Genomic DNA, 56,193 nt, shown 5'->3' with positions numbered 1-56,193 from the left:
TGGCCCGAGCTTCGGGACGGCAGGACGTTGACGACGCCGGGCGGGATGCCGGCGTCGGCCAGGAGGGCGGCCATGGCCAGGGCGGTCAGTGGGGTGTCCGAGGCGGGCTTGAGGATCACGGTGCAGCCGGCCGCCAGGGCGGGGGCGATCTTGCGGGTGGCCATGGCGGCGGGGAAGTTCCACGGGGTGACCAGCACGCAGACGCCCACGGGTTGACGAACCACCAGGATGCGGTTGGCGCCCGAGGGGGCGACCGCGACCGAGCCCAGCGCGCGCACGGCCTCCTCGGCGTACCAGCGGAAGAACTCGGCGGCATAGGCAACCTCGCCCTGGGCGTCGGCGAGAGCCTTGCCGTTCTCGAGGCTGATCAGGTGGGCCAGCGAAGAAGCGCGGGAAGTCATCAGGTCGAAAGCACGGCGCAGGTGCTCCGCCCGTACACGTGGCGGGGTTGACGCCCAGGCAGCCGCGGCGTCGGACGCCGCCGTGACCGCCGCAAGGGCGTCGGACGGCGTGCCGTCCGCCACCGACGCGATCACCGTGCCGGTCGCCGGGTCGAGGACGTCGAAACGATCACCGGTCGAGGAGGGGACCCACTTGCCGCCGATGAAGAGATCAGAATACACGAGGACTCCCAACGGGCTAATAGGGGTTGGCGACCATGAGGTCTTCCGACGGGAACAGCGTGAGGATGCGCGGGCCGTCCTCGGTGACCACGACCTCCTCCTCGAGCCGCGCCGCCGAGAAACCGTCGTCGGCGGGGCAGTACGTCTCGAGCGCGAAGACCATTCCGGGTTGCAGCTCCACCGGCGCGGAAAAGCTGTTGAGGCGGGAGATGATGGGCCGCTCGTGAAGGCCGAGCCCGAGTCCGTGCCCGAACTGCAGACCGAAGGCGGCCATTTCGTCCTCGAAGCCGAACGAAGGGGCGGCCGGCCACAACGCCGCGATCTCGTCGGTGCCCACGCCGGGGCGTACGGCGGCGATCGCCGCGTCCATCCACTCGCGCGCCTTCTTGTACGCGTCGCGTTGCGAAGACGTCGCGCGCCCGACCCCGAGCGTGCGGTAGTAGCAGGTGCGGTAGCCGTTGAACGAGTGGATGATGTCGAAGAACGCCTGGTCGCCGGGGCGGATGATGCGGTCGGAGAAGTTGTGCGGGTGCGGGTTGCACCGCTCGCCGGAGACCGCGTTGATCGCCTCGACCTGGTCGGAGCCCATCTCGTACAGCCGCTTGTTGGCCATGGCCACGATCTCGTTCTCGCGGATGCCGGGCTTCAACGCCTCCACGATGTCCTGGTAGACGCCGTCCACCATCGCGGCGGCCTGGTTCAGCAGCATGATCTCGTCGGGCGACTTGATCAGCCGGGCGTCGAGCATCAGCTGCTGGCAGTCGACGACCTGTAGCCCCTGCCGCTGCATCTCGAACAGGAACGCCGGTTCCACGATGTCCAGGCCGACCGGCTGGCCGGCGAGGCCCGCATCGACGAGCAGGCCCTTGATTTCGCGTACGGCGGACTCCATGAGCCCGGCCGACGGGGCGATGGCCCCGCGCATCCCGAGCATGCCCGCCCTGCAATCGGCGGGGTCGAGCCACGGCGCGTACAGCTTGTGATGCCGTGCCGCCGAGCCGAAGTCCCACAGCGTCGGCCCGCCCGAGCGCGTGAGCAGCGCATACCGGGTCATCTTGTCGCCGAGCGCCCCGCCGATCCACGTCTGCGTGGTGTAGCGGATGTTGTAGAAGTCGAAGAGCAGGAACGCCCCGCACTCCGAGGACGCCAGCGCGGATTGAGCGCGCGAGAGGCGGTAGCGCCGCAGCCGGTCGAAGTCGACCCGCTCCTCGTAGTCGACCCCCATGTGCCCCGGAGCGCCGAGCGGCCGGCTCACGACGACAGCCCGTCGTCGACCGGCGTGTCCTCCGGCTTGAGCGCGAGCCCGGAGGCAGCCGCCTGCTGGTCGAGCAGGATCGCGAAGTCTTCGGTCACCCGCCCGCTCGACACCGCCTGCTGCACCAGTTGGGCGGTCAGCGCGGCCAGCGGCAGCGGCACGTCGAGCTCGTGCCCGGCCGCCAGCCCGAGGTCGAAGTCTTTGCGCAGCAGCAGCGGCGTGAACGTCGGTGTGTAGTCGAGGTGGACGAAGGCCGGGCTCTTGTAGCGGGTGAACATCGACCCCATCACGCTGTCGTTGAGGAACGCGAGGAAGGCGGCCCGCGAGACCCCGCCCTTCTCGGCCAGCACGGTGATCTCGGCCAGGCACTGGGTGACCACGCCGAGCATCAGGTTGTGGCAGATCTTGACGAGTCGCGAGACGTCGCCCTCCCCCACATAGGTCACCGATCGCGCGATATGTCCCAGCAGATCGGCCACCCGCTCGTAGGCGGGAAGCGGGCCCGACACCGCGATACTCAAATTTCCGGACTTGACGACCTTGCCGTTCCCGGAGACCGGCGCGGCCAGGAAGTCGACCCCCAGGGCAAGGCACGACGCGCGCACGAGGGCGGACGACTCGGGCGAGATCGTCGAGCAGTCGACCAGCGTCCCCGGCACCGACGCGGGATCGGCCAGCAGCCCCTCCGCCCCGAACAGCACCTCTTCGAGATCTGCGGAGGTGGACAGCATCGTGAAGACGACATCGCAGGATCGCAGCGAGGCGACATCGGATGCGACGGGGCACCCGGTGGCCTCGGCCTTCGACCGCGTCCGGTTCCAGATCAGCGGCGGCACACCGGCGGCGAGGAGGCGGCCGGCCATCGCGGCCCCCATCCGCCCCGCTCCGATCCAACCAACGCTGCCAGCAGCTTCAGCCATGTTGCGTCTCCTTCGCAGGGGTGCCGCCCAGATAGAGCGAGGCCATCTCAGGGTTGTCGCGTACCGAGGCGGCGGTGCCGGTCAGCCGCACCCGCCCGCCCTCCATCACCACGCCGTGGGTGGCCAGTCCGAGCCCGAGCCGCACGTTCTGCTCGACCATCAGCAGGGTCGTCCCGCCCTCGTGCAGCGATCGGATCAGCCCCGCCACCGCCGCGAGGCTGCGCGGGTCGAGCCCGAGCGACGGCTCGTCGAGCAGCAGCAGCTTGGGCGAGAGCATCAGGCAGCGCGCGATCTCGACCATGCGCCGCTGCCCGCCCGAGAGGTTCCCGGCCTGATCGCCCGCACGCGACGCGACCAGCGGGATGCGGTCGCACACGGCGGCATACCGCGCGGCGAGCAGCTTCCGGTCACGGCGGATCAAGTAGCCGCCCAGCAGCACGTTCTCCCGTACCGACATGCCCGGGAAGAGCGCCTGCGACTGCGGCACCTGCGTGATGCCGAGGGCCAGGATCCGGGCCGGGTCGAGCCCGTCCATGCGCTCGCCGGAAAGAGAGACCGATCCGGTCCGGCATCGCAGCAGCCCGCTGATCACCTTGAGCACCGTGGACTTCCCGGCCCCGTTCGGCCCGACGATGCAGGTCACCGTCCCCGCGTCGCACGAAAGCGACACCCCCTGCAGCACGTTCCCGCCGCCGTAGCCCGCCGTGACGTCCTCAAGCGTGAGCATCGGCCCTCCAGTCGTCCCCTAGGTAGGCGTCGAGCACCAGCGGGTCTTCCCTGATCCGCGCCGGCGGCCCGGACGCTATGCACTTCCCGCGCGCGAACACGTGGACCGGATCGCAGAGGTCGAGCACGAGCGGAATGTTGTGCTCGACCACCAGGAAGGTCACGCCGTCGCGGTTGAGCTCGCGAATCACCTCGGTCAGCCGCCCGAGCAGACTCGGGTTGACCCCGCCGGCGGGCTCGTCGAGCAGGATCAGCTCGGGCGCCTGCATCAGCACCTGCGCGAGCTCGACCAGCTTCTGCTGCCCGTAGGAGAGGGCGCCCGCCTTCTGCTGCGCCAGCGCCCCGAGCCCCACCACGTCGAGCAGCTCGCGGGCGCGGGTGGCCTCGGCCCCCGACACCGCGTCGGCGAGCATCGTCCGCACCTTGCCGTCCGGCTGCGGCGCGACCACGTTCTGCAGCACGGTCATGTCCTTGAACAGCCGCGTCACCTGGAACGTCCGGCCCAGGCCGAGATGCCCGCGCGTCCACGGCGGCAGCTTCTCGATCCGCTTGCCGTTGAACGTCACGGTCCCCGCGTCGGCCGGCATGGCTCCTGTGATCAGGTTGAACAGCGTCGTCTTCCCCGACCCGTTGGGCCCGATCAGCGCCGTGATCGACCCTCGCTCGACGGTCAGATCGGCGCCGTCGACCGCGACCAGCCCGCCGAATCGCTTCGTAACGCCGCTCACCTCGAGAATCGGTCCCGGTTCCCGCTGCGGCAGCCGGGCCCGGACCACGGCCGCGTTGTGCGACAGCGCGCCCACCTGATCGGTGAACTCGACCTTCCGGGGATGCCGCTTGCGCCAGGCCGCCTCCACCGTCGGCAGCAGCCCGGCCGGCAGGAACAACACGACCAACACCAAGATCAAGCCCATGATGAGTACGCGTGACTGGCTGCCACCGCCGTACACGGTCGCGCCCTCGTTCACCAGCGAAACGATGAACGCCCCGATCACCGGTCCGTAGAGCGTTCCCCGCCCGCCGAGCAGCGCCGCGAGAACGATCAGCACGCTGCCGAGGATCGCGAACGACCCCACCGGATTGAGGAAGGTCTGGTAATACGCGTAGACGCCTCCGGCCACGCCGATGAAGAAGCTGCTGGCCCCGTACGCGATGATTTTGAAGATGGTGGTGTTGACGCCGATCGCGGCGGCCTTGCCCTCGTCCTCGCGGATCGCGATGAGCCCGGTGCCGAGCTTGGTGCGGGCGATCCACGCGCTGAACAGCACGGTCAGCACGAGGAGCAGCAGGAACGCGTAGTAGAACGGGATGTTCTGGAAGTCGGCGCTCCAGAACGGAAGCTCCAGGGTGATGCCGTCGGAGCCGTTGGTGAGCGAGTCCCAGTTGGTGGCGATGATCTGCGCGGACAGCAGGAGCGCGATCGTGATGATCACGAAGGCGTGGCCGCTGGTCCGCAGCACCACCGCGCCGAACACCACGGCGACGATCACCGCGACGACCCCGCCGAGCGGCGCCACCCAGAACGGGTTGACGCCGGTGTGCAGCGCGATGATCGCGGCGGTGTAGGAGCCGAGGCCGAGGAACATGCTGTGCCCGAGCGAGATGTAGCCCGCGTACCCGGAGATGATGTTCCAGCTGGCGGCCTGGATCGCGAGCAGGAACATCATCAGCATGACGCCCTGGGGGTAGGGCTGCCACGGGTTGATCGCCGGGTAGATGAGCAGGCACAGCAGAACCACGCCGGCGACGAGATGCTGTTTCCTCATGCGACGTCCTCACGCAGGCGGGCGCCGAACAGGCCCTGCGGCCGGACCAGCAGGACCGCCATGATCACGAGATAGAAGACCAGCGTCGACCACTGCAGGGAGCCGTAGGTCGCGGTGAGCGTCTCGGCCAATCCGAGTACGAGCGCGCCGACCAGCGCCCCCGGCAGCGAGCCCATGCCGCCCAGCACCACGATGCCGAGCAGCCGGGAGATCCAGTCGTAGTGCGACGCCGGGAAGAACGGGTAGAGCACCGACAGGATCGACCCGCCGACGCCGGCGCTCGCGCTGCCCAGCGCGAACGCCAGCGCGGCCGTGGCCGTCGCCGTGATGCCGACCAGCGCCGCGGCCGACGGGTTCTGCGAGGTGGCCCGGATGGCCCGGCCCGCCCAGGTGCGGGTGAGCACCACGTACAGCCCGCCCAGCACCACGACCGCCGCAAGGAAGCCGTAGACCTGGGCCTTGGGCAGCAGGATGTCGCCCACCCGGAAGCTCTGCTCGAAGTACGCCGGGGTGGCCGAGCGGAACTTGTTGCCCGCCACCACGTTGAGGAAACCCTCGATGACCAGCGCGATGCCGAAGGTGAGCAGGACCGACATCGAGGCCGCCTGCCCGCTGATGCGCCGCACCACGAACCGGTACAGCAGCCAGCCGAGGCCGAACATCAGCGGGGCGGTGATGAACGCGGCGAGGATCGGGTCGATCCCGATCGTCCGCCACAGCCACCAGGTGAACGTGGCGACCAGGATGAGGAACGCGCCCTGGGCGATGTTGACGATCCGCAGCACCCCGAAGATCAGCGTCAGGCCGGAGGCCATGAGCGCGTAGATGCCGCCGATCAGCACCCCGAGCACGAGCGCCTGGACGAACTGGGTCATGTGCCGATCACTTCCAGTCGGGCTTGGGGTTCACGACCGTCTGGGTGGTGGCCGCCTCGGCCGGCGCGACGACCTGTGCCTTGCCGGACTGCCACTGTCCGAGCAGGAACTTGCCGATCGGCTCGCCGGTGGCTTCCCAGCTCAGCGGGCCGAGAATGGTCGTCACCTGGTTGGCGTGCAGCCAGTCGCGCAGCTTGGCCTGGTCGGTGGAGCCGACCGCGGTGACCGCGGCCTGCAGCACCTCGGCCGCCGCGTACGCGTCCGCCGCGTCCTCGGCCGGATCGGCGTTCTGGTACTTCGCCTTGTAACCCGCGACGAACTCGGCGTTCTTCGGGGTCTTGGCGTCCTGGTGCCAGCTGACCGTGTAGAACACGCCCTCGGTGTTCTCCACGCCGACGCCGGAGCTGTACTGACCCGCGTTGCTGGGCGCCGAGGTCTGGAACATGATCTTCGGCGAGTACTGCAACTGCTTCAGCGAGCGGACCAGGCCGACGCCGTCCTCGAAGACCGCGCCCTGGGCGATCAGGTCGGGCTTCTTGGCGGCGAGCTGGCTGGCGATCGACTGGAAGTTCGTGGTGTCGGCCGGGTACGTCGAGCTGTACACGGTCTTGACCCCGAGCGCCTCCAGCTGCTTCTGCATGCTCTCGATGACCGGAGCCGCGAACGGGTCATCCTGCGTCGGGTACGCGGCGGTCGCCGGCCGCTGATCGGCGGGCAGCGACTTGATCCACTCGACGAAGACGTCGGCCTGGTGCGGCGCGGTGGCCGGCTGGGCGAAGAAGAGGTACTTGAAGCCGCGCTCGAACATCTTCGGCGCGCCGCCGGCCGGCTCGACGAACACCATGCCGTTCTTCTCGGCGACCGCGGAGGCGGGGTAGTTGAGCAGGGAGGAGAACGTGCCGAGGATGAGGTCGACCTTGTCCTGCGTGATCAGCTTGGTGTAGTCGCTGACCACCGTGTCCTGGTTGCTGGCGTCGTCGACGATCTTGAGCTGCACCTGGCGGCCGAGCAGGCCGCCGGCTTTGTTGATCTGCTCGGCCCAGACCTCGTAGCCGCGGCGCGCCTCGGTGCCGGGCTGGGAGAAGTCGCCGGTCAGCGGCAGCGAGATGCCGATCGTCATGGGCTTGCTGGTGTCGGCCGCCGCCTTCTCGGACGGACGGGAGCCACAGGCGCCGACGCCGAGGGCCAGCGCGGCGGTGAGGGAAGCGGCGAGGACTGTTCGCCGGGGGACGGATATCTCGATCATCAGGGTCCTCCTGAGAGAGGCCGCAATCGTTTGCGTAGCAGGATGTGTCCTGTGTTACAGCAATGTCAAGAGTTCCGACTGCAAACGAGTGCGGCTATGCTGCCGTCGTGGCCACCACCGTGCGACTCGGATCGTTCACGCCGTCGGTCCTGCTGCGCGTCGCGCGTCACCTCGACCCGGCCCTCGACGTGACCGAGACGCTCGTGCCCTCGTCGCCGGCCCAGTTCCGGGCGCTCTACGACGGCGCCTACGACGCCGTGTTCACCAGCCCCGACAACGTTCTCGGCCAGCCACGCCGGGTCGAGATGCTGGCCGCGATCGATCGCGGCATGGGCCTGGCCCTCTACGGCCGCGGCGAGCTGCGCGGCGCCCGTGTCGGCGTCGACGTGCCCGCCTCCGGGTTCGCCTTCGCCCTCTACGCGCTGGCTTCGTCGCTGGGCGTGTCCCGCGACGAGTTCGAGGTGATCACGCTCGGCTCGACGCCGTCCCGGCTGCGGGCATTGCTGGCCGGCGAGTGCGACTACACGATGCTCAACGCCGGCAACGAGCTGCATGCCGAGGCGGCGGGCTTCACCGCGGTCGCCCGGGTCAGCGAGGTCTGCCACCCCTATCTGGGCACAGTCCTGGCCGCCGTCGACCCGGCGCCGGTCGCCGCCCTGACCGACAGTCTGGTCGAGACCGCGGCCGCCATCGTCGACGGCAAGCACGACGAGCTGGTCGTCGCCGCGGCCACCGAGGCGCTGGGCCTCCCGCGGCCGCTGGCCGAGCGCTACCTGCGCCGGCTCAAAGACCCCGACGAGGGCCTCGTCCCCGACGGCGTCATCCACGCCTCGGCCCTGGCCACGGTGGCCGGCCTGCGCCGGCGTTTCGCGTGACCCGCCCGCTGCGCCTGCTCCAGGCCACGACGTTCGTCAGCACCATGGACCGATTCGCCATGCCGCCCATGCTGATCATCACCGCGCGATCGCTGGGCGTTCCGCTGGCGGCGGTGGTCCAGACGGCAAGTGTCTACTTCCTCGCGTACGGGTTGATGCAGCCGATCTGGGGTCTGCTGTCCGAGCGGCTGGGCCGCGTCCGGACGCTCCGGATAACCCTGGCCGCGGCCGGCGTCGCGGCCGCCGGTTCCGCCGCCGTCACCACGGTCACCCAGCTCGGGGTGGCCCGCGCCCTCGCCGGCGCCGCGTTCAGCGCGGCCATCCCGGCGAGCCTCATCTACGTCGGCGACACGGTCTCGCGGGAACGCCGGCAGACCGAGGTCACCAACCTCATGGTCGGCGTCGCGCTCGGCACCGCCCTCGCCTCGGCCGGCGCCGGCCTGCTCGCGGTCGCGGTGAGCTGGCGCGCGGCTTTCCTGGTCTCCGCCGTCTGCGCGCTGACCCTCTCGTTCCTGCTGCGCCGGCTGCCCTCCCCCGCCACGGGCCGGCGGGGCGGCGGCGGCTTCCGCCGCCTGTTCCGCTCGCGGGCCGCGCTGCTCGTGCTGCTGCTCGCCTTCGTCGAGGGCGGCGTGCTGCTCGGCGCGCTCACCCTGCTGCCGCCGGCCATCGAGTCCACCGGCGTCAGCGCGGCGCTGGCCGGCGCGGTCACCGCCGTGTACGGCCTGGCCGTGCTGGTCTTCGCCCCGCTGGTCGGCGCGCTGTCCCGGCGCTGGCCGGCCTGGCGGCTGATCGCGTGCGGCGCCACCGCCGCGGTCGCCGCCTGCGCGCTCGCCGCGGTCTCCCAGCGGGCCGCGGTCGCCGCTGCGGTCGCCGTCCTGATCGGCCTGGCCTGGGCCGCCATGCACTCGTCGCTGCAGACCTGGGCCACCGAGGTGCTGCCGGTCGCCCGCTCGGCCGTCGTCTCCGGCTTCGCCGGGTGCCTGTTCGCCGGCAGCGCGCTGTCCTCGGCGCTGCTGGCCGCCCCGGCCTCCGCGGGCCGCTACTCGGCCGGGTTCGCCGCGCTCGCGCTGGCCGCCGTCCCGCTGGGCGTGCTGGCCACGGTGTCGCGAGCCCGGCTCTCCACACCGGCCGTAACCGTCGGAGGCGGCAATGACTGACACCGCGTCGCGAGCATCGGCCATGACCGTCGGGAGGCGACGATGACCGGCCCTAGACTCGTGCGAATGACCACCCCGACGCTCCGCGACGTCGCGCAGCTCGCCGGGGTGCACCCCGCCACCGCGTCCCGCGCGCTCAACCCGCAGACCCGCCCGCTGGTCAACGCCGACACCGCCCGCAAGGTGCTGCGCGCCGCCGAGTCCATCGGCTACCAGCCCAACCCGATCGCGCGAAGCCTCAAGACCGCGCGCAGCAGCACCGTCGGCCTGGTCATCCCCGACCTGACCAACCCGCTGTTCCCGCCGATCGTCCGCGGCATCGAAGACGTGCTGACCACGGCCGGCTACAACGCCTGGATCGTCAACACCGACAACGACCCCGGGCGCGAGGAGGCCCAGGTCGAGTCGCTGCGCTCCCGCCAGGTCGAGGGCCTGATCGTGGCGACCGCGCGCCGCGAGCACCCGCTGCTGATCCGGCTGCACGAGCAGGGCGTACGCATGGTCCTGGTCAACCGTCGCGTCGATGGCCTGGAGCTGCCGTCGGTGAGCGCCGACGACGACGCCGGCATCGCGCTCGCGGTGGCCCACCTGGTCGAGCTGGGCCACACGCGCATAGCCCATCTCTCCGGCCCGCAGCAGACCTCGACGGGCCTGAACCGCGCCCGCGCCTTCCGCCACGCGATGATCGACAACGGCCTGGCCGACGATCCGGCGCTCACGGTCGAGTGCGGCTACTGGTCCGAGACCGAGGGCGCCCAGGCGCTGCGGTCCCTGCTCGACTCGGGCGCCGAGTTCACCGCGATCGTGGCCGGCAACGACCTGATCGCGCTGGGCTGCTACGACGTCTTCGCCGAGCGCGGCATCTCCTGCCCCGAGCAGATCAGCGTGGTGGGCTTCAACGAGATGCCGTTCCTCGACAAGTTGCGTCCTCCGCTCACCACGGTGGCCATCCCCCACTACGAGATCGGCGGCGAGGCCGCCCGCCTCCTCCTCGACACGATCGAGGAGCCCGACCGCCACCCGCGCTCGGTGCTGATGAACCCGTCGCTGGTGATCCGCGCGTCCACGGCCCGACCCCGCTAGCTGCCGGTGTCCCTAGGCAGGAATGCGGCCAGCGCGGCGTACGTGACCGAGCCGTACACCAGGTGCGGCATCAGGTCGCTGAACCAGTCGGCGGCCGACCAGTCGCGCGGGTCGCTGACGCCCAGCGAGGCCATCGAGGCGTCCGTCGAGGCCATCGCGGCCAGTCCCACCAGCGCCGCGCCCACCGGCAGCGGCGGGCGCAGGCCTGCCCGGCGCAGCACCCCGAACACCACCCCGATGCCCACGCCGGTCACCACGCCCGACAGGCTGCCGAGGGCGCTGACGCGGTTCTCCCGGGCCTCGCCCTCGCCCGGGAGAGAGACCGGCAGCCGGTCCTCCACCGCCTCGACGGTCCGCTCGGGCGTGTCGCTGCTGCCCCGCCCGCGCACCACCATGTCGAGGTAGGTGGCGGCGTTCAGCGCGGCCGTGCCGGCCGCGCCCGCGATCGCACCGGCCAGGATTCCCATGCTCATGACCGCCGTGTACCCCGGCCGGGCCGGGGCACACCTCATCCGGCCGGCAGCCGGACTTCGAAGCGGCAACCGCCGCCGGTGTTGCACACACCGACCCGGCCGCCGTGTGCCTCGACCAGGCCGCGGACGATCGCGAGACCGAGCCCCGCGCCGGTGCCCGGGGTGCGGGCGCGCTCGCCGCGAAAAGCGATGTCGAAGACCCGGTCGAGATCATTGTCGGGGATGCCGCCGCAGGTGTCGGAGACGGTGAGCCACACCCCGTCGCGCCCGCGGCCCGCGTCGATGTGCACGGTGCCGTCGGCCGGCGTATAGCGCACCGAGTTGACCAGCAGGTTCGTGACGACACGGGCGAGCTCGCGCTCGCCGGCGCGGACGGTGGGCCAGCCGCTCTCCGCCGCGACGAGGGTGATCTTCTTGCTGGCGGCCAGCGGCGCGACGCCGGCGATCGCGTCGGAGACCACCTCGCGCAGCGGCACGGCAGTGGGCACCAGGCGCAGCGCGCCCGCGTTGATCCGGGAGAGCTCGAACAGGTCGTCGACGAGCCGGGTCATCCGGCCGGTCTCGACGCGCAGGCGCCGGTGGTACTCGGCGACCGTGACGGGGTCGGCGACGACGCCGTCCTCCAGGGCCTCGGCCATCGCCCGCATCCCGGCGAGCGGGGTGCGCAGGTCGTGCGAGACCCAGGCGACAAGCTCCCGGCGGCCGGCCTCGAGCCGGCGCTCGCGCTCGCGGGCCTGCTGCGCCCAGACCGCCGACGCGGCGAGCCGGCGGCCGAAGATCACGCCCACGGCCAGGCTGACCAGCGCGGCGGCGCACACGGTGAGCAGGACGACCCGCATGTCGTGGCCGGAGAGGAACATGGCCCGCGCGACCACCGTCACGCCGGCGACCACCGCGAGCACGGTCACGGCCAGCAGCACGACGACGTGGGTGAGGATCGACCGGCCGCGCAGCAACCTCAGCACCGCGGCGCCCGCCGCACCGACCACCGCGCCCGCGGCCAGCGCGTAGAGGGCGATGAGCAGCGTGTCCTTCATCGGGCGCTCGGCTCGTAGCGGTACCCGATGCCCCAGACGGTGAGAATCCGGCGCGGCTCGGCCGGATCCGGCTCGATCTTCTCCCGCAGGCGGCGGACGTGCACGGTCACGGTCGATTGGTCGCCGAACTGCCAGCCCCACACCTTGTCGAGCAACTCGGCGCGCGACCAGGCCCGGCCGGGGTGGCGCAGCAGGAACATCAGCAGGTCGAACTCCCGGACGGTCAGCGACAGCGGCGTTCCGTCGAGCTCGGCCAGCCGGCGCGCCGTGTCGAGGGTCAGGCCCGCGTCGCGCACAAAAGGTGGCGGGTCCGTGGCCGGGGCGGCGCGGCGCAGCACCGAGCGGATCCGCAGCACGAGCTCGCGTGGCGAGAACGGCTTGGTCACGTAGTCGTCGGCGCCCACCTCGAGGCCGAGCACCCGGTCGGCCTCCTCGCCCAGCGCGGTCAGCATGATCACCGGCAGGCCGGGCAGCTGCCGGCGAAGCCGCCGGCACACCTCGATGCCGTCGATGCCGGGCATCATCAGGTCGAGCACCACCAGGTCGGGCACGTCGGCGGCGACCGCGGCCAGGCCGTCGGCGCCGTCGGCAGCCAGCCGTACCTCGCAGCCGTCCTGCTCCAGGTAGCGCCGGACGACATCACTCACGGTCGGGTCGTCGTCGACCACCAGCACACGATGTCCCACCCCGTCACGCTACCGATGCCCGAGGTCGCCGGGCCTTGCGAACTTCTTACGGATCGTCGCCACGAGCGCGACGACCAGCAGGACGAGCGGCATCCACAGCAGGTCGTGACCGACCAGCACGACAACGAGAAACACGGCCATGCCGATCGGGTCGGCGTCGGCGTCGGTGAGGGCTCCGATCAGCGCGTACGTCATGAGCACGGCGCCCAGCGCGACCAGCCCGGCGCGGAACCTCATCGCGGCGTCCGCACGGTCAGCCGCTCGATCCACTTGGTCTGCAGCACACCGGGCCGGTTCGGCGCGATCAGCCGGGCCGGGTAGCCGTGGTCGGGGTGCAGCACCTCGCGGCCGAGCCGCAGCGCGATCAGGGTCAGCGGATCGCGGACGTGTTCCGGAGGCACGGTGGAGACCCGGTAGCGGCCCCGCCGCTCGAGCGACTCGACCAGCACCGTGGCCCGGTCCGGGTCCCCGCCGGCCATCGTCACGAGATCGCGCAGCCGCACCCCGCCCCAGGTGGCGCCCTGACTCCACCCCTCGACGCAGGCGATCGGCAGGTGCACGGTGTGCTGCGGCATCGCGTTCAGCGCCTCGAGATCGAGGCTGGTCTCGCCGGCCGGTCCCGCGAGAACCAGCCGGTATCCCGGGTCGGCGACGACGCCGGCGGCCGCCGCGGTCTTGTTCACCAGCAGCCCCTGCGGGCCGGTGCCGGGCCGGCGGGGCGCGAGCAGACCAAGACCAGCGAGCGGCCGCACGGTCTGCCCGGCCGTGGTGAGCGTGATCAGTCCGGCCGCGGCCGCGACGCCGGTCAGCAGCGCGCGACGGCGCCGATCGGCGGCGGCGCGGCGGTCCCGGTCGGCGGCGGCGCGGCGGCGCAGCGCAGCCCGGACGACCGGCAACTGCACGCCGACGTGGACGAGCAGGGCGCCGATCGCGAGCCACGCCACCCAGTAGTGGCCGGTGGTGAAGAAGAACGGCATCGGCGCGTACCAGCGCGCGATGTTGAGGACCCCGCTGACCACCTGGAACAGCGCGGCGGCGACCAGCGCGGCCACCGCGGCCCGCTCCGCGGCGTGCGCGATCGACCGGAGCGGCGGCCAGGCGAACAGCCGCGGGTAGACCGACCACAGCTTGACGCCGAGCAGCGGCACGCAGGTCAGCCCGGTCGCGACGTGGAGTCCCTGGGTCACCCGGTAGAGCCACACCGGTCGTGAGGGCCAGAAGAACCAGCCGGGCGGGTGCTGAATCAGGTGGCTGAGCAGCCCGGTCAGGAAGCAGACGCCGAACGCCACGCCGAGCGCCACGCCGAGCTGGCTGGTCAGCCGCTCGGACCGCAGGGCCGAGGGGAACGCGCCCGCTCGCAACGGCCCGCGTCGCAACGCCGCGGGCGGCGCCGGCAGCGGCGCCCGCAGGCGGCGGGTCAGCCAACGGTCAGGGTCGCGAACCATCGGTCTGCCTCCGTCCACGTCTCGAGCACGCGCATCGCCGTCGCGGCGGCGAGCGCGGCGAGGTCGTCGATCGGCACGCACGCCCACGGCAATTCGGCGCCGCCGTGCACGGCCGCCGGCCCGGGGCAGCCCGCGGCGTCCTCGACGACCGCCGGCCCGGACCAGCCCGCGGTGCCCGGCGCGGCCGCCTCGACGTGCGCCCGGCCGCCGGTGGCCAGCAGCCGGCGGCACCGGCGCAGCAACCGGGCCGGGTCGCCGCCGATCCCGATGTTGCCGTCGGCGAGCAGCACGTGGTGCCAGCGGCCCGCGCCGGGCAGCGGGTCGAAGACGTCGCGGCGCAGCGCGGCCGCCCCCCGGCGGCGGGCCAGGCGCACGGCGGTCTCGCTGATGTCGATGCCCAGCGCGGGACAGCCGCGGCGGGCCAGCGCCCCGGCGAGCCGGCCCGGCCCGCAGCCGACGTCCAGGGTCGGCCCGGTGCAGCGGGCGAGCAGGGTCTGGTCGCCGGGCAGGTCGTCGCGGCACCAGGCGGCGGGGTCGAAGCGCTGCTCCCGGCCGGTCATGTGCCGGACGGTGAGCGGGACCGCACGCCGGAACATCGCGTCGAACAGCACGGTCGCGCTCACCGGGGAACCTCGGCGGCGACCACGCCGGGGAACCGCCGGCCCCGCGGGCAGAGAGCGGCCACCGCGTACGCGTCCTGCACGGTGTCCACGTCCCGCAGCCGCGGCAGCTCGGCCACCCGCAGTCCCCGCCGGCGCAGCGCCGCGCGCGTGCGCGAGCCCGTCGTGCCGGTGGAGGTCGGTATGCCGCGCAGCGCGGCGCCGTGCCGGGCGTCCCGCAGCCCCAGCGCCCACCAGCCGCCGTCCTCGGCCGGCCCGAGCACCGCGTCCGGGCCGTCCGGGTCGCCGAGCAGGCGCAGCGCCGCGTCCAGGTGATCGCCCGTGAGCTGCGGGGTGTCCATGCCGATCAGCAGGGCGGTCCCGCCGGTGTCGGCGAAGCCGTTGGCGAGCCGCTCGTCGAGCGGGCCACCACGCTGGAGCCGGGCGGCCCATCCGCCCGGCGCCGGGCACGCGGCATCGGTCAGCAGCACGCGGGCGCCGGCCCCGGAGGCGTCCACCGCGTCGACAGTGTCGGCGAGCGCCGCGGCGGCCACCCGGGCCGCCTGCTCGGGCGTGCACGGCGGGCACAGCCGCGTCTTGACCCGGCCGGGCGCGGGCACCTTGGCGAGCAGGACCACGGACACGCTCATCGGGCCAGCACCCGGCTCATGTCGCGGACGGCGCGGGCGGTGCCCAGGAACGTGCCGGTCACCTTCGAGCGGGTGCCGGCGGCCCGCGGCAGATAGTCCACATCGATCTCGGCGACCCGCCAGCCGGCCCGGCCGGCCGCGATCAGCAGCTCGAGCGGGTAGCCGAACCGGCGGTCGCGCAGCCCGAGCGCGAGCAGGTCGCCGCGGCGCGCGGCCCGCATCGGGCCGATGTCGTGCACGTCCAGCCCGGTGACCCGGCGCACCCGCCGGGCCAGGATCGCGTTGCCGGCCCGGGCGTGCAGCGGCCACACCCCGCGCGCGGCCGGGCGGCGGCGGCCGGTCGCCAGCTCGGCCTCGCCGTCGCGCACCGGGCCGGCCACTGCCGGCAGCTGTGCCGGGTCGAACGACCCGTCCGCGTCCATCACGCAGACCACGCCGTCGCCCGCGGCCAGGATGCCGGCGTGCACCGCGGCGCCGTACCCCGGCTCCGCCACGGTGATCACCTCGGCGCCGCAGGCGCGGGCGACCGCGGCCGAGCCGTCGGCCGAGCCGTTGTCGACGACTATCGGCCGGTAGCCGGCCGGCATGCGGGCCAGCAGGCCGGGCAGGGCCGGAGCTTCGTTCCGGCAGGGCAGCACCACGTCCGTCATGTCGCCGACGCTAGGGACGACCGGCCCGGAAAGGGCTTACGAGCCGATGACGAACCCTTACGAAACGCTGACGCCCAGGGCGCGCCGCCGACGAGTCCTTACGAACCGCTGACCAAACCTTACGAACCGCTGACACGTCCACCACGCGGCCCGGCCGCGCCCTAGCGTCGGCGCCGTGACACGTGTGCTTGTGACCGGCGGCGCCGGCTTCATCGGATCCCATGTCGTCGCGGCGCTGTCCGCGACCGGCCATGACGTGACCGTCCTCGACTCCGGCCACCCGGCCGCCCACCGCGAGCCGCTGCCGGCCACGATCGCCGGGGCCACCGTGCTCCGGGCCGACCTGCGCGACGCGGACGCGGTCGACGCGGCCCTGGCCGGCGTGGAGGTGGTCGTCCACCAGGCCGCCATGGTCGGGCTCGGCGCGAATCTGGACGACCTGCCCGACTACGTCGGCTGCAACGATCTCGCCACCGCCGTCCTGCTCGCCGCGATGGCCCGTGCCGGGGTCAGCCGACTCGTCTTGGCCAGCTCGATGGTGGTCTACGGCGAGGGCGGGTACGCCTGCGCCGCGCATGGCCCGGTCCGGCCCGGTCCCCGCGTCGTGGCCGATCTGGCCGCGGGCCGCTTCGAGCCACCGTGCCCGCGCTGCGGTGACGCGCTGGCGCCCGAGTTGGTCGGCGAGGACGCGCCGCTCGACCCCCGCAGCGTCTACGCCGCGACGAAAGTCGCCCAGGAACACCTGACCGCCGCCTGGGCGCGGGAGACCGGCGGCGCGGTGGCGGCGCTGCGCTACCACAACGTGTACGGCCCGGGGATGCCGCGCGACACTCCCTACAGCGGGGTGGCGGCGATCTTCCGGTCCGCGGTCGAGGCCGGGCTGCCGCCGCGCGTCTTCGAGGACGGCGGCCAGCGGCGGGACTTCGTCCACGTCCGCGACGTGGCCGCCGCGAACGTCGCCGCGCTCGCATCGACCGCGACGTCCGGCGGGTGGCGGGCATACAACATCGCCTCCGGCCGGCCGGCCACCGTGGGCGAGCTGGCCGCCGAGCTGTCCCGCGCAGCCGGCGGCCCAGCCCCGGTGACGACCGGCGAATTCCGCCTCGGCGACGTCCGGCACATCGTGGCCCACCCCGGCCGCGCCGCCGCCGAGCTGGGCTTCCGTGCCCGGATCGCGCTCCCCGAGGGAGTGGCGGAGTTCGCCTGCGCCCCACTACGCGGATGAAGCCGCGCCCGCCCGAACGGAAGAAGCCGCGCAGATGAAGTCACGCCCGGCCACGCAGATGAAGCGACGTCCGGCCGCGTTGATGAAGCCGCGCCCCGCCGGGTGGGTGGCCGACCTCGTCGCCGCGGCCGTCGCCCTGGCGCTGGTCGTGGCGGCGGCCATCACGGCCGGGGTACTCCAGCTGCTCGGCCACCCGGCGCACGCGGCCGCCGCGCCCCTGTTCGCCCACTGGCTGCCCCACGTCGGCCCGGGCACGCCGCTCGCCATCGCAGTGGCGGTGGCGGTGTGCCGCTACGGCCCGGTGCTGGCCGCCCGCCTGCGATGGCGGCCCCTGCTGGCCGCGTCCTATGTGACCGCACTCCTGTGGACCCTGTCGCTGGCGCTCGTCGACGGCTGGCAACGCGGCGTGGCCGGCCGCCTGACCACCCGCCCCGAGTACCTCACCGAGGTCCCAGGCGTCACCGACGTCCCAAAAATGCTGCGCGGCTTCACGGGACGGATCCTCGATTTCCAGCCCGACTCATGGACCACGCACGTCTCCGGCCATCCGCCCGGCGCCCTGCTGGTCTTCGTGGGCCTGGACCGGCTCGGCCTGTCCGGTGGCGCCTGGACCGGCCTGCTGTGCATCGCCGCCGGGGCGCTCACCGCGGTCGCCGTGCCGGAGACCGTCCGGCTGCTCGTCTCCGAGCGGGCGGGCCGGGCCGCGGCCCCGTTCGTGGCGCTGTTCCCCGGCGCGATCTGGGTGGGCGTCTCCGCCGATGGCCTATTCGCCGGTGTCACCGCGTCCGGGGTGGCATTCCTGGCGTACGGCCTAGTCCGCCGTTCCCAGCCAGCCGCCTTAGTGGGCGGGCTGCTCCTAGCCGGGGGCGCCTACCTCTCGTACGGCCTCGTCCTGATGTTCGTGATCGTCGCCGCCGTCGTGCTGTCCGCACACAGAGCAGTGCCCGGCGCATGGCGAACGGCCGCGTGGGCAATTGCCGGCGCGGCCGCGGTCGTGGCGACGTTCACCGCGGCGGGCTTCGACTGGCTCACCGGCTACCACCTCGTCACGCGTCGCTACTACCAGGGAATCGCGGCGCATCGCCCGTACGCGTATTGGGTCTGGGCCAACCTCGCGGCCCTAACCATCGCCGCCGGGCCGGTCGCCGCCGTGATCATCCGCCGGGCCGTCGCGGCCCGGCGTGGGCCCTGGCTCCTCCCGCTCGCCGCCGCGGCCGCCATCCTCGCCGCCGACCTGTCCGGCTACAGCAAGGCCGAGGTCGAGCGGATCTGGCTGCCATTCGCGGTGTGGCTGCTCGCGGGCGCCGCCCTGCTGCCCGCCCGCACGCGGCGCCGGTGGCTGATCGCGCAAGCCGCGGTGGCCCTCATCGTGAACCACGTCCTGCTCACGGTCTGGTAGGCAACCGAACCGCACCCGAATCACCCCGCGAAACACAATCAACAGACCTTTTCCGAGCCCGGTCCGTAGCCGACAGGAGGTACCACCTCCGACCGGTTGCAGAAGGGCTCGACACGTGCGTAAGTTCGCTCGCGGGATCACACTTGCCGCGGTAATGATCGCGGCGCCGCTGGTGACCGTCCCCGCAAGCGCGACGGCCACCGCGCCCGCCGCCACGACGCTGTCCGGCCGGCTCGCCGCGGTCAAGGCGGCCAAGCAGATCAACTACTACCCGTCGCAGGCCGGCTGGACCCGGATGTGGACCGACTTCGATCCGGACACCATCGACGCCGACCTCGCCAAGGCCGAGGCGCTCGGCGCCGACAGCGTCCGGGCCATCGTCTTCCCGTCGGTGTTCGGCTACCCCACGCCGAAGCCCGAGTACACCACGAAGCTCGCCCAGTTCGTCTCCCTCGCGGTGGCGCACGGCTTGACCGTGAAGATCACCCTCTTCGACTGGTGGGACGGCTACACCGACATCACCGGAAGCACCGCCTGGACGAACGCGATCCTCGCGCCCTACCGCTACGACACCCGGATCATCGCGATCGGCCTGCAGAACGAGCTCGACCCCACCAACGCCGCCGCCATCGCCTGGGCCAAGAAGCTGGTCCCGGTGGTCCGCGCGGCCGCGCCCGCCATCCCCGTGACGATCTCGGTGAACGAGACCGCCGACCTGGCGAAGCTGAAGGCCTCCGTCCCGGTCGACTACTACGACTACCACTTCTACGGCAACTCCGAGCAGGCGCTCGCCGAGATCCGGATGGCGCAGGCCGCAGTCGCCCCCGCGCCCCTGGTGATCGGGGAGACCGGCGCCAGCACCCTGTCCTCCACCGAGGGCGAGCAGGCCGCGTACCTGGCCCGGGTCTTCGAGGCCGCGAAGGTCGCCGGGGTCCAGTCGGTCGCGCCGTGGACGCTGAACGACTTCGCCACCGGGGCCATCCCGGCCTCGGGCGTCGCGCAGAGCCCCGCCCAGTACCGGTTCGGCCTCTACCGCACCGACGGCACCGCGAAGCCGGCCGCCCGCGTGGTGCAGGCCGCGTGGGCCGGCACGGCGTACCCGTCCGATGTGCTGGATCTCAGCTTCGAGAACGCCGCCGGCCAGTCGGCGTGGAGCGACTACCTGCCCGAGCTCGGCGTGGCCACCAAGACCACCGCCGCCGCCCGCTCCGGGAAGTGGTCGGTGACGCTCAAGAACACCGGCAAGACGGCGGCCGGTGCCCCGTCATACCGGGTGTCGCCGATCGTCCCGGTCCAGCCCGGCCAGAAGTGGCACGCCGAGGTGTGGGCGCGCGGCAACGCCGCGACCGGCGCCACCCAGATCGCGCTGAGCTGGTTCGACGTGAACGGCCGCTGGCTCGGTGGGGCGTCGTCGGCGAGCCTGCCGGCCGGCACCACGAACTGGACGAAGCTGACCGTCGACCAGACCGCGCCGGCCGGGGCCGCCAGCCTCCAGATCCACCTCAAGTCCGGCGCCAACACCGGCGCCGTCTGGTTCGACGACGTCGCCATGACGATGTCGTAGTAGGCCGTAACCTCCGCGCCGGTCGGTCGTTATGGGCGTCATGGGCGGACCACCCCTCTCCCGCCCGACCGACCGGCAGGTTGCCTGGTCGGTTGCGGTCTGCGTCCTCACCGTGCTCTGCCTGCTTGCCGGGGGCCTGCTTGCCGGGGGCCTGCTTGCCGGGGGCCTGCTTGCCGGGGGCCTGCTTGCCGGGGGCCTGCTTGCCGGGGGCCTGCTTCCGGCCGCGGCCGCCGCGGGCCTGCTGACCGCGTGCTCGGCCGGCGTCGGCGTGGCGATGCTGCGCGCCCGGCCGGCCGGCCCGCGGCCGCGCGCGCTCGCGCTGGCCGGCGGCATCCTCGTGGCCGCGCCGGCCGGCGCCGCCAGTGGCCTCGCCGCGCTGCTGGCCCCGCACACGCTGGCCGGCGGCGTCCCGCTGCCGGCCGAGATCCCCCTCGTCAGCCTCTTCTTCGTGGCCGGCCTGTACCTGTCGGCCGTCCTGCGTCCGCACCAGCGCCGCGACCTGCCGGCCCGCCTGCGCGCCGGCCTCGACACGCTCAGCGTCGCCGCCGGGGTGATCTTCCTGCCGTGGCTGCTGCTGTTCGGCGACGAGCACAACGAGCGGCGCGGCGCCTCGATCACCGCGCTGATCTTCGGCGGTGGCGCGGCCGCGGCCGTCGCGGTCGCCGGCGTGCACGCGATCCGGCACCGGGCCGCGCTGCAGTGGTGCGCGCCCGGCGCCGCGTTGTCGCTGATCGGGCTGACCGCGCTGGTCGTCGCCATGGACTTCCCCGCCGAGCCGAACGCCGCGATCGCCGGGATCGCCGCGGCCGCCGCGATCAACGTGGCCGCCGTCCTCATGTGGCACGGCTCGGTGCGGATCGGCCCGGACGCGCGGCCGCTGCCACCCGCGGGCAGCGAGCCCTCGGCCGGCTTCCCGCTGCTCGCGCTGCCGATGATCGCGGCCGCGCTGGTCACCGTTTACCACCTGATCAACGGCGGCGGCATGGACACCGTGTCGATCGCCCTAGGCCTCACCGCGATCACCGCCGTCGCGGCCCGCGAGTGGTTGTCGGCGATCGCCCTGCGCCGGCACGCCGACCATCTGACCGTGCAGGGCAACCGGCTGCGCAGCCTGGTGTTCGGCTCGGCGGACGTGGCGATGGTCCTGGACGCCGACCTCGCGGTGCGCTGGCAGTCGCCGGCCGCGGCCCGCCAGTTCGGGCTCTCCGACCAGGACGTTCTCGGCCACGCCGCGTCGGCGCTGGCGCACCCGGCACAGGCCGACGCCGTGCACGCCTACCTGGCCCGGCGACTAGCCGGGAGCGACTCGCCGGCCAGCCTGCCGGTCCGCCTGCGGGACGGCTTCGGCCGTTGGCGGGACACCGAGTGGACGACCAGCGGCGCCGACCCGGCCGAGCCCGGCCAGACCCTGGTCGTGCACGTCCGCGACGTGAGCAACGTGCGCGACCTTGAGCGGGCGCTGCGTCAGTCCACCCACCTCGACCAGCAGACCAGCCTCGCGAACCGGGAGGGCCTGTGCCGGGCCGGCGAGCTGATCCCGGACGCCGGCGCGATCATCGTGATCGAGCTGGGCGGGCTGACCGCGATCGCCGACGTCTGCGGGCCCGACCAGGCCGAGGTGGTCGTGATCGAGGCGGCTCGCCGTCTGCGTACGCGGGTGGCCGGCGCCGACGTGCCGGCGCGGCTGGGCGAGACCCGGTTCGCGGTGCTGACCCATTGCGGCGCGGTCCGTGCCCATCTGCTCGCCAGCCAGCTGATCAACGCGCTGACCGTGCCCTACGAGGCGGCCGGAACGGTCTCGCACCTGTCCGCGTGGGCGGGCGTGGCCGACCTGACCCCGGAGGCCGGCGTCGACGAGGTGATCCGCCGGGCGGTCCTGGCGCTGCGATCGGTCCGCTCGGGCCCGCCGGGCGCGGTGGAATGGTACGAGGAGCAGTTGGAGACCCGGCTCCTGCGCCGGTCCACGCTGGAGCAGGATCTGCCGGGCGCGGTCGCCCGGGGCGAGCTGGAGCTGGCGTACCAGCCGATCGTGGACCTGGCGAGCCGCCGTCCGGTGGGCGTCGAGACCCTGCTGTCGTGGCGGCACCCCACGCTGGGCGCGGTGCGGGCCGGCGAGCTGCTGCCGCTGGCCGACGATCTGGGTCTGCTGGGCGCGATCGGTCACTGGGCGCTGCACGCTTCCTGCCGTCTGCTGGTCGGCTGGCGGCGGCAGCATGAGCAGCTGTGGCTGGCGGTCACCGTCCGCCCTCGCACGCTCGCCGATCCGGCCTTCCAGGCGAGCCTGCAGACCGCGCTCGATCTCTATCAGATCCCGCCCTCCGCCCTGGTCGTCGAGATCAAAGAGCAAGACCTCCTCGGCGTACGGGATGAGCACTCCCCCGTCGATGACCTGGCCACCCGCCTCGGCCGCCTGCGCGCCCAGGGCATGCGCACCGCGATCGACAGCTTCGGCGCCGCCTCCACCTCGCTGAGCCGGCTACGCATCCTCCCGATCGACCTGCTGAAGATCGACCGGGAGGTCTTCGGCCCGGGGTCCGGCCCCCACGGCCACGCCGGCGCGGTCCTCGACGTGACCGTGACGCTGGGCCGGCGCCTGGGTATGGACGTGATCGCCCACGGCCTCGAGTCCCCTGAGGACCTCGACACCGTACGCGCCGCGGGTTGCCGCCTCGGCCAGGGCGACCTGCTCGGCGAACCGATGCCCGCCGAGCACCTGGAGGCCCTGCTCGAGTCGCACCGCGAGGCCCGCCACCGCGACGGCTGAGGTCAGGCCGGCGGGCCTCCGGACGGCGTGCCCGACGCGGCCGCGGGCGACGGATTTCCGGCCGTCACCGTTCCGGCCGCCGCCGGGGTGCCGCCGGCCGCGGTGCTCCTCGACGATCGCGGCCTGCGGGTGCTCCCGGCGCGGTCCGCGGCCCGGTCGAGTTTGGCGGTGGCCGCGTCCTTGGCCTTCTGCTTCGTCTGTTCCACCGTGGGGCTGCCGCTCAGCCTGCGCGCCGACGCGGCGATCCGCTCGTACTGCTCCCGCCCGGCCCGGGCGCCGAGCACGTAACCGACGGCGAGCCCGGCAGCCAGCTTCACGATTCTCATCAGCTACCTCTCTGAGTGTCATGTGCGTGTGCGTTGCCATAGGTGCCCGCCGCGCCGCCGCCCAAACCGGTCCGTCAGCCGCGCCGGGCGTCCACCGCCGCGGCCCGAGTGATCCGGATGAACCTCCCCGACATACTCCCGGGCGACCGGGACTGACGCCCGGCCCGATCCGTCCTGACGCTCGGGCACGCCATCGGCGAACCGGCCGGCATCGTCCTGGCGGTCGCCCCGCCGCTCATCCGGGTGATCTCGCCGGCCCGTGACGGGCACGCCGCGGACGGCCCGCCGGGAGGTTAACGGCGGGTGAACGGGGTATGCGCCCCGGCGATCGCCAAGCCCGAGGGGGACATACGCCGTGACGTCGACGGAATTCTGGCAAACCGATCTGCTGCGAACCCTGGCCGGTCAGGCCGAGCGGGTGGAGCTCAAGCTGGTCGTGCCCCGGCACGACGGGAGCTCGCTGGGCATCGACCCGGACCGCCGACCGGACCGCCGCGTCTACTTCCTGGACACCCCCGACCTCGCTTTCTTCCGGCACGGGGTGATCGTCCGCTTCCGCGACCGCTCGCGCCGGCACGACGACGCCGTGGTCAAGCTGCGGCCCGTGGTGCCCGGCCGGGTGCCCGGCTGGCTGCGACAGGCCGACAGCTTCCAGATGGAGGTCGACGCCCTGCCCGGCAATGCCGTGTGCTCGGGCGCGCTCAAGAAGCGGCTGGGCCGCGACGACGTGTCGCGCATCCTGGCGGCGGGCCGTCCGCTGACCAAGCTGCTCTCCGCCCGCCAGCGCAAGCTGCTCGCCAGGTACGCGCCGCCGTGGGTGGGCCTCGCCGACCTCACCGTGTTCGGGCCGGCCGACGTGCGCTGCCAGAGCGTCAAGTTGCGCGGCCTCGACCGCGGCCTGACCGCCGAGCACTGGCGCTACCCGGACGGCTCCGACCTGCTGGAGCTCTCCACCCGCTGCCCGGTCGACAAGGCCGCCACCGCGGCCGAGCGCGTCACCGCGGCGCTGCGCGCCTACGGTATAGGTCCGGCTGCCGAGCAGCCCACCAAGACCGAGATGGCCCTGTCGGCATAGGCACGGTGCTCGCTCAGGAGTGGCCGCGGTCCTCCTGGTAGCGGACGCCGGTGTCGGACTCGTCGGTGGCCAGGTAATCGGCGTACCGGTGGCCATGCCCCGGAACCGTCCGGAGGAAGCGCCGTTCTCATGGTTATGTCCGATCCGCACCAGATCGCCCCACGGGAGGGCTTCGGCTACAGCCCGGCCCTCGACGGCATCCGCGCCCTGGCCGTGTCGGCCGTCGTGCTGTTCCACGCCGGCGTCGGCGGCCTGGGCGGCGGTTTCCTCGGCGTGGACACGTTCTTCGTGCTCTCCGGCTTCCTGATCACCTCCTTGCTGCTGCAGGAGCGGGCGCGGGCCGGGCGGATCAGGCTGGCGCATTTCTGGGTACGCCGGGCCCGCCGTCTCCTGCCGGCGCTGCTGGCCGTCCTCACGGCGACGGTGATCGCCGGGCATTACCTGCTGGACGACGGCTCCCTCGGGCTGCTGCGGACCGACGCGTACGCGGCGCTGGGCTACGTCGCCAACTGGCGGATGATCTTCCGGGGCACCGGGTACGTGGCCGCAACCGCCACCCCGTCGCCGCTGCAGCACACCTGGTCGCTCGGCATCGAGGAGCAGTTCTACCTGCTCTGGCCGCTGCTCATGGCCGGTCTGCTCGCCTGGCCGGCGACCCGCCGGGCGCTCACGACGCTGCTGGCCTTCTGCGTCGCCGGCACCGTCGCCTCGCAGGTGCTGTGCGCCTGGCTGTTCCGGCCGGACTCGATGGGCCGCGCCTACTTCGGCACCGACACCCGCGCCCAGGCCCTGCTCATCGGCGCCGGTCTCGCCGTCCTCCTGACCCAGCCTCAGAAAGCGCGGCCCGCCATCCTGACCCGGCCCCAGAAAGCGCGGCCCGCCACCCTGACCCGGCCCCCGAAAGCGTGGCCCGCCACCCTGACCCGGCTCCGGAAGGCCCGGCTCGGCACCGCGGCCGCCGCGATCACCTTCTGGCTGTGGCACGCCGCCGGCGACCAGGCCGGCTGGATGTACCACGGCGGACTCACTCTCGCCGCGCTCGCCACCGCGGTCGTCATCGCCCACGTGATCCTCGAGCCGGCCGCGCCGACCGCCCGGGCCCTGGCGGTTGCGCCGCTGGTGTGGCTCGGCCGCATCTCCTACGGCGTCTACCTGTGGCACTGGCCGCTGTTCACCTTCCTCACCGCCGACAACACCGGCCTGTCCCGCTGGCCGCTGCTCGCCGTCCGGCTGGCCGGCACGCTCGGCGTCGCGGTGCTCAGCTACCACGTGATCGAGCAGCCGATCCGTCGCGGCGCGCGGATCCGGATGCCCGTCACCGCCACGGCCGGCGCCCTGGCCGCGACGATCGCGGTGATCGCCGTCGGCGCCACTCCCCCGGCGGGCGACGCGGCGAACGAGACCGCCGCCGCACCGGTGGTCATCTCGGTCCCGGGGGCCGAGCCGGGCGCGGCCGCGCCGATCAGCCGGCCGCAGCGCCCGATGTCGGCATCCCGGCGCGAGCCCCGGGTGACGTTCTTCGGCGACTCCGTCTCCTGGGTCATCGGCACCTACCTGCCCGAGCACCCCGGCATGTGGACCAGCGTGCGAGCGATCCAGGGCTGCGGCATCGCGACGCTGCCCGACATCCTGCAGCTCGGCGCCCCGCACACCAACTACCCCGGCTGCACGTCCTGGCAGCGGCGCTGGCAGCGCGGCGTCGACCAGGACAACCCCGATGTCGCGGTCATCGAGCTCAACCGCTGGGAGCTGATGGACCGCCGCTATCAGGGCCGCTACCAGCATGTGGGGGACCCGGCCTACGACGCGTACCTCGAGGGGCAGCTGGAGACGGCGATCCGCATCGCCGGCTCACGGCGCGCCGCCGTCGTGCTGCTGACCGCTGCCTACACCCACCGCGCGGAGCGGCCCGACGGCGGCCTGTACGCCGAGGACCGGCCGGAACGCGTAGACGCGTGGAATGCCCTGCTGCAGGAGGTCGCGGCGCGGCATCCCGCGCAGGTCACGGTCCTGGATCTCAATCCGCTGGTCTGCCCGGACGGGAAATTCACCTGGCGGATCGACGGCATGAAGGTCCGCAGCGACGGCCTGCACTACACCCCGCCGGCGGTCCAAAAGATCATCGCGCCCTGGCTGCTGCCGCAGCTCGCGGCCATCGCGACCGGCGAGCAGGCGCCGCCTGACCAACGCATCCGCCCGGGCGCATGACGGGTCCGGTCCGCTAAGAAGCGGTCCGCGGCATCGGCTGGGGATCGGCGGTCGGCCCGTGCACCACGGGACGGCCGCCGGCCCAGTCGACCCGGTCGAGCCACAGCTGCCGGCCGGGGCTCACGCTGCCGATGCCGTCCGGCGGCCACGCGTGGTAGAGCAGCCAGGTGCTGCCGTCGGCGAGCGTCACCGGGTAGCAGTGGCCCGGGCCGGCCGCGGCGGGCGACGAGCGCAGGATCGGGTTCTCCGGCGCGTCGTGGCACGGTCCGATCGGGCCGTCGCAGGTGGCGTACCCGACCGCGTACCGGTCGGAGTCGAAGGCGCCGCCCGAGTAGAACAGGTAGAGCCGCCCGTCGTGCCGGAGCATCTCCGGCGCCTCGACCACCGCGCCCTGCCACGGTTTGTCGTTGGTGAGCAGCCGGGTGGGAGAACCGGTGAGCGACAGGCCGTCCGGGGCGAGCCGCTGCGCGTACAGATGGGACGGCACGCCGATGTGGTTGCCGTCGTTCTTCCAGTACAGGTAGAGGGTGCCGTCGTCGTCGCGGAACGGGCTCGCGTCGATCGAGCCGCCCTCGTCGTCCTGGCAGACGAGCGGCGAAGGCGACGGGTCGGTGAAGGGGCCGCGCGGGTTGTCGGCGACGGCCGCGCCGATGCATTGCCGGTCGGCCCGGTTCCAACGGGCGGTGTAGTAGAGCACGTATTTCCCGGCGTCAGTGCGCACCGCCTCGGGCGCCCACGTGTTGCCGGTCGTCGCCCAGGAGCCCACCGACGGGAGCACGTCCCCGGCGGGCGTCCAGTGCACCAGGTCGGTGCTGGTCAGCAGCGGCACGTTCGCGGAGGCATTGTTGGTGCCGTAGGCGAAGAACGTGCCGTCCTCGTGCAGCACGCCGGGATCGGGAAAGGTCTGGCTGTGGACCGGGTTGGTGAAGGTCACGGGAGCGGCTCCAGGCGCGGCCGGGGTGTCGCCGCAGGCGGCAAGGGCGGCCACCGCCAGCAGCGACACGACACGGGTACGGGTCACGAGCGATAAATCCGGAAATAGTCGAACTGTGCGGTGACGGCCGGGGTCGCTCCGCCGTGCGCATCCAATCCGATTCTCAACGGAGCGCCGACCGGGAACGTCCACACTCCGCCCAGCGTCCAGGCGCGCCCGTCGACACTCGATTCCGACCGGAGGTGATGCTCCCCGGTGGCCGGATCGACCCGGTGCACCAGTCTCAGCCACGTCGTCGCCACGCCGGGCGTGCCGACGGTGATCCCGCCGTAGGCGAGCGACCCCGCGTACGGCAGTTCCCGACCGTATTCGATCTGCCGGGTGTTCCAGATGGACACGACGTCGAGCCGGGCGAAGTCGTCGTCCCCGGCGTAGGCGATCAGTCCGGCCTGCTGGTAATTGCGCACATCGTTGACCCCGAGGTCGAGGGTGAGCCTGGTCTCGGCCGTCCAGTCCCCCGCCGGCGGATCGCGCAGCAGCACCGAGGCGTTGTTGCCGGCCCCGGTCAGGTCCCCGGCCTCGACCGGCCAGTTCAGGCTCCCGCCCGAGACGGTGACCGCGACGTCCTGCCGCACCCAGCTCCACCCGGCCGCCGGCACGTCCCCGTTGAACTCGTCCGACCAGGCCAGACGCCCCACGGCCGGCGCCGGCACGGGATGGGTGACCGGCCGGTACAGCCGCTGCACACTGAAGTTGTCGACGTCACCCCGCCCGGCAAATCCGACCTGCGCCGGGCCGCCGGGCCGCACCCTGAGCGACACCGAGACGATCGGCCCACTCTGCCGCGCCTCGGTCAGCTCGGCGACCAGGCGATCCCCGCGGACCGACACGGCGAGGTTGTGCCACGTGCCGTAGTCGAGCCCCGGCGGCAACGGCGCCGAAGCACGCGCCGCACCCGAGGTGGCGACCAGCCGCCCGGCGGACCGGTCGACAACGACGCGCGCGCCGCCCACGACGAGCCCGGCCGAGGACCCACCACCCACGACCAACCCGGCGGAAGGTCGCTCCGGCACCCGCAGATCGGCCTCGACCCGCACGTCACCCCCGGGCGACGGCCGCAGCGCGGTCCCGCTGCCGGTGGCATACCCACCGGTCACTCGCCAGCCGGCGGGCAACCACGGCACCGGCCGGTCGAAGGTCTCCGCGCCGGCGCCGACCGGCGCCGCCTGTGGCGTGTCGGACGGTCCGGCCCCGGCCCGCACCACCGGCCACCCGCCGATCCAGTCGAGCCGGTCGAGCAGCATCGGCCGCCGGTTGACCCCGAAGGGCTGATCCAGGTAGGGCGCATTCCGGTCGATGGCGTGGTAGACGAGATAGTCCTGCCCGGACAGGTCGGTGACCAGGCCGTTGTGTCCCGCGCCGATCCAGCGGTTGCCGTTCTGCGTCACCACCGGAGTGCCGCCGGCGCCGGAGTCGAGCAGCGAGACGCCGTGCGCGTCGACGAACGGGCCCAGCGGCGACCGCGACCGGCCCACCGACACCGAGTAGCCGGTGGCCGGTCCCGCGCAGCAGTTCGCCGACGAGGCGAAGAGGTAGTACCAGCCGTCGTGGCGGACCACGTAGGCGCCTTCGTACTTGTTGTCGATCGCCACCGGAGCCGGCGATCCCACCGCGCTGAGCCCGTCCGCGGCGAGCCGCACCACCGAGATCCCGCCGTAGTAGCTGCCGAAGTACAGGTAGCGCGAACCGTCGGCGGCTGTCAGCTCGGCCGGGTCGATCGTGCTCAGGTAGCCGCCTCCGCCGCCGGGCCGGGGCGACACGACCGGCGCGACCTGCTGGGTCCATGGCCCGGCCGGGGCGGGAGCGGTCGCGACCCCGATGGCGAAGTCCGAGTTATCCGGAGAAGCCGTCGTATCGGTGACGGCGTAATACATGACATAGCGGCCATCGAGATATCGCACGTCCGGCGCCCAGTAGGACGATCCCGGCGCAACATAGGGCGCCGCCGGACCGGTGAGCGCGTCCCCGACGTAGGACCACGTCACAAGATCGGCGGAGCGCGCGATCGGAATGCGATGCGGGCTCCCCGAACCCGACCGCAGCGGATCACTGGTCGCGTACGCGTACCAGAAACCGTCTTGGCCTCGAATCACGGTCGGATCGGCGAACGTGTCGGCGAAGGACTGCGACACCGGATTGACGAGCAGGCTCAGCAACAGCAGCAACGCGCGGAACACGAGATCACCCCTTGATTCCGGTGTGCGTGACGCTCTGGATGACGTGCCGCTGGGCGGCGACGAAAAGGATCAGCACGGGCACACTGGCCACCACGGCGCCGGCCATCGCGATCGGGTAGTTGGTGGTGGCGGCGTTCTGCAGGTTGCCCAGGCCCGCGGGCAGGGTCAGCCGGTCGGCGCTGAACAGCACGTAGAGCGGCCAGAGGAAGTCGTTCCAGTTGGTCAGGAACGACAGCACGGTGAGCGTGGCCAGGGCCGGGCGGGCCAGCGGCAGCACGATCCGGGTGAAGATCTGCCATTGGTTGGCGCCCTCGAGCAGCGCCGCCTCCTCGAGGTCGACCGGCAGCGCGGCGAAGAACTGGCGCAGGAAGAACACGCCGAACGCGCCGCCGGCCGACGGGACGATCAGCGCCCAGAGCGAATCCAGCCATCCGAGCCGGCTGACGATCAGGTAGTTGGGGACGAGGAACAGGAACGGCGGCACGAACAGCGTGCCGACCACGGTCGCGAACACCAGCTTGCGGCCACGGAATCGCAACCGGGCCAGCGCGTACGCGGCCATCGCGTCGACCGCGACGATCAGCACCGCGTTGGCGGTGGCCGCGATCAGGCTGTTGACGAACCAGCGCAGCACCGGTGTGGCCGAGTTGGTGGTGAGCACCGTCGAGTAGGCCTCGCCGGTCACCGGGCGCGGCAGCCAGGACAGGGGCAGCGCGGTGGCGTCGTTGTTGGTCTTGAAGGAGGTCGTGAGCATCCACAGCAACGGGGCCACGAAGATGACCGTGAGGATGCCCAGGGTGATCCAGAACGGGATGCGGCGGAGCGTCATGAGACCTCCCGGCGCTGGGTGAGCCGGAGGTTGAGGACGCTGATCGCGAGCAGGATCAGCGCGAGGATGTAGCTCATCGCGGCCGCCATGCCCTGCCGGTTGTTGGCCAGGCCGGTCTCGGCGATGTACATGATCGCCGTCCGGGTCTCGTTGGCCGGCGCGCCCTTGGTGAGCAGGAACGACTGGCCGAACATGTTGGCCGAGGCCAGGATCGTCACGGTGGTCACGAACGCCATGACCGGTCGCAGGCCGGGCAGCGTCACGTTGCGGAACTCGTCCCACTTGGACGCGCCGTCCACCCGGGCCGCCTCGTACAGTTCCGGCGAGATGTCCTGCAGGCCGGCCAGGTAGATGACCGCGTTGAAGCCGAGCGTCCACCAGACCGTCATGCCGACCAGCGAGATCCACGCCCACGGCAGGTCGGTGGTCCACGGGACAGCGTGGCCCAGGTAGTAGTTGACCAGGCCGATGTTGGGATCGAGCACGAACCGGAACAGGATGCCGACCACCGCGACGCCGAGCACGTAGGGCGCGAAGAATACCGCCCGGAAGAACGACCGGCCGGGGAAGGCTCGGTTGAGCAGCAGCGCCACGCCGAGCGGGCAGACGATCAGGAACGGCACGCTGAACACCGTGAAGATCCCGGTGGCCAGCATGCTCTTCCAGTAGTCACCGCTGTCCCGGCTGCCCGGCGTGAACAGGTCGATGTAGTTCTGCAGGCCCACCCAGGGCTTGCCGGGCAGCAGGTAGTTGTAGTCGTGAAGGCTCACCCAGAGACCGAAGATCGCCGGGATCAGCACAAAGCCCAGGAACAACACCAGGAACGGCAGGAGAAACAGGTACGGCGTGAGCGGCCCGTGCCGCCGCACTGTGCCGCCGGTCGCCGCTCTTTGCCCGGGTGGCGCCATGGACCGCGTGTCGACGGCCATGATCAGGCCCCGTACTTCTTCTTGTTGTCGGCGAGAATCTTGTTGGCCTTGTCCGCCGCCGAAGTCAGCGCCGCGGCCGGGTCCTGCTTGAGCAGCACCGCGCTCTGCACGCCGGTGTAGAGCTGAGCGAGCGCGTCGCCGATGCCGGCCACCGACGGCGGGAAATGGGTGTACTGCACGTCGGCGGCGAACGACTGCAGGCTCGTCAGCGCCTTGAAGTCGGCGCTCTGCGCGAGGTCGTTGCGGGCCGGCACCTTGGCACTCTTGGCCCAGGCCGCCGCCTGCTGCGTGAACCAGTTGATGAAGAACCGGCTGGCGTTGGCCTTGTTCGCGTCATTGTCCTTCTTGCGCGGGAGCACGAACTGGTGGCTGTTGCCCCAGACCCCGCCGGTCGAGCCGATCTTGGGGAGAGGAGCAGTGCCTATTTCGTACGTCTTGAGCGCGGTGACGTCGTTGACCTGCCAGATGCCCTGCCAGTTGAAGACGTTCCGGCCGTTCTTGAGGGCGATGTAGTCGGCGTCCTGGCCGACGTTCTTGGGGCTGTAGCCGTTCTTGACCAGGTCGACCATCCAGGTCAGCGCCTGCACGCCGGCGTCGGAGTTCCAGGTGGCGGTGGCGTTGTCGGAGCTGAACACGTCCCCGCCGAACTGCCAGAGCAGCGACTCGAACTGGAAGCCGCCGGTGAACTGGAACGGCGACACCCACGACCCCTGGATGCCCTTGCTCTTGAGGGTGTCCAGCTGGGACATGTACTCGTCCTTGGTGGTCGGCGGCTTGTTCGGATCGAGGCCGGCCTTCTCCATGACGGTCTTGTTGTAGTAGAGCCCGAGGTTGTGCACGTCGATCGGGATGCCGTAGCGCTTGCCCTGGTAGACGCCCCCGTTCCAGACCGCGGGGGCGAAGTCGGACTCCTTGAGGCCGAGCGCGCTCGCGATGTCGTCGAGCGGCACGATCACCTGCTGAGCGGCCTGGGTCGGCATGTCGTCGATGTGCATGGCGGCCACATCCGGGCCGTTGCCGCTCTGCACGGCCGCGGGCAGCTTGGTGAAGAAGTCCGCCCATTGGAAGACGTTCATCTTCACCTGGACGTTCGGGTTGGCCTTGTTGAACTGGTCGACCATGGCCTGGGCGGTCTCGCCGTCGCTGCCGGTCCAGCCGTTCCAGAAGCTGATCGTGACGTTGGGGCCGCTGTAGCTGGCGCCGCCGTTGCCGCCGGCGGGCGCGGCCTGCGGGGCCTTCGAGGTGCCGCCGCAGGCGGCGAGGGCGAGGGCGGTGCCGGCTCCGCCGGAGAGGGCAAGGAAGCGCCGACGGGAAAACTCGGACATTTTCGCTCCTAGGCGTGGTGGTCGGTGGAGAACTCGAGGACGTTCCAGGAAGCAGGGGGAAGCTCGACGGTGAGCTGGCCCGGTTTCGCCGGGCGCTCACCGTCCAGCACTCGGTGGGTACACAGCCGGGCGCCGTTGAACCCACGGAGGTCGAGGGTCAGGGCGAGCGGCCCGGTGCGGTCGCGGTTGACGGCGAACAGGGCGAGGTTGCCGGTCTCGGGGTCGTGGCTCGCCGCCGCCGTGAGGGCGGGCACCGGCCCGTACGCGTCGGTGTCGATCCGCGGCGCGACCGGTTCGACCCGGAGCGCGTCGCCCCGCGCGAGACCGGCCATGTGTGCGAACGGATGGAAGATGGTCTGCTTCCATGCCGGACCGCCGGGTTCCGTGCGGATCGGGGCGATGACATTGGCGAGCTGCGCCTGGCAGGCGATACCGACCCGGTCGGCGTGACCGAGCAGCGAGATCAGGTAGGTGCCGACCACGACGGCGTCGATGTCGCTGTAGTTGTCCTCGATCAGCCGTGGCGCCTGCCGCCACTCGAGGGCGGCCTCGCCGTGCCAGTCGCGCTGGTACCAGACGTTCCACTCGTCGAACGACACCTTCAGGCGCTTGGGGCTGCGCAGCTTGGCCTTGACGTGGTCGGCGGTGGCGACCACCTCGTCGATGAAGGCGTCCATGTCCACCGCGGACGCGAGGAAGCTGTCGGTGTCGCCGTGGTGCTCCTCGTAGTACGCGTGCATCGAGACGTAGTCGACCTGGTCGTAGCATTGCTCGAGGACGGTCGCCTCCCACGAGCCGAACGTCGGCATGTGCCGGCCGGAGCTGCCGCACGCGACCAGCTCTATCCCCGGATCGAGGCGGCGCATGGCCCGCCCGGTCTCGGCGGCGAGCCGGCCGTACTCGTACGCGGTCATGTGCCCCATCTGCCAGGGACCGTCCGCCTCGTTGCCGAGACACCAGAGCTTGATCCCGTACGGCTCGGTGTCGCCGTTCTTGATCCGCTGGTCGGAGAGCCGCGTGCCGCCCGGGAAGTTGGCGTACTCCAGCAGCTCGACCGCCTCGGTGAGCCCGCGGGTGCCGAGGTTGACGGCCATCATCGGCTCGGCGCCGAGCCGGCGGACCCAGGCCATGTACTCGCCGAGGCCGAACTGGTTGGTCTCGATCGAGCGCCAGGCCAGGTCGAGCCGTCTGGGCCGGGAGTCGCGCGGCCCGACGCCGTCCTCCCATCGATAGTTGGAGACGAAGTTGCCGCCCGGATAGCGCACGACGGTCACGCCCAGCTCACGGGCCAGATCGAGCACGTCGGTACGCAGGCCGAGCTCGTCGGCGACGGGGTGGCCGGGCTCGAAGACGCCGGTGTAGACGCATCGGCCCATGTGTTCGACAAGCGAGCCGAAGAGCCGGCGGTCGATGCGCCCGATCCGGAAGGCGGGGTCGATGGTGAGCTGTGCGACATTCACGTTGGTGTTTTACAACGTTGTTTACATCGTTGTAAAGAGGCCGTCTAATATGCTGGTCGCTGGTCGGGCACACGCTGAAGGGGGTCACCGTTGGGCGCGAGCATCAAGGACGTCGCCCGGCACGCCGGAGTCTCGGTCAAGACGGTGTCCAACGTGATCAACGATTTCCCGTTCGTCTCGGCGGCCACCCGCGAGAAGGTCAAGCGGGCCCTCGAGGAGCTGGACTATCGGCCCAACCTTTCGGCCCGGCTGCTGCGCGGCGGCCGCACCGGCGTGGTCGCGCTCGCGGTCCCCGAGATCAGCTCGCCGTACTTCGCCGAGCTCGCCGCGCAGTTCGTCCACCACGCCAAGAGCCACGCCTGGACCGTGCTCATCGACGAGACCCAGGGCGCCCGCGACAGCGAGCGGATCGCGCTCGACGGCATCAAGTCGCACCTGGTCGACGGCCTGATCGTCAGCCCGCTGGCGCTCACCGCGGGCGACATCGACGCCCGCCGCGACCGGACCCCGCTGGTGCTGCTCGGCGAGCGGCTCACGCACGCGCCGGTTGACCACGTCAGCATCGACAACGTGGACGGCGCCCGCGCCGCGACCGCCCACCTGCTGGCGATCGGCCGCCGCCGGATCGCCGCCATCGGCAGCCAGCCGCACGTCTCCGGGGGCACGGCGGCGCTGCGCCTCAAGGGTTACCGTGCCGCGCTGCGCACGACCGGCGTGGCTTTCGACAAAGCGCTGGTCATGCCCGCACCCAGCTACCACCGGGCCGACGGGTACGCGGCGATGAGCGCCCTGCTCGATCTGCCGGCGCCGCCCGACGCGGTGTTCTGCTTCAACGACCTGCTGGCGATCGGCGCGCTGCGGGCGCTGCACGAGCGCGGGTTCTCGGTGCCGGCCGACGTCGCAGTGATCGGCTTCGACGGCATCGAGGAGGGCGCCTTCCACACACCCGCGCTGAGCACGATCCGGCCGGACAAGGGGGAGATCGCCCGGCTCGCGCTCGCATTGCTCGACAACCGCATCGCCGGCGGCGCGGAGGCGTCACCGCAGGAGGCGTACGCGGGGTTCGAGCTCCTCGTGCGGGAGAGTTCCGCCTGCTAGGTTGTTCGTGCTCTCCTGACCGGACGGTGAGGCGGATCGTGGCGGCCCCTCCCGGCCGTTTTCCGCTGCCGGCGGTGACGGCGCCAGGACGATCAGGGCCACGGCCGCCGCGATCACCACTGTGCCGCCGATCACCCGGGCGTCGAGCCGCTCCTCCAGCAGCCACCAGCCGAGGAAGACCGCGACGACCGGGTTGACGAACGCGTAGGTCCCGGCGATCCGCGGCGCGACATGGTCGAGCAGCCACGTGTACGCGGTGTACGCCACCAGGCTCCCGAAGACGATCAGATAACCCAGCGCGAGCAACGACCGCCCGCTCAGCCCCGCCCGCGGGATCTCGCCGGCGAACGCGGCCAGCACCCCGAGGATCACTCCCGCGCTGACCATCTCCACGGCGCTCGCCATCAACGCGTGCGGAGGGCGCGGCGCGTGCACTGCGTAGACCGACCCGAGCCCCCAGCAGGCCGCTCCGCCCAGCGCGACGGCGGCGGCCAGCATGTCGCCACCGCCGCCCGGCCGGACGAGAATCGCCACCCCCGCGACCCCGGCGACCAGGCCGATTCCGACCGGCAGCGTGATCCGCTCGCGGTCCACCACGCGGCGCCCGGCCACGATCCACAGCGGAATCGTGGCGAGGAACAGCGCGGTCGTCCCCGAGGGCAGCGTCTGCTCGGCCCAGCAGGCGCCGCCGGTGCCCGCGGCCGGCAGCAGCAGTCCCTGGATCGCGCCGGCGCGCCATTGCCGCCGGTCCGGCATGGTCCAGCGCCGGTAGCGGCAATACGCGAACAGCAGCGCCCCCGCGACCAGGAATCGGACGGCGTTCAGGGTCAGCGGCGGCAGCGTCTCGAGCCCCACCTTGAGTGCCAGATAGGTCGAGCCCCAGACGACGTACACGATGAGCAGCGGTCCGACGAAGGTCATAACGGTACCGTTCCCCGCCGGCGTTGGCACCTTCGCCATGGATGCGGCACTTCGTGCCAAAATGAGGGAATGCTGACCGACGTCGCCGTCGTCGTGGCCGAGCCGGTGCCCGCCTTCGAGCTGGGCATCGTCAGCGAGATCTTCGGCCTGCCGCGAGCCGACCCGTCGCTGCCGCGCTACGCCTACGCGGTCTGTGCCGAGCGCCGCGGCGCGCTGCGCACATCGACCGGCTTCGCCGTGATCCCGACCGACGGCCTGGACCGGCTCGCCACCGCCGACCTCATCGTGGTCACCGGCGCAGCGCCGCCCGTGCCACCGCCCACCCCGGCGCTGGCCACGGCACTGCGAGCGGCGGCCGACCGCGGCGCCGTCGTCGCCGCCGTCTGCACCGGCGCTTTCGTGGTGGGCGCGGCCGGCCTGCTCGATGGCCGCGCCGCGACCACCCACTGGGCGTACGCGGACGATCTCGCCCGCCGCCATCCGTCCGCCACCGTCGACCCGGACCGCATCTACGTGGTCGACGGCCCGATCGCCACGAGCGCCGGCGCGTCCGCGGCGATCGACCTCTGCCTGCACCTGATCCGCCACGAGCATGGCGCCGACGTGGCCAACCGCGTCGCCCGCGAGCTGGTCGTGCCGCCGCACCGCAGCGGCGGCCAGGCCCAGTTCTCCCGTGTGCCGATCGCATTTCCCGGCTCCGGCGACCTGGCCGGCCTGCTCGACTGGGCCGCCGACCACTTGGGCGAGAACCTGACGGTCGGAGCCCTCGCCCAGCGGGCCACCATGTCCACCCGCACCTTCATCCGCCGCTTCACCGAGGCGACCGGCGCCACCCCCGCGGCCTGGGTGCGCGAGCAGCGCGTCCGCCGGGCGGAGCAGTTACTGGAAAAGGAGAGCGCAACCATCGCGGCGGTGGCCCGCCATTGCGGTTTCGGCAGTCCCGACACGCTGCGCCGGCAATTTCGCAAAGTGCGCGGCGTAACCCCGGAGGCATATCGCGCCGCCTTTCGCCAGTCACCGTGACGGGTCGCCGAGATCGCCGGCCGGCGGGAGTTGCTGACACCCTAGGGCGGGCAGCCGCGGGCGCTCGCCAACCTGTTCGGGGTCGAGCTGTGGGAGCGGTTCTCGTTCTACGGCATGCAGGGCATCCTGCTCATTTACCTGTACTACGAGGCCTCCGCGGCGGCGATGCGGGGCGGGGCGGGGCGGAACGACGCCCACACGCGAAGCGACCCGGAACCTGGCGGGGTCCCGGGCCGCTACGTCTTCAGGTGCGTCGGCGGAAACTCAGTATGAGCTGACCGGAATCAGCTCCGCCTCGTCCCGGCTGGCGTTGTCGTGGCTGACCACCAGCCAGCCCCGGGCCGGCGACTTCGCGAACTCCGCCTTGTTCAGCGAAACCTGCGCGGTGGCGACCTTGTTCGGGGCCACCGTGCTGGCGAAGCCGGTCGTCAGCGACGGCGTGAACGCGTTGTAGGTCGCCTTTCCGGCGATCTCGTCGTCGTTGCCGTCGATCAGGCCGATGCTCTCCGCGTGGTACGTCAGGCGCGGGCTGTCCGCCGACAGGCAGGGCGAGCCCTCCGCGCAGAGCTGGGACACCAACACCGGCAGCACGATCGCGCTGCTGTCGAACGGCGCGTCGGCGAAGAACTCCAGCGTGCCGTCGCCCGTACGCATGTCGAACACGGCCGTGACCAGCTCGCCGGTGAGGTCGCCGGTGGTGAGCAGGCCGTAGTCGACCGCCACGACGTCGTAGTCGTCCGCGCCGTCCCCGTTGACGTCGACGTACACGTCGAACTCGTTGCGGGCGGCGTTGGACAGCCGGTTGTGCGTGCTGATCGCGAAACCGATCGTCTCGGCGTCGAACGTGGTGGCGCCCACGGCCCGCAGGTCGGCGGCGCCGTTCGCGGCGTCCCGGCCGTCGTACAGACCCCACGCGTACCAGTCGGCCGTGCCGCCCAGGACGCCGTGCCGGTTGGTCACCGTGGCGGTGGCCGAGCCCTTGCGGCGCAGCGTGTTCATGTCGACGGCGGCATCGACGTTCGACACCGCCTGCGGCACCAGGTAGTACGGCACGCGCAGCGCGACGCCGCCGGAGTGCGCGACGGGCGTGAACGTCACCAGGCCGGCGACGTCCTGGAACTGCGCCGAGTTGCCCGCGGTCCCGGCCGGCACCTCGAGGGTGACGGCAACCGAGGTCGAGCCCCGCCCGGGCACGGTCACCCTGGTACGCGAAAGCTTGGCCTGGTGCGGGCTGCCGGCGGAATTGGCGACCGCGACCGTGAACGTCTGACTCGTACGCCCGAAGTTCTTGACCTCGATGACCTTGGTCTTGCTGTAGGTGCGGTCGAGCTCGGCGAAGCCGTAGTTCAGCGTCGACGTGCCCTTGTCACCGAGCGCGATGACCTGGGTGTCGACCGCCCCGGGCGCCTGGATCAGGCCCGCGCCGTCGGCCCGGGTGCGGTAGCCGGCGACGCCGCCCGGGTTGGCGGTGTTGACGATCGCCGCCTTCCAGTACGCGACCTTGCGCCAGTCCGGGTGCGCCTGCTTGACCAGCGCGGCCTCGCCCGCGGTGTGCGGGGCGGCCATCGAAGTGCCGGACTCCACGACCGCGCCGTTGCCGGAGCCCGAGCCGGCCGACGAGATGCTCACGCCGGGCGCGGTGACGTCCGGCTTGAGCCAGCTGTCGCCGACCCGCGGGCCGCCGGACGAGAAGCTCGCCGTGGCGGTGTAGCTCGGGTTGGCCAGCTGGTTGTTGGTCAGCGTCGTGGTCTGGCCGTTCGCGGCGATCAGGGCCGCGGCGGCGGTGTTCGGGACGCCGAGCAACGGGATGGTGACGTTGGCCGGTTCGCCGGTGTCCGGGTTGCTGGTGATCGCGCCCTCGAACGGCGGGTAGGAGCCGTCGGTGTTCACCTGGAGCACGGCGGCGGCGCCGGCGGCCTGGCCGTAGATCGCCTTGGCGACGCGGGCACAGGTGCCGCGGGCGATGACCGCGATCGCGCCGGTCACCCCGGCCGCGGTGAAGTCCGCGACGGAGCAGCCGAGCGAGATGCCGCCCGCGCCGTTGCCGACCACCTTGATCGGCAGCGACGTGCCGTCGGCGAAGGTGGCGCCGTTGGCGTTGATGGCGTCGAGGCCGATCGACAGGTGCGCGCCCGGGAACGACGCGGTGGGGTCGTTGGCGGCGACGCTGATCGTGCTGGTCGCGGTGGACGGGCTGCCGACGATGTACGGCGCGGCGCCGGAGTTGCCGGCCGAGGCGACCACGATCACGCCGTCCTTGGCGGCGTTGTCCGCGGCGACCGACTCGGGCGCGTCGGCGGTGCCGAACGGCGAGCCGAGCGACATGTTGATGACGTCCATGTCGTTGGCGACGGCCCACTCGATGGCGTCGACGGTCATGTCGGTCGAGCCCTCACAGCCGAAGACGCGCACCGCGTACAGGCTGGCCTTGGGCGCGACGCCGGGGCCGACCTTCCAGTCGTGCGAGCTCACGGTGTTCTTGTCGTACGAGCCCTGGTAGGTCTTCCCGTCGGCGGTGACGCCGTAGCCGCCGATCGTGCCGGCGACGTGCGAGCCGTGGCCGTTGCAGTCGAGCGGGTTCGGGTCCTGGTGGGGGACGGGCTGGTAGTCGGCGCTGTCCGGGTCGGCGTTGTAGCTGTCGCCGACCAGGTCGATGCCGCCCTTGATCTTGGCCGCCTTCGGGCCGAACAGCGACTTCGCGGCCGGCTCGGTCTCGGTGGCGTGGGCCGCGTCGTAGGCGGCGACGGTGCCGGGGCCGCCGAAGTCCGCGTGCGTGTAGTCGATGCCGGTGTCGATGACCGCGACCTTGATGCCCTCGCCGCGGTACTTGTCGGGAGCGTTCCACACGGCCGGGGCGCCGATCATCGGCACGCCCTTGGTGTTGTCGGGCTTCACCGTCTGCAGCGGGTGGACGCTGACCACGCCGGGCGCGGCCGCGAGCGTGTCGAGCTCATTCGCGTTGACCCGCACCTTGATGCCGTTGTACGCGTGCTGGTAGCTGCCCAGCACGGTGCCGCCGAGCTGGCGGGCCTTCTGCTCGACCGGCGCCTGCGCCTTGCGGATCCGGTCGCGCCGCTGCTTCTTCTGGGTGTCGGTCAGCGGCGTCGCGGCGTCGGCGTCGGCCACCGCCACGGGCGCCTCGCTGAGCTGCACCATGACGGTGACCGGCTTGTTGCGCAGGCCGGCCGGCACCTTGGTGATTTTCGATCCGGCCGGGACCGGCTTGAAGTCCTGCCGCACGCCGGGAGCGGCGGCGGCGCTCGACGAGGCGCTCACCACCCCCATCGCGGCAAGAAGGATGCCGGCGGCGACCGCCGTGTTGAATCTCTTTGCGCCCACTCGGGCTGCCTCCCCTCAACTCAAGACCGGCCGCGGCGAGATCCATCGCCGACGGCCGATCTTGATCGGGGAGTCTGCACAAGATTCGTTGCGAGCGCCATACCCCTTACGTCCGGTCGTGGTCCAGCGACGACCGGGCGGTCTCCCGCGCGACCAGGACGGCGATCACGCTGAGTGCCGAGGCGATGGCCATGTAGATCGCGACCGCGCCGAGGTTGGGGTCGTCGCCGTCGCCGAGCAGGGCGAGCGCGATCAAGGGGGCGGGCGCGCCGGCCACGATCGACGCCAGCTGGTAGCCGACCGACGCGCCGGTGTAGCGGACCGATGTGCCGAACAACTCGGCGAAGAAGGCCGCCTGCGGCGCGTACATGAGGGCATGCAGGAGCAGGCCGACGACGACGGCGAGGGTGATCGGGACGGCGTCGCGGGTGCCGATCAGGCGCAGGAACGGGTAGATCCAGACGGCCACGCCGATCGCGCCGGCCAGGTACAGCGGGCGGCGGCCGATCCGGTCCGAGACGGCGCCGATCGCGGGGATGACCACGAACTGCACGGCCGAGCCGACCACCAGCGCGGTGAGGATCGTGCTCTTGTCGGCGGACGTTCCGGCGTACGTCGTCAGGAAAGTTATCGAGACGACCGTGAACAGGTAGTAGGAGATGTTCTCGGCCAGCCGCATGCCGATGGCCAGCACGACCTCGCGCGGATAGCGGCGGATGACCTGCAGCAACGGGCTCTTCTGCACCGGCGCCCGCTCGAACAGCGGCGACTCCTCGATCGACAGCCGCACCCACAGGCCGGTCACCACCAGCACCGCGCTGAGCAGGAACGGGATCCGCTAGCCCCACGAGTTGAAGGCCTCGTCGGGCTGCACGAGGGCGAGAATCCACAGCACTCCGGTCGCGAGGAGGTTGCCGAGCGCCACGCCGGCCTGCGGCCAGGACGACCAGAAGCCGCGGCGTGCGTCGTCGCCGTGCTCGGCCGCCATCAGCACCGCGCCACCCCACTCGCCGCCCACGGCGAAGCCCTGGACCAGTCGGCAGGCGAGCAACAGCACCGGGGCGGCAATGCCGATGGACGCGTACGTCGGGAGCAGTCCGATGGCAATCGTGGCCAGCCCCATGGTCAGGAGCGAGACGACCAGCATCTTCTTGCGGCCGACGCGATCGCCGAAGTGGCCGAAGACGACGCCGCCGAGCGGACGGGCGACGAAGCCGAGCGCGTAGGTGCCGAAGGCGAGCAGCGTTCCGGTGACCGGATCGGACTTGGGGAAGAACAGCGAGCCGAAGACGAGCGCGGCGGCCGAGCCGTACAGAAAGAAGTCGTACCACTCGATGGCCGTGCCGACGAGCGAGGCGGCGACGACCTTGACGATATTTGTTCGTTTTGTTGCGGTGAGGGTGGCGGTCATGGTCAGCAGCCTCCGTCGGCGAGCACGTAGTAGTTGTCGGCGGTGCGGCGCAGGGTGTGGGTGACGGCGACGTTCCACAGGCCCATGGCCTGGTTCGAGCCGTTCGCGTACGTGTAGCCGCCGGACTGATGGGCGCGGCCGGCCACGGTGTGCGCGTAGTTGCTGGCGGTGAAGCAAGGCTGGGAGGCAGGGGGCGTGGTCGGCGGGGTCGTCGTGGGCGGGGTTGTCGTGGGCGGCGTCGTTGTTCCGGTGAGCCCCCAGAACTGGGCGAGGTAGTACGAGGAGCAGATCGAGTCGAGGTAGTAGGTGCCCGCGGTGCCGCACTGGCTCTCCGCGCCGCCGGGGTCGACCGGCGTGCCGTGCGCGATCCCCTGAACCCGGTACAGCTGCACCACGCCGGCGTAGGACTCCCGGGTCGTACCGCCGGGAAGTGAATCGCTGTTCGACGGCGTCGGCGAGACGCCGAGCACGTTCGTCCACTGGTCGCGCAGCTCGGTCGCGTTGGCCGGCACGACCGTGGTGTCCGAGGCGCCGTACCAGATGGCCACCCGCGGCCAGGGGCCCGCGTAGCCGGGATACGCCGCCCGGACCAGACCGCCCCACTGCGCCGGGGTCTTGCTCTGCGCCTGGTACTGGCAGACGGTCCCGCAGTTGTAGGGCAGGCCCGCCACGACCCCGCCGCCCGCGAAGACGTCCGGATACGTCGCGAGCATGACCGCCGTCATCGCGCCGCCCGCCGACAGCCCGGTCACGAAGACCTTCGACGGATCGGAGCCGTAGTGCGCGACCGCGTAGTCGACCATCTGCTTGATGGACAGCGCCTCGCCGCCGCCGCGCGCGATGTCGCCGGCGTTGAACCAGTTGAAGCAGGACAGGGCGTTGTTGACCGAGGTCTGCTCGGGGAGGACCAGGGCCGCCTGGTAGAGGTCGGCGTACTTGGGCCAGCCCGAGTGCCCGTAGTAGTCGGAGGCGCTCTGCGTGCAGCCGTGCAGGGCCACCACGAGCGGCCGCCCGGCGGGAAGCGCCGAGGGCAGATAGCTGTACATGCGCAGCGCGCCGGGGTTGCTGCCGAAGCCGCTCACCTCGGTGAGCGTGGCCGCGGCGCGGGCCGGCGCCACGACGGCGGCGGTCAGGAGCACCGCCGCGACCAGAGACCACCACATCCGTCGATACATGAGCCGAACGTAGGGCCGGCCCCGCATCCGGCCCCATGGACCGCCGGACCACATTGAGGCGCGTCGCTGTGTAGATGACCCCCTTCTATGTGTCACGCGGCCATGAAGCACGGCGCCCACGTGGCGTCGGCACACGTGGTTCCACTCTCGGCGGCGACCTAGCGTGAGCCAACGCGAAACGTCGATGTAACGAAAGGCGTCCGATGAGTGGATCGGCGACATCCCGGCGAGCGGCCGCACTCGCGGCCATCCTCGTCGTGGCGGGCTGCGGCAGCCCGCAACAGGCGGCCGGTGGCGACGGCGACGGCCCGCTGCGGGTGGGCATCGTCTACTCGCAGACGGGGCCGCTGGCCAGCTACGGCCAGCAGTACGCGGAGGGGTTCAAGGCCGGCCTCGCGTACGCCACCCACGACACCGGCAAGATCGGCGACCGGGCGGTCGAGGTCACGTACGCCGACGACGCCGGCGACCCGGCCAAGGCGGTCGCGGCCGCGAAGGACCTGATCGGCAAGGGCTTCAAGGTGCTCGGCGGCTCGACCGCCTCCGGCGTGGCGACCCAGGTGGCGCCGCTGGCCGCGACCAACAAGGTGCTGTTCGTCTCGGGGCCGGCCGCCACCGACGCGCTCACCGGGCTCAACAAGTACACGTTCCGCTCCGGCCGGCAGTCCTATCAGGACGTGCAGACCGCGAAGGCGTACCTCGGCGACGGTAAGAAGGTGCTCGTCTTCGCGCCCGACTCCGCGTTCGGCAAGTCCAACGTGGAGGCCGTGAAGGCCGTCATCGGCGGCGCCGCCACCGTCGACAGCATCGCGGTGCCGGCCACCGCCACCGACTTCACCCCGTTCGCCCGCCAGGCCAAGGCGGCCGCTCCCGACCTGGTCTTCGTCGCCTGGGCCGGCACCACCGCGAGCGCGATGTGGCAGGCCCTCGACCAGCAGGGCGTGCTCGCCTCGACCACGGTCGTCACCGGGCTCGACATCCGCGCCACCTGGCCCGCGTTCGGCGCCGGCGCTACCCGGCTGCACCTGCTGGCCCACTACTTCGACGGCGCCACCGACAACCCGGCCGAGCAGGCCCTGGCGAAGGCGGTGCCGGGCGGCAAGACCGACCTGTTCCACCCGGACGGCTTCGCCGCGGCCCAGATGGTCGTGCACGCGCTCGAGGCGAGCGGCGACGACGCCGACAAGATGGTGAGCGCGCTCGAGGGCTACAGCTTCGACTCGGTGAAGGGCAAGCTCACCGTCCGCGCCGGCGACCACGCCCTGCTGCAGCCGATGTTCCAGGCCAAGCTGACCGGGCCCGACACCGCCACACTCACGAACACCATCAGCGCCGACGCGGCCGCGCCGCCCGCGAAGGGCTGACATCCGGATGACCCGCACCGAGCCGCACCCGGCCGAAGCCGTGGACGCCCTCGCCGTCGAGCACGTGTCCTGGCGCGCCGGCGCCGTACCCATCATCAGCGACGTGACGCTGCGCGTTGCCCCCGGCGAGCTCGTCGCGCTGATCGGCCCCAACGGCGCCGGCAAGACCTCCCTGTTCAACGTGGTCAGCGGCCTCTACCGGCCCAGCGGAGGCCGGGTGCTGCTCGGCGGCGCGGACGTGACCCGGCTCGCCCCGTACCGCCGGGCGCGTCTCGGCCTCGGCCGTACGTTTCAGACCTCGGCCGTCTTCGCCTCGCTCACCGTGATCGAGAACGTCGCGCTCGGCATCCAGGCGGCGCGCGGCGGCAGCATGCGGCCGTGGCGCCGCCGCTCCGACCGGTCGATCACCGCGGCGGCCCACGACATCGCCGACCGGGTTTTCCTTGGCGAACGGAAGGCGGCGACGGCCGGATCGCTGGCGCACGGCGAGAAACGAAAACTCGAGATCGCGCTGCTGCTCGCCGCCGCGCCGAAGATGTTGCTGCTCGACGAGCCGATGGCCGGGGTCAGCGCCGAGGACGTGCTGGCCCTCGCCGAGGTGATCCACGGGCTCACCGGGGACGGCCGGGGCGTGCTGATGGTCGAGCACCACATGGACGTGGTGCTCGATCTGGCCGACCGGGTTGCCGTCATGCACCACGGCACCCTGCTGGCCTGCGACTCCCCGGCCGCGGTCATGGCCGACGCGACGGTCCAGGAGGCGTACGTCGGTGAGGCCTTGTGATGCTGCACGTGCGCGACCTGTCGGTGCGGCTCGGCGGCTCGCACATCCTCCAGGGCGTCGGCTTCGACGTGCCGCCCACCGGGGTCACCGCCCTGCTCGGCCGCAACGGCGCCGGAAAGAGCACCACGCTGCGCGCCATCCTCGGCGAGGTGCCGGCCACCGGCACGATCGAGTTCGGCGGCGCTCCCGCGCTCGGCCGCCCGACCCATCGCCTCGTCCGCGACGGCCTCGGTTACGTGCCCGAGGACCGCTGCGTCTTCGCGGGACTCACCGTCGCGGAGAACTTGCGCTTGGCGGTCCGCGGCAAGAACCCCGATTTCCGTATGGTCGACGAGCTGTTCCCGGAGCTGCGGCAACGGGCCGCCCAACGCGCGGGCACCCTCTCCGGCGGCCAGCAGCAGATGCTCGCCCTGGCCCGCGTGCTGCTCAACCCCCAGCGGCTGCTGCTCATCGACGAGCCCACCAAGGGCCTGGCCCCCGCGGTCGTCACCTCGGTGACCAACGCCCTGGCCCGCATCGCCGACCGGGTGCCGATGCTGCTGGTCGAGCAGAACCTCGCCGTGGTCCGCCGCCTCGCCCGCGACGCGGTCGTGCTCGCCGCCGGCCGGGTCGCCTGGCAGGGCCCCGCCTCGGAACTGCTCGGCGATCCCGCTCGCACCCGCGACCTGTTGGGCGTCGGCTCGACCGGTTCCCCGGCAAGGAAATCCTGATGTCCACCGTCATCCTGCTGACCCTCACCGGCCTGGGCCTGGCCGCCCTCTACTTCCTCATCGCGTCCGGCCTGTCGCTGGTCTTCGGCCTCGCCGGCGTGCTCAACTTCGCGCACGGCCTGTTCCTCTCCGTCGGCGCCTATGCCGCCTGGCAGGCCGCCCAGCACTGGGGCCTCACGGTCGCCGTACCCATCGGCATCGCCGCCGGCGCGGCCACCGGCGCCCTCGTGGAGTTGATCGTCATTCGCCCCCTCTACCGCCGGCCGACCGAGCAGGTGCTCGCCACCGTCGGGCTCTCCCTCGCCGGGGTCGCGCTGCTGCAATCGGTCTGGGGCGCCGACCCGCGCACGTACCCGCGTCCGGCCTGGACCACCGGCACCACCTCGCTGCTCGGCGCCGAGGTCCCCAACGACCGGTTCCTGCTGATCGCCGCCGCGGCGATCGTCCTCGCCGCGCTGCTCGCCTTCCTGCGCTGGACCCGGTACGGCCTGATCATCCGGGCCGGCGTCGAGAACCGGGCCATGGTCAGCGCGCTCGGCATCGATGTGCGCGCCGCGTTCACCCTGGTCTTCACGATCGGCGGCGCGCTGGCCGGCACGGCTGGGGTGCTCGGCGGCATCTACTTCGGCTCGGTCTCCCCGTCGCAGGGCGCCGGTCTGCTGATCTTCGCGTTCATCGTGGTGGTCATCGGCGGGCTCGGCTCGATCACCGGCTCGGCGGTCGCGGCCGTCGCTGTCGGCGTGCTCCAGCAGTTCGTCAACTACTACGGCACGTCCGGCGCCGGCGACGTGAGCGTGGTGGCGCTGCTCGCCGTCGTGCTGCTGCTGCGCCCGGGCGGGCTCGCCGGAAAGGTCGCCGCCGCATGAAACTCCCGCGCTTGTCGCCGCGGGGGGCGCCGCCCGCTCGTCAAGGTCTGGGACTCACGCGCTTGCTTCCGGTGCCGGCGCTGCTGCTGGCGATCGCCCTGCCGTGGTCCACGATGGACGTCCCGGTGCTGTTCGACGGCCCGCTGAACTCGCCCGGCACCCTTCAGCTGCTCGGCGTCTGCCTGGTATTCGGCGGCCTCGCCCTCGGCTACGACCTGCTGTTCGGCCACGCCGGGCTGCTCTCCTTCGGGCACGCCCTGTTCATCGCGTTCGGCGCCTACGGCACCGGCATCCTCCTCGAACACCTGCCACTGTGGACGGCGATGCTCGCCGCCGTCGCGCTCGCCGCCGTGGCCGCCGCCCTGCTCGGAGCGGTCGCACTGCGGGTCGGCGGGATCGCGCTGGCGATGGTGACGCTGGCGTTCGCGCAGGTGGGCTGGATCGTGGTGAACCGCGACCCGGGCGGCCTCACCGGCGGCGAGGAGGGCCTGCCGCTGGACTCCGCCGCCCTGCCCTCGGCCCTGGTCGGCGTGGTCAACACGGTCAACCTGTACTGGCTGTCGCTCGCGTTCCTGGTCCTGGTGGTCCTCGTGGTGCACGGCATCCGCCGCGCCCCGCTGGGCCGGGTGCTGACCGGCCTGCGCGACGACGAGCGCCGGATAGCGGTGCTGGGCCTCTCGCCGTACCGGATAAAGCTTGCGACTTTCGTCCTCGCCGCGGCCCTGGCCGCACTCGGCGGCGCGGTCTACGTCGTGGTGGTCGGCGGCGCGACCCCGCACCTCGCCTCCACCGACCTGACCCTGTCCCTGATCGTGATGGCCGTGCTCGGCGGCGCCGGCACCCGGTGGGGCGCGGTGCTCGGCGGCATCCTCTACGCCTACCTCGACCAGCGGCTGACCCATGTGGGCGGGTCGTTGCCCGGCCCGCTGGGTCAGCCGCTGTTCGTGCTCGGCGCGCTGTTCGTCCTGGCGGTCGCCTTCCTGCCCGGCGGCCTGACCGGCTTCTCGCGCAGGCCGTCGAGGGCGGCCTGACCGACCGTTCGGTCAAGGCGTCGAGGGCGCGCTGACCGACCGTTCGGTCAGGTCCGTCGAGGCGGGCTGACTTACCGACCGATCGGTCAGGCCGGCCTACTCGATCAGGCCGTCCAGGGCCGAGACGTTGAGGTAGCCGCCCGCGTCCTTCTTCTCCGGGTTCACCTCGACCTTGACGGTGATCCGGAGCTCGTGGACGCCGCGCAGCGGGATGTCGATGCTGCGCAGAAGCTCGAGGTCGTGGTTCGGCTGGTAGGTGACGGTCGTGCCGCCGCCGTTGACCGTGACGGTGAGCTTCGCGGTGACGTCGCGTTCGGTGAAGACGTAGCCGGAGATGCTGAGCCGCAGGTTCTTGCCCTTGCCGTCGCCGGTGACCGCGATGGTCACTTTCTGGGTGCGGCTCGGCCGGCCGATGTCGGTGCCCGACTCCAGCGAGCTGAATCTCGCGGTGAACGCCTGCCCGTCGCCGGAAACCGAGCAGTCGGCGTCGGACGGAACCTTGGCGTTGCCGAAGCGCGGCCCAACGGCGGCCGGCGGGTCCAGCGGCGGCTTGGCCGGCGCGGAGGTCGGCTTCGTCGGCGGCTTGGTCGGCTTGGTGCGGCCCGGTTTCGTCGGGTGCGACCCTTTACCCGTACGCGAAGGGCTGGTCTTGTTCTGGGGCGGCGGCGAGGGCTCGGCGCTGCTCGGTGTGGGCGTGGGCTCGTCCGCGTTCGCGTCCGGGCCGCCACCGATCAGCAGCGTGATGATGACGCCGATCAGGATGGCGATGAGCGCGATGACGGCAGCGGTGAACGAATGACGAGTGCGCACGGCAACTCCTCAGGCGAAGGAAAGTTTCGCTGGGAAGGGGTTCCTCCGCCCGCCCGGGATACCGTCGCCTAACTGACTGTCGCTCGCCGGTGCAGGTACGTGATCGCCCAGAGCACGACGCCGATCACCAGTAGGACGCCGCCCACGCGGTAGTCGTCGCCGGATCGGCCGGAAAGCGGGCTGGCCAGGTAGGCGCAGACGATCGCGCCCAGCACCGGAATCACGGTCGGCGCGCGGAAATGTTTGTGCTCGACCTGGTCACGCCGCAGCACCAGCACCGCGATATTGACGACGGTGAAGACGCAGAGCAGCAGCAGCGACGTGGTGCCGCCGAGCGCGGTCAGATCGGCGAACCAGATCAGACCGAAAGCGATCACTGTGGTGAAGACAATTCCCACCCAGGGTGTACGCCGTGCGCGATGCACCCGGCCCAGGATCTTCGGCAGCACCCGCTCGTTCGCCATGCCGTAGAGCAGGCGGCTCGCCATCAGCATGTTGATCAGCGCCGAGTTGGCGACCGCGAACATCGTGATGAACGCGAAGATCCACAGCGGGAAGCCGGCCGCGCCGGCCTGCACCACCTTGAGCAGCGGCGCGTCGCCCTCGCCGAGATCCGCGGGCGCGACCAGGGCCACCGACGAGATGGACACGAGCACGTAGATCAGGCCGGTGATGCACAGCCCGGTCAGCATCACCTTGGGGAAGATGCGCACCGGGTCCTTGGTCTCCTCGGCCATGTTCACCGAGTCCTCGAAGCCCACCATCGCGAAGAAGGCCAGGGCGGTCGCGGCCGTGACCGACCGGAACGCATTCTCGCCTTCGGCTGCGGTGAAGTCGGTGAGCCGGGACAGGTCGCCGTTGCCGCCGCCGAGCGCCCACGCGCCGATGCCGATGACGATCAGCAGGCCGGTCAGCTCCACGCAGGTCAGCAGGACGTTGAGCTTGACGCTCTCGCCGACGCCGCGGAAATTGATCAGGGCGATCAGCGTCATGAACCCGAGCGCCACCGCGGTCAGCCCCGCGCCCTCGCCCAGCGACAGGTCGAACGCCTCGGCGAAGTTGCTCGCGAACGCCTTCGACGCGCTCGACGCCGACGTCAGGCCTGAGCACATCACCGCGAACGTCACCAGGAACGTCAGGAAGTGCAGGCCGAACGCCTTGTGCGTGTACAGCGCCGCGCCCGCCGCCCGCGGGTATTTCGTGACCAGCTCCAGGTAGCTGCACGCCGTCAGCAGCGCGACCATGAACGCGACCAGGAACGGCAGCCACACCGCGCCGCCCACCTCGTTCGCGACCCGCCCGGTCAGCGCGTACACGCCGGTGCCGAGGATGTCGCCGACCACGAACAGCAGCAGCAGGCCGGGCCCCATGACCCGCCTGAGCTCGGGCTCGTTCCGGGTGTCCACATCCGCCATGGTCGTGAGCCTATCGACGGAACGCAGTCGGGCGATAATACTGCGTGACATGCGCATCGTCGTAGCCGCGAAGCCCGACGCCGACCAACCGTGGGTGGCCGACGCCGTGACCAGCCTGGTCAGGCAGACCGGCGCCGACGTCGCGGTGGTGGCGGCCGACGAGGTCGAGCTCGAGCGCCTGGCGGCCGTCCCCCGTTCGGTCTTCGACGACAAGGCCCGCGGCGCGATCGAGCGCATGGCCCGTCATCTGTCGGACGCGGGCGTCGAGGCGGAGACGGCGGTCGTGCCGGGACGCCCGGTACCGGCCATTCTGGACTATGCCGAGCGGTTCCAGGCCGACCTGATCGTGGTCGGGTCGAGCAACCGGCCGGCGGTGGCCGCGCGGCTGCTCGGCAGCGTCCCGCTCGACCTGATCAAACGCTCGTCCCGCCCGGTCCTGGTGATCACCCACCCGAACCACCCCGCGGAGCGCTCCCCCGTCTGACCCGCCCACGACGGAGCCGATCTTGATGATTCCCTGCTCGTTCCGTGCGGCAATCATCAAGATCGGCTTGCTCCACGGCCGGCTCGCGCGCGAAGACCGGTTCAGCTGACGGGCAGGCCGGACGGGCGTAGATGCCGGGCCAGGAACTCGTTGTCGAGGCCGATCCAGCGGATCCTTCGGTGGTCGCCAGGGTTGGCGTGCAGCGTCTTCTCCGTGGAGGCGAAGGCGTCGAACAACGTGAGCGAGGACTGGCGGTCGACGTGCTCGTCGTCCCACGGGAGCAGGAACTGGACGGGGACGGTGATCTGCCGCGCGGCGGCGAGCAGCGACTCGTACACGAAGAAGCCGCCGCCGAAGATGGCCACCGTGATCCGAGGATCGGCGGCCGTCAGCGGGATCCCGATCGCGGTGCCCATCGAGACGCCGCCGCCGTAGCCGATCGGTGCCTCAGCGCCGATCGGCGGCAGCTCCTGGAGGGCGTCCAAGGTCGCCTGCCATTCGGGGACGGCGCGCTCCGCCAGCGACGTGGTGTAGCTGATGCTGACCGATTTGAAGCGCTCCTTGTCGCCGGCCGTCATGGCCTGCCGCATCTCGTCGCGGGCCCGGTCGTCGTCCGTCGTGCGGAGGCGGTCGCCGTGTCCGGGCGCGTCGATCGCGACCACATGGAAACCCCAGGTGGTCACGGTGTCGAAGGCGCGGGCCCTCTGGGCCGGCGTCTTCTTGTGGAGGCCGCCGCCGTGGCCCATCAGCACCAGCGGCGTGTGATCGGCGGCGGATGCGGGCGACCAGAGGACGCCGGGGACGTCGCCGATGAGGAAGTCACGTTCGCGGACGCCGTCCGACGAGGTCTCCGCGGTGAATTGCACAGATTGCATGGGTTGGTGCCTTTCGGGAGTGCCGTGAGGTCGGGCGCTCCCGGCGACCCCTACGTCAATCGCCGACCGTGGCGACGAGGGGGAGCTCCCACGTGCGTACAGCGTTCATGGGTCTCACCTCCTCGGGCGAAGTCACGGTCGGGAGCACGCTATCAGGCCGCTCAGTGTGTCGCTCGTCTATTAGGGGACTTCAATGATTGACCGGTCGGTAGGTCGGAGATAGCGTGCTGATCATTCGTCAGGTCGGGGATGGTCGCATGTTCATGACGCGGGCGGGCCGATGCGGAAGGGCCCCGGGAACGGCGGCACCGCAGTGATCGTCACGCTCGTCACCGACACGTTCAACGTCAACAACAACGGAACCACGATGTCGGCCATGCGGTTCGCCACCGCGCTGATGGCTCGCGGTCACACCGTACGCGTCGTCGCCTGCGGCAACCCCGGCGAGCAAGTTTCGCGAGGCCCCGAGCGTGTCCGCGGTGAGGCCGGGCGTGGCCCCGAGATGTTCTGGGTGCCGGAGCTCGTGGTGCCGCTGGCGACCCGGCTCGCACACCACCAGAGCACGCTGTTCGCCAAGCCCGTCCGCGAGGTGCTGACAGCGGCGATCGACGGCGCCGACGTGGTGCACATCTATCAGCCGTGGGCGCTGGGACACGCGGCCGAGCGCATCGCCCGGCGGCTCGGGGTGCCGGCGATCGCGGCGTTCCACGTGCAGCCCGAGAACGTCACGTACAACATCGGGCTGGGCTGGTTCCCGCCGGCGGCGCATCTCGTGTACCTGCTTTTCCGGGTCCTTTTCTACGGCCGTTTCGCGGACATCCACTGCCCGTCGACGTTCATCGCCGCGCAGCTGCGGGCGCACGGCTATCGGGCCCGGCTGCACGTGATCTCGAACGGCGTGGACGGCAGCTTCACACCGGGACCGCCCATGCCGCGAAAGCCCGGCGAGAAGTTTCGCATTCTCATGTCGGGCCGTTTCTCGCCCGAGAAGCGGCAGGACGTTCTCATCCGGGCCGTCCGCAAATCCCGGCACGCGGCCGAGATCCAGCTTTACTTCGCGGGACACGGGCCGGCCGAGAAAAGGCTGCGCCGGATGGCGTCGAAACTGCCGAACCCCGCGCAGTTCGGCTACTACTCGCAGCCCGAGCTCATCGAGCTGATCCGCGGCTGCGACCTCTACGTGCACGCCTCCGATGTCGAGATCGAGGGGTTGTCCTGCATGGAGGCGTTCTCCTGCGGGCTGGTCCCGATCATCTCCGACAGCCGGCGCAGCGCGACCGGGCAGTTCGCGCTGGAGCCGCGCAATCTGTTCCGGGCCGGCGACCCGTCGTCGCTGGCCGAGCAGATCGACGACTGGTTCGAGGACCCGGACGGCCTCGAGTCGGCTTCCGAGACGTACGCGCGCTACGGCCGGCTCTACGCGGTCGACCGCAGCGTCAAGGCGATCGAGCGGGTCTACACGCGGGCCGGCAGCGAGCCGGAGCTGCCCGCGGGCTACGCCGGCCGGATCTACCGGGCGCTATCGACCGCGTTCTACTACGGAATAGCGATCCCGCTGCTCTTCGTGTTCACCCGGGTGATCCTGGGCGTCCGCAGCGAGGGCCGGAACCGGCTGCCCCGCGGCGGCGCGCTCACCGTCTGCAACCACGTGCACATGCTGGACAGCGCCCTGGTCGGGCTCGCCCTCTTCCCGCGCCGGGTCGTGTTCACCTCCGCGCCGATGAATCTCACGAACCGCTGGTACGGCGCTCTGGTGCGGCTGCTCGGCGGGGTCGCGGTGCCGCGCACCCCCTCGGGTCTGCCGTTGTTCTTCTCCGAGATGGAGCTCTTCCTGGCCAAGGGAAGGATCGTTCACTTCTTCCCCGAGGGCGAGTTGATTCCGTACGACACCAGCCTGCGCGACTTCAAAAGGGGGGCCTTCCACCTCGCGGCGCAGGCCCGCGTCCCGGTCGTGCCGCTGTCGATCCGGTTCACGCCGCCGACCGGCCTGCGCAGCCTGATCAGCAAGAAGCCCACCATGGTGATCGTCCTGGGCGACCCGATCGTGCCGACCACCACCGATCCGCGCAGCGACCGCAACATCCGCATGGAGCTGGCGCGCCGCCGCATGCAGGATCTGATCACCCCGCGCGACATCGCCGAATCGTCACCCGATCGAGTGGCGTAGGGCGCCCGCTTCCGGGTAAAGGCTGCGCCATGGATGCGCTGCGGCTGCCGTTCTCCGACGCCGGGGAGGGCGCGAAGATCCGGCGCAGCGCTGCCGAGCTGCTGACCGGTCAATCGCCCGACCTCGTCGAGGACGTTCTACTCGTGATCACCGAGCTGGTCGACAACGTCGTCCAGCACACCGAGGACGGCGGCGAGCTGCGCCTGAGCCGCGACAACGGGACGGTTCTGGTCGAGGTGCACGACCGCAGCCGCAGCTTCCCGCGACTGCAGCGCCAAGATCTGCGGCGGCCGGGCGGGCGAGGGCTGCTGCTGGTGGCGGCCCTCACCGAGACGTGGGGCAGCCGGCCGACCGAGACGGGCAAACTTGTGTGGGCCCGCCTCGGCGACACCGGTTGAGCAGGCGGGCGGGTCAGCCGCCGAAGAGCTCGCCGATCCGGTCCTGGAACGTCAGCGCCGACAGCACGCCGAACAGCAGAACCGACCAGATCAGCACCGCCAGCCGCACGCCGCGCACCCGGATCGGCGCCGGCAGGATCCGCCGGTTGATCAGGATCAGCAGCCCGGAGTACAGGAACATCATGAAGCCGCCCACCACCGCGGAGATCACCAGCAGCGCGATCGGCTGGTCGAAGCCGGCCAACAGGATCACGATGCCGATCAGCACCAGGCCCCAGACCAGCCCCGCGTAGAGCTTGCTTTCGCTCGCCCGCCGGGCGTACGAGGTCTTGATGACGTCGGCGGCCAGCCGGCTGGTGTAGTCGACGATGCCGAGGGCCGCGGCGAACAGCGAGAACGCGCCGATCACCCAGAACAGGTACTGGAACCACGACCCGACCCGATCGGCGAGCACATCGCCCTCGACCTGCAGGAAGCCGATGCCGTTCTCCAGCCCGTCGCGGCCGAAGACGGTCGAGTAGGCCAGCAGCGATGTGAACAGGATCGTCAGGAACGTGATCAGCACGAAGGTGAGGAGCTGCTCGACGTTGGCGAAGCGCCACCAGCCGCGCCAGCGCCGCATGTTCTCGTCGGTCGGCTCGAAGGCGTACCCGGTGGTCGGCGCCGCCTCCGGTTTCCCGGTCACCGGGCTGACCAGCCGGGGCACGTACGCGCCCATGCCGAAGCCCTTGTCGCGGATCCAGTTGGACTGCACGAGGTTCTGCCCGCCGCCGGCGCCGGCGAAGGCGAGCGCGCCGAGCAGCAGCGCGAAGCCGAGCTCCTCCACCGGGATGCGCGGCCGGGTCACCACCTGCGGCACGTCGCTCCACGCCGCGGCGCCGACCGCGAAGATCGCGCCGACCACGAACAGCGTCACCACCGCCGCGACCTTGACCATCTGGGTGCGCTCCAGCGCGACGTAGACCACCGGCGCCAGGGTGAGGACCAGCCCGATCACCACCAGCATGCCGATGGCGATCCAGGTGCGGTTGCCGCCGAAGATGTACGTGGTGAGCGTCGCCGAACTGGTCACCCAGCCCGGCCAGAGGTTCGCGAAGTAGGTGAGGACCGCGAACACGAGCCCCCAGTGCCGCCAGTACCGGCTGAACCCGGTCAGCGCGGTCTCCCCGGTGGCCAGCGTGTACCGCTCGATCTCCATGTTGAGGAAGTACTGCGTGAGCAGCCCGACCAGCGCCGCCCAGACGAAGACCAGCCCCACCTGGGAGGCGATGTACGGGAACAGGATGAACTCGCCGGACGCGAGCCCGACACCCGCCGCGATGACGCCCGGCCCGATCAGGCGCCAGTAGCTGCGCGGCTCCTCCGGCATCTCCCGGATCTGCGGCGCCGGCATGTTGCGTGTGGGAAACCTTTCTGTGATCGCCATGGACGCTCCTCGATTTAGGTCCTCACCACTTACCCGGGCAGACTGGTCGGCATGCGCCAGTACTCCGTGCAGCTGAGCGCGCCCAACGGCGCGACCGGGACGGTGGCCGCCTACGGTCACTGGGGCCGGCCCCTGCTCGTGTTTCCCGCCGAGAAGGGCGAGGCGTGGGAATGGGCGAACACCGGCATGGTCGCCGCTGTGGAACACCTGATCGAGGCCGGCCGGGTGAAGCTCTACTGCGTCGACTCGTTCGATGCGGGCACCTGGTCGGACAACCACCTGCCGCTGGAGGAACGGGCCCGGCGGCACGGCGCCTACGAGTCCTGGGTGCTGGACGCCGTCGTCCCGCACATCCGCGCCGACACCGGCGACGGCGCCGACATCATGGCGGCCGGCTGCTCGCTGGGCGCGTTCCATGCCCTCAACTTCGCCCTCCGCCGGGCCGACCTCTTCCCGCTGGCGCTGTGTTTCTCGGGCAACTATCACCCCGGGACGTGGAGCGGATCCTGGGGTGAACGGGGCGACGCCCTCTACTTCAACAGCCCGGCCGACTAC

Annotated in this window: 51 protein-coding genes (2 of these 51 cut by a window edge); 20 read left to right on the top strand and 31 right to left on the bottom strand. The window is 71.7% G+C overall.

Annotated features, from left to right (window positions below; genetic code table 11):
* The 7 genes in view from ACIA5D_RS07255 to ACIA5D_RS07225 are tightly spaced (at most 16 nt apart) and all read right to left on the bottom strand, a layout consistent with a single transcriptional unit that may run on beyond the window.
* A protein-coding gene (locus ACIA5D_RS07255) for an NAD-dependent succinate-semialdehyde dehydrogenase (RefSeq protein ID WP_396028973.1) crosses the window boundary here: on the bottom strand, nt 1-623 show its 5' end (the start). It extends 805 nt beyond the left edge of the window; 623 of the gene's 1,428 nt are visible here — the first part of the coding sequence; the start codon lies at nt 621-623; the stop codon falls past the left edge of the window.
* A gap of 16 nt (nt 624-639) precedes the next feature.
* Nucleotides 640-1,878, bottom strand: coding sequence for a M24 family metallopeptidase (locus ACIA5D_RS07250; RefSeq protein ID WP_396028972.1), 1,239 nt, complete (start codon nt 1,876-1,878; stop codon nt 640-642).
* Nucleotides 1,875-2,798: an NAD(P)-dependent oxidoreductase gene (locus ACIA5D_RS07245; protein WP_396028971.1), complete on the bottom strand. Its 924-nt coding sequence runs from the start codon at nt 2,796-2,798 to the stop codon at nt 1,875-1,877. The genes ACIA5D_RS07250 and ACIA5D_RS07245 overlap by 4 nt, the downstream gene beginning before the upstream one ends.
* Complete coding sequence (locus tag ACIA5D_RS07240) at nt 2,791-3,525, bottom strand: ABC transporter ATP-binding protein (protein ID WP_396028970.1); 735 nt, start codon at nt 3,523-3,525, stop codon at nt 2,791-2,793. Before ACIA5D_RS07240 ends, ACIA5D_RS07245 begins: the two co-directional genes overlap by 8 nt.
* The gene (locus ACIA5D_RS07235; RefSeq protein ID WP_396028969.1) at nt 3,512-5,290 is read right to left on the bottom strand and encodes an ATP-binding cassette domain-containing protein; all 1,779 of its coding nucleotides are present in this window, start codon (nt 5,288-5,290) and stop codon (nt 3,512-3,514) included. The genes ACIA5D_RS07240 and ACIA5D_RS07235 overlap by 14 nt, the downstream gene beginning before the upstream one ends.
* Nucleotides 5,287-6,165: a branched-chain amino acid ABC transporter permease gene (locus tag ACIA5D_RS07230; protein ID WP_396028968.1), complete on the bottom strand. Its 879-nt coding sequence runs from the start codon at nt 6,163-6,165 to the stop codon at nt 5,287-5,289. The genes ACIA5D_RS07235 and ACIA5D_RS07230 overlap by 4 nt, the downstream gene beginning before the upstream one ends.
* Nucleotides 6,166-6,172: 7 nt before the next feature.
* Nucleotides 6,173-7,411, bottom strand: a complete 1,239-nt coding sequence (locus ACIA5D_RS07225) for an amino acid ABC transporter substrate-binding protein (protein WP_396028967.1) — start codon at nt 7,409-7,411, stop codon at nt 6,173-6,175.
* Between the two features lie 107 nt (nt 7,412-7,518).
* Here ACIA5D_RS07225 and ACIA5D_RS07220 point away from each other — a divergent pair, with 107 nt between their 5' ends.
* The 3 genes from ACIA5D_RS07220 to ACIA5D_RS07210 all read left to right on the top strand — a co-directional run bounded on the left by ACIA5D_RS07220 (nt 7,519) and on the right by ACIA5D_RS07210 (nt 10,526).
* Nucleotides 7,519-8,286: a hypothetical protein gene (locus ACIA5D_RS07220; RefSeq protein ID WP_396028966.1), complete on the top strand. Its 768-nt coding sequence runs from the start codon at nt 7,519-7,521 to the stop codon at nt 8,284-8,286.
* The gene (locus tag ACIA5D_RS07215) at nt 8,283-9,443 is read left to right on the top strand and encodes an MFS transporter (protein WP_396028965.1); all 1,161 of its coding nucleotides are present in this window, start codon (nt 8,283-8,285) and stop codon (nt 9,441-9,443) included. Before ACIA5D_RS07220 ends, ACIA5D_RS07215 begins: the two co-directional genes overlap by 4 nt.
* 66 nt (nt 9,444-9,509) lie before the next feature.
* On the top strand, nt 9,510-10,526 hold the full coding sequence (locus ACIA5D_RS07210) for a LacI family DNA-binding transcriptional regulator (protein WP_396028964.1): 1,017 nt from the start codon (nt 9,510-9,512) through the stop codon (nt 10,524-10,526).
* Here ACIA5D_RS07210 and ACIA5D_RS07205 read toward each other — a convergent pair.
* Genes ACIA5D_RS07205 through ACIA5D_RS07170 form a run of 8 tightly spaced genes read right to left on the bottom strand, consistent with a single transcriptional unit; the run spans nt 10,523 to nt 16,066 of the window.
* Complete coding sequence (locus ACIA5D_RS07205) at nt 10,523-10,999, bottom strand: hypothetical protein (RefSeq protein WP_396028963.1); 477 nt, start codon at nt 10,997-10,999, stop codon at nt 10,523-10,525. The genes ACIA5D_RS07210 and ACIA5D_RS07205 overlap by 4 nt on opposite strands.
* A 35-nt stretch (nt 11,000-11,034) precedes the next feature.
* Nucleotides 11,035-12,036 (bottom strand): sensor histidine kinase, encoded by a 1,002-nt coding sequence (locus ACIA5D_RS07200; protein ID WP_396028962.1) that lies wholly within the window; start codon nt 12,034-12,036, stop codon nt 11,035-11,037.
* The gene (locus ACIA5D_RS07195) at nt 12,033-12,722 is read right to left on the bottom strand and encodes a response regulator transcription factor (protein WP_396028961.1); all 690 of its coding nucleotides are present in this window, start codon (nt 12,720-12,722) and stop codon (nt 12,033-12,035) included. The genes ACIA5D_RS07200 and ACIA5D_RS07195 overlap by 4 nt, the downstream gene beginning before the upstream one ends.
* A 9-nt stretch (nt 12,723-12,731) precedes the next feature.
* Nucleotides 12,732-12,959, bottom strand: coding sequence for a hypothetical protein (locus ACIA5D_RS07190; protein ID WP_396028960.1), 228 nt, complete (start codon nt 12,957-12,959; stop codon nt 12,732-12,734).
* Nucleotides 12,956-14,167, bottom strand: coding sequence for a molybdopterin-dependent oxidoreductase (locus tag ACIA5D_RS07185; protein ID WP_396028959.1), 1,212 nt, complete (start codon nt 14,165-14,167; stop codon nt 12,956-12,958). The genes ACIA5D_RS07190 and ACIA5D_RS07185 overlap by 4 nt, the downstream gene beginning before the upstream one ends.
* Entirely contained in the window at nt 14,140-14,790 is a 651-nt protein-coding gene (locus tag ACIA5D_RS07180; RefSeq protein WP_396028958.1) for a methyltransferase domain-containing protein, read from the bottom strand. Before ACIA5D_RS07180 ends, ACIA5D_RS07185 begins: the two co-directional genes overlap by 28 nt.
* Nucleotides 14,787-15,416 (bottom strand): DUF2064 domain-containing protein, encoded by a 630-nt coding sequence (locus ACIA5D_RS07175; RefSeq protein ID WP_396028957.1) that lies wholly within the window; start codon nt 15,414-15,416, stop codon nt 14,787-14,789. Before ACIA5D_RS07175 ends, ACIA5D_RS07180 begins: the two co-directional genes overlap by 4 nt.
* Nucleotides 15,413-16,066, bottom strand: a complete 654-nt coding sequence (locus tag ACIA5D_RS07170) for a glycosyltransferase family 2 protein (RefSeq protein ID WP_396028956.1) — start codon at nt 16,064-16,066, stop codon at nt 15,413-15,415. The genes ACIA5D_RS07175 and ACIA5D_RS07170 overlap by 4 nt, the downstream gene beginning before the upstream one ends.
* Before the next feature lie 175 nt (nt 16,067-16,241).
* Between ACIA5D_RS07170 and ACIA5D_RS07165 the strand changes: the two genes are divergently transcribed.
* The 4 genes from ACIA5D_RS07165 (at nt 16,242) to ACIA5D_RS07150 (ending at nt 23,018) form a co-directional block, all read left to right on the top strand.
* The gene (locus ACIA5D_RS07165) at nt 16,242-17,291 is read left to right on the top strand and encodes an NAD-dependent epimerase/dehydratase family protein (protein WP_396028955.1); all 1,050 of its coding nucleotides are present in this window, start codon (nt 16,242-16,244) and stop codon (nt 17,289-17,291) included.
* Between the two features lie 58 nt (nt 17,292-17,349).
* Entirely contained in the window at nt 17,350-18,690 is a 1,341-nt protein-coding gene (locus tag ACIA5D_RS07160; RefSeq protein WP_396029492.1) for a hypothetical protein, read from the top strand.
* A 115-nt stretch (nt 18,691-18,805) separates the two neighbouring features.
* Nucleotides 18,806-20,254 carry a cellulase family glycosylhydrolase gene (locus ACIA5D_RS07155; RefSeq protein WP_396028954.1) on the top strand — a complete coding sequence of 483 codons (1,449 nt, stop codon included), beginning with the start codon at nt 18,806-18,808 and terminating at the stop codon, nt 20,252-20,254.
* 40 nt (nt 20,255-20,294) lie between these two features.
* On the top strand, nt 20,295-23,018 hold the full coding sequence (locus ACIA5D_RS07150; protein ID WP_396028953.1) for an EAL domain-containing protein: 2,724 nt from the start codon (nt 20,295-20,297) through the stop codon (nt 23,016-23,018).
* Between the two features lie 2 nt (nt 23,019-23,020).
* On the opposite strand, the gene ACIA5D_RS07145 is transcribed toward ACIA5D_RS07150, so the two are convergent.
* Complete coding sequence (locus tag ACIA5D_RS07145) at nt 23,021-23,344, bottom strand: hypothetical protein (RefSeq protein WP_396028952.1); 324 nt, start codon at nt 23,342-23,344, stop codon at nt 23,021-23,023.
* 355 nt (nt 23,345-23,699) lie between these two features.
* Between ACIA5D_RS07145 and ACIA5D_RS07140 the strand changes: the two genes are divergently transcribed.
* On the top strand, nt 23,700-24,419 hold the full coding sequence (locus tag ACIA5D_RS07140; RefSeq protein WP_396028951.1) for a hypothetical protein: 720 nt from the start codon (nt 23,700-23,702) through the stop codon (nt 24,417-24,419).
* Between the two features lie 135 nt (nt 24,420-24,554).
* A complete protein-coding gene (locus ACIA5D_RS07135; RefSeq protein WP_396028950.1) occupies nt 24,555-26,627 on the top strand; it encodes an acyltransferase family protein in 2,073 nt (690 codons plus the stop codon).
* A 13-nt stretch (nt 26,628-26,640) separates the two neighbouring features.
* Here the strand turns inward: ACIA5D_RS07135 and ACIA5D_RS07130 are convergent, their stop codons facing one another.
* From ACIA5D_RS07130 to ACIA5D_RS07105, 6 genes are read right to left on the bottom strand one after another with little or no spacing between them, the layout of a single operon-like run.
* Nucleotides 26,641-27,648, bottom strand: coding sequence for a glycoside hydrolase family 43 protein (locus ACIA5D_RS07130; RefSeq protein WP_396028948.1), 1,008 nt, complete (start codon nt 27,646-27,648; stop codon nt 26,641-26,643).
* Nucleotides 27,645-29,798 carry a family 43 glycosylhydrolase gene (locus tag ACIA5D_RS07125; RefSeq protein ID WP_396028947.1) on the bottom strand — a complete coding sequence of 718 codons (2,154 nt, stop codon included), beginning with the start codon at nt 29,796-29,798 and terminating at the stop codon, nt 27,645-27,647. Before ACIA5D_RS07125 ends, ACIA5D_RS07130 begins: the two co-directional genes overlap by 4 nt.
* A gap of 4 nt (nt 29,799-29,802) precedes the next feature.
* On the bottom strand, nt 29,803-30,627 hold the full coding sequence (locus ACIA5D_RS07120; RefSeq protein WP_396028946.1) for a carbohydrate ABC transporter permease: 825 nt from the start codon (nt 30,625-30,627) through the stop codon (nt 29,803-29,805).
* Nucleotides 30,624-31,556 carry a carbohydrate ABC transporter permease gene (locus ACIA5D_RS07115; RefSeq protein ID WP_396028945.1) on the bottom strand — a complete coding sequence of 311 codons (933 nt, stop codon included), beginning with the start codon at nt 31,554-31,556 and terminating at the stop codon, nt 30,624-30,626. The genes ACIA5D_RS07120 and ACIA5D_RS07115 overlap by 4 nt, the downstream gene beginning before the upstream one ends.
* Before the next feature lie 2 nt (nt 31,557-31,558).
* Nucleotides 31,559-32,881 (bottom strand): ABC transporter substrate-binding protein, encoded by a 1,323-nt coding sequence (locus ACIA5D_RS07110; protein WP_396028944.1) that lies wholly within the window; start codon nt 32,879-32,881, stop codon nt 31,559-31,561.
* A gap of 8 nt (nt 32,882-32,889) precedes the next feature.
* Entirely contained in the window at nt 32,890-34,341 is a 1,452-nt protein-coding gene (locus ACIA5D_RS07105) for an alpha-N-arabinofuranosidase (RefSeq protein WP_396028943.1), read from the bottom strand.
* Between the two features lie 90 nt (nt 34,342-34,431).
* Here ACIA5D_RS07105 and ACIA5D_RS07100 point away from each other — a divergent pair, with 90 nt between their 5' ends.
* The gene (locus tag ACIA5D_RS07100) at nt 34,432-35,439 is read left to right on the top strand and encodes a LacI family DNA-binding transcriptional regulator (RefSeq protein WP_396028942.1); all 1,008 of its coding nucleotides are present in this window, start codon (nt 34,432-34,434) and stop codon (nt 35,437-35,439) included.
* On the opposite strand, the gene ACIA5D_RS07095 is transcribed toward ACIA5D_RS07100, so the two are convergent.
* On the bottom strand, nt 35,380-36,360 hold the full coding sequence (locus ACIA5D_RS07095) for an EamA family transporter (protein ID WP_396028941.1): 981 nt from the start codon (nt 36,358-36,360) through the stop codon (nt 35,380-35,382). The two genes, ACIA5D_RS07100 and ACIA5D_RS07095, sit on opposite strands and share 60 nt — an antisense overlap.
* Nucleotides 36,361-36,429: 69 nt before the next feature.
* On the opposite strand from ACIA5D_RS07095, the gene ACIA5D_RS07090 reads away from it, so the two are divergent.
* Nucleotides 36,430-37,383 (top strand): GlxA family transcriptional regulator, encoded by a 954-nt coding sequence (locus ACIA5D_RS07090; protein WP_396028940.1) that lies wholly within the window; start codon nt 36,430-36,432, stop codon nt 37,381-37,383.
* Between the two features lie 264 nt (nt 37,384-37,647).
* Here the strand turns inward: ACIA5D_RS07090 and ACIA5D_RS07085 are convergent, their stop codons facing one another.
* From ACIA5D_RS07085 to ACIA5D_RS07070, 4 genes are all read right to left on the bottom strand, one after another.
* On the bottom strand, nt 37,648-40,722 hold the full coding sequence (locus tag ACIA5D_RS07085) for a S8 family serine peptidase (RefSeq protein ID WP_396028939.1): 3,075 nt from the start codon (nt 40,720-40,722) through the stop codon (nt 37,648-37,650).
* A 106-nt stretch (nt 40,723-40,828) separates the two neighbouring features.
* The gene (locus tag ACIA5D_RS07080) at nt 40,829-41,536 is read right to left on the bottom strand and encodes an MFS transporter (protein WP_396028938.1); all 708 of its coding nucleotides are present in this window, start codon (nt 41,534-41,536) and stop codon (nt 40,829-40,831) included.
* Nucleotides 41,537-41,560: 24 nt separating this feature from the next.
* Entirely contained in the window at nt 41,561-42,133 is a 573-nt protein-coding gene (locus tag ACIA5D_RS07075; RefSeq protein ID WP_396028937.1) for an MFS transporter, read from the bottom strand.
* Nucleotides 42,134-42,135: 2 nt separating this feature from the next.
* The gene (locus tag ACIA5D_RS07070) at nt 42,136-43,308 is read right to left on the bottom strand and encodes an alpha/beta hydrolase family esterase (protein WP_396028936.1); all 1,173 of its coding nucleotides are present in this window, start codon (nt 43,306-43,308) and stop codon (nt 42,136-42,138) included.
* 203 nt (nt 43,309-43,511) lie between these two features.
* On the opposite strand from ACIA5D_RS07070, the gene ACIA5D_RS07065 reads away from it, so the two are divergent.
* The 5 genes from ACIA5D_RS07065 (at nt 43,512) to ACIA5D_RS07045 (ending at nt 48,063) form a co-directional block, all read left to right on the top strand.
* A complete protein-coding gene (locus ACIA5D_RS07065; protein ID WP_396028935.1) occupies nt 43,512-44,672 on the top strand; it encodes a substrate-binding domain-containing protein in 1,161 nt (386 codons plus the stop codon).
* A gap of 7 nt (nt 44,673-44,679) precedes the next feature.
* Nucleotides 44,680-45,456, top strand: coding sequence for an ABC transporter ATP-binding protein (locus ACIA5D_RS07060; protein WP_396028934.1), 777 nt, complete (start codon nt 44,680-44,682; stop codon nt 45,454-45,456).
* Nucleotides 45,456-46,166, top strand: coding sequence for an ABC transporter ATP-binding protein (locus ACIA5D_RS07055; RefSeq protein ID WP_396028933.1), 711 nt, complete (start codon nt 45,456-45,458; stop codon nt 46,164-46,166). Before ACIA5D_RS07060 ends, ACIA5D_RS07055 begins: the two co-directional genes overlap by 1 nt.
* Complete coding sequence (locus ACIA5D_RS07050) at nt 46,166-47,032, top strand: branched-chain amino acid ABC transporter permease (RefSeq protein WP_396028932.1); 867 nt, start codon at nt 46,166-46,168, stop codon at nt 47,030-47,032. The genes ACIA5D_RS07055 and ACIA5D_RS07050 overlap by 1 nt, the downstream gene beginning before the upstream one ends.
* Before the next feature lie 113 nt (nt 47,033-47,145).
* Nucleotides 47,146-48,063: a branched-chain amino acid ABC transporter permease gene (locus tag ACIA5D_RS07045; protein WP_396029491.1), complete on the top strand. Its 918-nt coding sequence runs from the start codon at nt 47,146-47,148 to the stop codon at nt 48,061-48,063.
* A gap of 96 nt (nt 48,064-48,159) precedes the next feature.
* Here the strand turns inward: ACIA5D_RS07045 and ACIA5D_RS07040 are convergent, their stop codons facing one another.
* The gene (locus ACIA5D_RS07040) at nt 48,160-48,873 is read right to left on the bottom strand and encodes a hypothetical protein (RefSeq protein WP_396028931.1); all 714 of its coding nucleotides are present in this window, start codon (nt 48,871-48,873) and stop codon (nt 48,160-48,162) included.
* A gap of 68 nt (nt 48,874-48,941) precedes the next feature.
* Nucleotides 48,942-50,288: an APC family permease gene (locus ACIA5D_RS07035; protein WP_396028930.1), complete on the bottom strand. Its 1,347-nt coding sequence runs from the start codon at nt 50,286-50,288 to the stop codon at nt 48,942-48,944.
* A 49-nt stretch (nt 50,289-50,337) separates the two neighbouring features.
* Between ACIA5D_RS07035 and ACIA5D_RS07030 the strand changes: the two genes are divergently transcribed.
* On the top strand, nt 50,338-50,772 hold the full coding sequence (locus ACIA5D_RS07030) for a universal stress protein (protein ID WP_396028929.1): 435 nt from the start codon (nt 50,338-50,340) through the stop codon (nt 50,770-50,772).
* Nucleotides 50,773-50,873: 101 nt separating this feature from the next.
* Here ACIA5D_RS07030 and ACIA5D_RS07025 read toward each other — a convergent pair whose 3' ends face one another.
* Nucleotides 50,874-51,647, bottom strand: a complete 774-nt coding sequence (locus ACIA5D_RS07025; RefSeq protein WP_396028928.1) for a dienelactone hydrolase family protein — start codon at nt 51,645-51,647, stop codon at nt 50,874-50,876.
* A 280-nt stretch (nt 51,648-51,927) separates the two neighbouring features.
* Between ACIA5D_RS07025 and ACIA5D_RS07020 the strand changes: the two genes are divergently transcribed.
* Together ACIA5D_RS07020 and ACIA5D_RS07015 are read left to right on the top strand one after the other, a co-directional pair.
* Nucleotides 51,928-53,814, top strand: coding sequence for a glycosyltransferase (locus tag ACIA5D_RS07020; protein WP_396028927.1), 1,887 nt, complete (start codon nt 51,928-51,930; stop codon nt 53,812-53,814).
* Nucleotides 53,815-53,843: 29 nt separating this feature from the next.
* Nucleotides 53,844-54,212, top strand: a complete 369-nt coding sequence (locus ACIA5D_RS07015) for an ATP-binding protein (RefSeq protein WP_396028926.1) — start codon at nt 53,844-53,846, stop codon at nt 54,210-54,212.
* 13 nt (nt 54,213-54,225) lie between these two features.
* Here ACIA5D_RS07015 and ACIA5D_RS07010 read toward each other — a convergent pair whose 3' ends face one another.
* A complete protein-coding gene (locus ACIA5D_RS07010) occupies nt 54,226-55,638 on the bottom strand; it encodes an Nramp family divalent metal transporter (protein WP_396028925.1) in 1,413 nt (470 codons plus the stop codon).
* A 51-nt stretch (nt 55,639-55,689) separates the two neighbouring features.
* Between ACIA5D_RS07010 and ACIA5D_RS07005 the strand changes: the two genes are divergently transcribed.
* Nucleotides 55,690-56,193, top strand: the 5' portion of a protein-coding gene (locus ACIA5D_RS07005) for an esterase family protein (RefSeq protein ID WP_396028924.1). Its footprint extends 240 nt past the window's final position; only the first 504 of its 744 coding nucleotides appear in the window; it begins with the start codon at nt 55,690-55,692; its stop codon lies off the right edge, out of view.

It is taken from the genome of Actinoplanes sp. NPDC051513 (assembly GCF_044454685.1).
In the GTDB taxonomy this organism is placed as follows: Bacteria; Actinomycetota; Actinomycetes; order Mycobacteriales; family Micromonosporaceae; genus Actinoplanes.
The sequence above is the reverse complement of the archived record's forward strand: the minus strand, read 5'-3'. Positions and strand labels throughout refer to the sequence as shown.

What these genes read in the sequence shown, in the direction of transcription:
- ACIA5D_RS07120 (WP_396028946.1), bottom strand. Translation starts at nt 30,627, where the DNA reads ATGACGCTCCGCCGCATCCCGTTCTGGATCACCCTGGGCATCCTCACG.
- ACIA5D_RS07110 (WP_396028944.1), bottom strand. Translation starts at nt 32,881, where the DNA reads ATGTCCGAGTTTTCCCGTCGGCGCTTCCTTGCCCTCTCCGGCGGAGCC.
- ACIA5D_RS07090 (WP_396028940.1), top strand. Translation starts at nt 36,430, where the DNA reads ATGCTGACCGACGTCGCCGTCGTCGTGGCCGAGCCGGTGCCCGCCTTC.
- ACIA5D_RS07070 (WP_396028936.1), bottom strand. Translation starts at nt 43,308, where the DNA reads ATGTATCGACGGATGTGGTGGTCTCTGGTCGCGGCGGTGCTCCTGACC.
- ACIA5D_RS07225 (WP_396028967.1), bottom strand. Translation starts at nt 7,411, where the DNA reads ATGATCGAGATATCCGTCCCCCGGCGAACAGTCCTCGCCGCTTCCCTC.
- ACIA5D_RS07170 (WP_396028956.1), bottom strand. Translation starts at nt 16,066, where the DNA reads ATGACGGACGTGGTGCTGCCCTGCCGGAACGAAGCTCCGGCCCTGCCC.
- ACIA5D_RS07035 (WP_396028930.1), bottom strand. Translation starts at nt 50,288, where the DNA reads ATGGCGGATGTGGACACCCGGAACGAGCCCGAGCTCAGGCGGGTCATG.
- ACIA5D_RS07015 (WP_396028926.1), top strand. Translation starts at nt 53,844, where the DNA reads ATGGATGCGCTGCGGCTGCCGTTCTCCGACGCCGGGGAGGGCGCGAAG.
- ACIA5D_RS07205 (WP_396028963.1), bottom strand. Translation starts at nt 10,999, where the DNA reads ATGAGCATGGGAATCCTGGCCGGTGCGATCGCGGGCGCGGCCGGCACG.
- ACIA5D_RS07055 (WP_396028933.1), top strand. Translation starts at nt 45,456, where the DNA reads ATGCTGCACGTGCGCGACCTGTCGGTGCGGCTCGGCGGCTCGCACATC.
- ACIA5D_RS07030 (WP_396028929.1), top strand. Translation starts at nt 50,338, where the DNA reads ATGCGCATCGTCGTAGCCGCGAAGCCCGACGCCGACCAACCGTGGGTG.
- ACIA5D_RS07095 (WP_396028941.1), bottom strand. Translation starts at nt 36,360, where the DNA reads ATGACCTTCGTCGGACCGCTGCTCATCGTGTACGTCGTCTGGGGCTCG.
- ACIA5D_RS07135 (WP_396028950.1), top strand. Translation starts at nt 24,555, where the DNA reads ATGTCCGATCCGCACCAGATCGCCCCACGGGAGGGCTTCGGCTACAGC.
- ACIA5D_RS07050 (WP_396028932.1), top strand. Translation starts at nt 46,166, where the DNA reads ATGTCCACCGTCATCCTGCTGACCCTCACCGGCCTGGGCCTGGCCGCC.
- ACIA5D_RS07240 (WP_396028970.1), bottom strand. Translation starts at nt 3,525, where the DNA reads ATGCTCACGCTTGAGGACGTCACGGCGGGCTACGGCGGCGGGAACGTG.
- ACIA5D_RS07065 (WP_396028935.1), top strand. Translation starts at nt 43,512, where the DNA reads ATGAGTGGATCGGCGACATCCCGGCGAGCGGCCGCACTCGCGGCCATC.
- ACIA5D_RS07210 (WP_396028964.1), top strand. Translation starts at nt 9,510, where the DNA reads ATGACCACCCCGACGCTCCGCGACGTCGCGCAGCTCGCCGGGGTGCAC.
- ACIA5D_RS07020 (WP_396028927.1), top strand. Translation starts at nt 51,928, where the DNA reads ATGCGGAAGGGCCCCGGGAACGGCGGCACCGCAGTGATCGTCACGCTC.
- ACIA5D_RS07160 (WP_396029492.1), top strand. Translation starts at nt 17,350, where the DNA reads ATGAAGCGACGTCCGGCCGCGTTGATGAAGCCGCGCCCCGCCGGGTGG.
- ACIA5D_RS07175 (WP_396028957.1), bottom strand. Translation starts at nt 15,416, where the DNA reads ATGAGCGTGTCCGTGGTCCTGCTCGCCAAGGTGCCCGCGCCCGGCCGG.
- ACIA5D_RS07115 (WP_396028945.1), bottom strand. Translation starts at nt 31,556, where the DNA reads ATGGCCGTCGACACGCGGTCCATGGCGCCACCCGGGCAAAGAGCGGCG.
- ACIA5D_RS07145 (WP_396028952.1), bottom strand. Translation starts at nt 23,344, where the DNA reads ATGAGAATCGTGAAGCTGGCTGCCGGGCTCGCCGTCGGTTACGTGCTC.
- ACIA5D_RS07025 (WP_396028928.1), bottom strand. Translation starts at nt 51,647, where the DNA reads ATGCAATCTGTGCAATTCACCGCGGAGACCTCGTCGGACGGCGTCCGC.
- ACIA5D_RS07245 (WP_396028971.1), bottom strand. Translation starts at nt 2,798, where the DNA reads ATGGCTGAAGCTGCTGGCAGCGTTGGTTGGATCGGAGCGGGGCGGATG.
- ACIA5D_RS07230 (WP_396028968.1), bottom strand. Translation starts at nt 6,165, where the DNA reads ATGACCCAGTTCGTCCAGGCGCTCGTGCTCGGGGTGCTGATCGGCGGC.
- ACIA5D_RS07185 (WP_396028959.1), bottom strand. Translation starts at nt 14,167, where the DNA reads ATGGTTCGCGACCCTGACCGTTGGCTGACCCGCCGCCTGCGGGCGCCG.
- ACIA5D_RS07010 (WP_396028925.1), bottom strand. Translation starts at nt 55,638, where the DNA reads ATGGCGATCACAGAAAGGTTTCCCACACGCAACATGCCGGCGCCGCAG.
- ACIA5D_RS07075 (WP_396028937.1), bottom strand. Translation starts at nt 42,133, where the DNA reads ATGACCGCCACCCTCACCGCAACAAAACGAACAAATATCGTCAAGGTC.
- ACIA5D_RS07060 (WP_396028934.1), top strand. Translation starts at nt 44,680, where the DNA reads ATGACCCGCACCGAGCCGCACCCGGCCGAAGCCGTGGACGCCCTCGCC.
- ACIA5D_RS07190 (WP_396028960.1), bottom strand. Translation starts at nt 12,959, where the DNA reads ATGAGGTTCCGCGCCGGGCTGGTCGCGCTGGGCGCCGTGCTCATGACG.
- ACIA5D_RS07235 (WP_396028969.1), bottom strand. Translation starts at nt 5,290, where the DNA reads ATGAGGAAACAGCATCTCGTCGCCGGCGTGGTTCTGCTGTGCCTGCTC.
- ACIA5D_RS07150 (WP_396028953.1), top strand. Translation starts at nt 20,295, where the DNA reads ATGGGCGGACCACCCCTCTCCCGCCCGACCGACCGGCAGGTTGCCTGG.
- ACIA5D_RS07045 (WP_396029491.1), top strand. Translation starts at nt 47,146, where the DNA reads ATGGACGTCCCGGTGCTGTTCGACGGCCCGCTGAACTCGCCCGGCACC.
- ACIA5D_RS07200 (WP_396028962.1), bottom strand. Translation starts at nt 12,036, where the DNA reads ATGAAGGACACGCTGCTCATCGCCCTCTACGCGCTGGCCGCGGGCGCG.